The sequence below is a fragment of the Pseudomonas tremae genome (assembly GCF_023278125.1).
Lineage (GTDB): Bacteria > Pseudomonadota > Gammaproteobacteria > Pseudomonadales > Pseudomonadaceae > Aquipseudomonas > Aquipseudomonas tremae.
This window is the reverse complement of record NZ_CP066271.1, coordinates 1-57,671: the sequence shown is the minus strand read 5'-3', so window position 1 is coordinate 57,671 and position 57,671 is coordinate 1. Positions and strand designations below refer to the sequence as shown.

The 57,671-nt window shown below is 58.4% G+C and carries 42 protein-coding genes and 10 pseudogenes (1 of these 52 running past the window's edge); 20 read left to right on the top strand and 32 right to left on the bottom strand.

Features of this window, described 5'->3' with window-relative positions; genetic code table 11:
* The 16 genes and pseudogenes from I9H09_RS26195 to I9H09_RS26125 form a co-directional block, all read right to left on the bottom strand.
* On the bottom strand, window positions 1–8 hold the beginning of the coding sequence (locus tag I9H09_RS26195) for a hypothetical protein (protein WP_162234135.1). Its footprint begins 169 nt before the window's first position; only the first 8 of its 177 coding nucleotides appear in the window; the start codon lies at window positions 6–8; its stop codon lies off the left edge, out of view.
* 197 nt (window positions 9–205) lie between these two features.
* Window positions 206–1,714, bottom strand: a complete 1,509-nt coding sequence (locus I9H09_RS26190; protein WP_122346900.1) for a sensor histidine kinase — start codon at window positions 1,712–1,714, stop codon at window positions 206–208.
* A complete protein-coding gene (locus I9H09_RS26185) occupies window positions 1,711–2,310 on the bottom strand; it encodes a response regulator transcription factor (protein ID WP_054990064.1) in 600 nt (199 codons plus the stop codon). The genes I9H09_RS26190 and I9H09_RS26185 overlap by 4 nt, the downstream gene beginning before the upstream one ends.
* A gap of 316 nt (window positions 2,311–2,626) precedes the next feature.
* Window positions 2,627–2,708 (bottom strand): annotated as a pseudogene (locus tag I9H09_RS27315) (hypothetical protein); the annotation flags it as partial.
* 106 nt (window positions 2,709–2,814) lie between these two features.
* Window positions 2,815–3,131 (bottom strand): annotated as a pseudogene (locus I9H09_RS26180) (transposase); the annotation flags it as partial.
* 107 nt (window positions 3,132–3,238) lie between these two features.
* Entirely contained in the window at window positions 3,239–3,982 is a 744-nt protein-coding gene (locus I9H09_RS26175) for a thioesterase II family protein (protein ID WP_054990063.1), read from the bottom strand.
* Between the two features lie 55 nt (window positions 3,983–4,037).
* A complete protein-coding gene (gene ccrA, locus I9H09_RS26170; protein ID WP_054990062.1) occupies window positions 4,038–5,243 on the bottom strand; it encodes a crotonyl-CoA carboxylase/reductase in 1,206 nt (401 codons plus the stop codon).
* A gap of 49 nt (window positions 5,244–5,292) precedes the next feature.
* On the bottom strand, window positions 5,293–5,736 hold the full coding sequence (locus tag I9H09_RS26165; RefSeq protein WP_054990061.1) for a PaaI family thioesterase: 444 nt from the start codon (window positions 5,734–5,736) through the stop codon (window positions 5,293–5,295).
* Window positions 5,733–11,933 (bottom strand): type I polyketide synthase, encoded by a 6,201-nt coding sequence (locus I9H09_RS26160; RefSeq protein WP_236502439.1) that lies wholly within the window; start codon window positions 11,931–11,933, stop codon window positions 5,733–5,735. Before I9H09_RS26160 ends, I9H09_RS26165 begins: the two co-directional genes overlap by 4 nt.
* Before the next feature lie 5 nt (window positions 11,934–11,938).
* Window positions 11,939–19,963 (bottom strand): type I polyketide synthase, encoded by an 8,025-nt coding sequence (locus I9H09_RS26155; RefSeq protein ID WP_248972615.1) that lies wholly within the window; start codon window positions 19,961–19,963, stop codon window positions 11,939–11,941.
* Window positions 19,964–19,994: 31 nt separating this feature from the next.
* Window positions 19,995–21,413, bottom strand: a complete 1,419-nt coding sequence (locus tag I9H09_RS26150; RefSeq protein ID WP_054990125.1) for a class I adenylate-forming enzyme family protein — start codon at window positions 21,411–21,413, stop codon at window positions 19,995–19,997.
* The gene (locus tag I9H09_RS26145; protein WP_054990124.1) at window positions 21,410–21,943 is read right to left on the bottom strand and encodes a hypothetical protein; all 534 of its coding nucleotides are present in this window, start codon (window positions 21,941–21,943) and stop codon (window positions 21,410–21,412) included. Before I9H09_RS26145 ends, I9H09_RS26150 begins: the two co-directional genes overlap by 4 nt.
* Window positions 21,940–23,049: a beta-ketoacyl-[acyl-carrier-protein] synthase family protein gene (locus I9H09_RS26140; protein WP_005894389.1), complete on the bottom strand. Its 1,110-nt coding sequence runs from the start codon at window positions 23,047–23,049 to the stop codon at window positions 21,940–21,942. Before I9H09_RS26140 ends, I9H09_RS26145 begins: the two co-directional genes overlap by 4 nt.
* A 29-nt stretch (window positions 23,050–23,078) precedes the next feature.
* Window positions 23,079–23,576: a 3-hydroxyacyl-ACP dehydratase FabZ family protein gene (locus I9H09_RS26135; protein ID WP_054990123.1), complete on the bottom strand. Its 498-nt coding sequence runs from the start codon at window positions 23,574–23,576 to the stop codon at window positions 23,079–23,081.
* 11 nt (window positions 23,577–23,587) lie between these two features.
* Window positions 23,588–23,839: an acyl carrier protein gene (locus I9H09_RS26130; RefSeq protein WP_005894385.1), complete on the bottom strand. Its 252-nt coding sequence runs from the start codon at window positions 23,837–23,839 to the stop codon at window positions 23,588–23,590.
* A gap of 85 nt (window positions 23,840–23,924) precedes the next feature.
* The gene (locus I9H09_RS26125; protein WP_054990122.1) at window positions 23,925–25,454 is read right to left on the bottom strand and encodes a class I adenylate-forming enzyme family protein; all 1,530 of its coding nucleotides are present in this window, start codon (window positions 25,452–25,454) and stop codon (window positions 23,925–23,927) included.
* A 708-nt stretch (window positions 25,455–26,162) separates the two neighbouring features.
* Between I9H09_RS26125 and I9H09_RS26120 the strand changes: the two are divergent.
* A pseudogene (locus I9H09_RS26120) lies at window positions 26,163–27,228 on the top strand (IS630 family transposase).
* Between the two features lie 96 nt (window positions 27,229–27,324).
* Window positions 27,325–28,305: an IS5 family transposase gene (locus tag I9H09_RS26115; RefSeq protein WP_054990121.1), complete on the top strand. Its 981-nt coding sequence runs from the start codon at window positions 27,325–27,327 to the stop codon at window positions 28,303–28,305.
* Between the two features lie 371 nt (window positions 28,306–28,676).
* On the opposite strand, the gene cmaL is transcribed toward I9H09_RS26115, so the two are convergent.
* Window positions 28,677–28,973, bottom strand: coding sequence for a coronamic acid biosynthesis protein CmaL (cmaL, locus tag I9H09_RS26110; RefSeq protein ID WP_054990120.1), 297 nt, complete (start codon window positions 28,971–28,973; stop codon window positions 28,677–28,679).
* A gap of 403 nt (window positions 28,974–29,376) precedes the next feature.
* Between cmaL and istA the strand changes: the two are divergent.
* Window positions 29,377–30,854: pseudogene (gene istA / locus I9H09_RS26105) on the top strand (IS21 family transposase).
* Window positions 30,847–31,650: an IS21-like element ISPsy20 family helper ATPase IstB gene (istB, locus tag I9H09_RS26100; RefSeq protein ID WP_054990119.1), complete on the top strand. Its 804-nt coding sequence runs from the start codon at window positions 30,847–30,849 to the stop codon at window positions 31,648–31,650. The pseudogene istA and the gene istB overlap by 8 nt, the downstream one beginning before the upstream one ends.
* Window positions 31,651–31,983: 333 nt before the next feature.
* Here the strand turns inward: istB and I9H09_RS26095 are convergent, their stop codons facing one another.
* The 3 genes and pseudogenes from I9H09_RS26095 to I9H09_RS26085 all read right to left on the bottom strand — a co-directional run bounded on the left by I9H09_RS26095 (window position 31,984) and on the right by I9H09_RS26085 (window position 34,802).
* Window positions 31,984–33,036 (bottom strand): hypothetical protein, encoded by a 1,053-nt coding sequence (locus I9H09_RS26095; RefSeq protein ID WP_147467987.1) that lies wholly within the window; start codon window positions 33,034–33,036, stop codon window positions 31,984–31,986.
* Window positions 33,037–33,289: 253 nt separating this feature from the next.
* Window positions 33,290–33,607, bottom strand: a pseudogene (locus I9H09_RS26090) (IS5/IS1182 family transposase); the annotation flags it as partial.
* Between the two features lie 214 nt (window positions 33,608–33,821).
* Window positions 33,822–34,802 (bottom strand): IS5 family transposase, encoded by a 981-nt coding sequence (locus tag I9H09_RS26085; protein WP_248972614.1) that lies wholly within the window; start codon window positions 34,800–34,802, stop codon window positions 33,822–33,824.
* Between the two features lie 159 nt (window positions 34,803–34,961).
* Here I9H09_RS26085 and I9H09_RS26080 point away from each other — a divergent pair, with 159 nt between their 5' ends.
* Together I9H09_RS26080 and I9H09_RS26075 are read left to right on the top strand one after the other, a co-directional pair.
* Window positions 34,962–35,207, top strand: a complete 246-nt coding sequence (locus I9H09_RS26080) for a hypothetical protein (RefSeq protein WP_234778529.1) — start codon at window positions 34,962–34,964, stop codon at window positions 35,205–35,207.
* A gap of 235 nt (window positions 35,208–35,442) precedes the next feature.
* Complete coding sequence (locus I9H09_RS26075) at window positions 35,443–35,757, top strand: HU family DNA-binding protein (RefSeq protein ID WP_054990116.1); 315 nt, start codon at window positions 35,443–35,445, stop codon at window positions 35,755–35,757.
* Between the two features lie 269 nt (window positions 35,758–36,026).
* Here I9H09_RS26075 and I9H09_RS26070 read toward each other — a convergent pair whose 3' ends face one another.
* A complete protein-coding gene (locus I9H09_RS26070) occupies window positions 36,027–38,063 on the bottom strand; it encodes a hypothetical protein (RefSeq protein WP_054990135.1) in 2,037 nt (678 codons plus the stop codon).
* A gap of 544 nt (window positions 38,064–38,607) precedes the next feature.
* Between I9H09_RS26070 and I9H09_RS26995 the strand changes: the two are divergent.
* Window positions 38,608–38,817: pseudogene (locus I9H09_RS26995) on the top strand (hypothetical protein); the annotation flags it as partial.
* Window positions 38,818–38,960: 143 nt separating this feature from the next.
* Here the strand turns inward: I9H09_RS26995 and I9H09_RS26065 are convergent.
* The 5 genes and pseudogenes from I9H09_RS26065 to I9H09_RS26045 form a co-directional block, all read right to left on the bottom strand.
* The gene (locus I9H09_RS26065; RefSeq protein ID WP_183142490.1) at window positions 38,961–39,110 is read right to left on the bottom strand and encodes a hypothetical protein; all 150 of its coding nucleotides are present in this window, start codon (window positions 39,108–39,110) and stop codon (window positions 38,961–38,963) included.
* A 116-nt stretch (window positions 39,111–39,226) separates the two neighbouring features.
* Entirely contained in the window at window positions 39,227–39,541 is a 315-nt protein-coding gene (locus I9H09_RS26060; protein WP_054990134.1) for a hypothetical protein, read from the bottom strand.
* A 43-nt stretch (window positions 39,542–39,584) separates the two neighbouring features.
* Complete coding sequence (locus I9H09_RS26055; protein ID WP_054990115.1) at window positions 39,585–39,800, bottom strand: hypothetical protein; 216 nt, start codon at window positions 39,798–39,800, stop codon at window positions 39,585–39,587.
* Window positions 39,801–40,031: 231 nt separating this feature from the next.
* Complete coding sequence (locus tag I9H09_RS26050) at window positions 40,032–40,265, bottom strand: BPSL0761 family protein (protein WP_046463947.1); 234 nt, start codon at window positions 40,263–40,265, stop codon at window positions 40,032–40,034.
* Window positions 40,266–40,387: 122 nt separating this feature from the next.
* Window positions 40,388–40,738, bottom strand: a pseudogene (locus I9H09_RS26045) (SIR2 family NAD-dependent protein deacylase); the annotation flags it as partial.
* Window positions 40,739–41,043: 305 nt separating this feature from the next.
* Here I9H09_RS26045 and I9H09_RS26040 point away from each other — a divergent pair.
* The 5 genes from I9H09_RS26040 to I9H09_RS26020 all read left to right on the top strand — a co-directional run bounded on the left by I9H09_RS26040 (window position 41,044) and on the right by I9H09_RS26020 (window position 46,751).
* The gene (locus tag I9H09_RS26040) at window positions 41,044–41,604 is read left to right on the top strand and encodes a recombinase family protein (RefSeq protein ID WP_005782565.1); all 561 of its coding nucleotides are present in this window, start codon (window positions 41,044–41,046) and stop codon (window positions 41,602–41,604) included.
* A gap of 4 nt (window positions 41,605–41,608) precedes the next feature.
* Entirely contained in the window at window positions 41,609–43,246 is a 1,638-nt protein-coding gene (locus I9H09_RS26035; RefSeq protein WP_221036040.1) for an IS481 family transposase, read from the top strand.
* Complete coding sequence (locus I9H09_RS26030) at window positions 43,236–44,207, top strand: ExeA family protein (protein WP_103391643.1); 972 nt, start codon at window positions 43,236–43,238, stop codon at window positions 44,205–44,207. Before I9H09_RS26035 ends, I9H09_RS26030 begins: the two co-directional genes overlap by 11 nt.
* 611 nt (window positions 44,208–44,818) lie before the next feature.
* A complete protein-coding gene (locus I9H09_RS26025; protein WP_235662958.1) occupies window positions 44,819–45,544 on the top strand; it encodes a hypothetical protein in 726 nt (241 codons plus the stop codon).
* 223 nt (window positions 45,545–45,767) lie between these two features.
* Complete coding sequence (locus I9H09_RS26020) at window positions 45,768–46,751, top strand: hypothetical protein (RefSeq protein WP_183142466.1); 984 nt, start codon at window positions 45,768–45,770, stop codon at window positions 46,749–46,751.
* Between the two features lie 17 nt (window positions 46,752–46,768).
* Here the strand turns inward: I9H09_RS26020 and I9H09_RS26015 are convergent, their stop codons facing one another.
* On the bottom strand, window positions 46,769–47,422 hold the full coding sequence (locus tag I9H09_RS26015; RefSeq protein WP_055002489.1) for a type III effector HopAZ1: 654 nt from the start codon (window positions 47,420–47,422) through the stop codon (window positions 46,769–46,771).
* A gap of 569 nt (window positions 47,423–47,991) precedes the next feature.
* On the opposite strand from I9H09_RS26015, the gene I9H09_RS26010 reads away from it, so the two are divergent.
* A complete protein-coding gene (locus tag I9H09_RS26010) occupies window positions 47,992–48,348 on the top strand; it encodes a hypothetical protein (protein WP_235662959.1) in 357 nt (118 codons plus the stop codon).
* A gap of 165 nt (window positions 48,349–48,513) precedes the next feature.
* On the opposite strand, the gene hopZ2 is transcribed toward I9H09_RS26010, so the two are convergent.
* Window positions 48,514–49,602, bottom strand: coding sequence for a type III secretion system YopJ family effector HopZ2 (gene hopZ2 / locus I9H09_RS26005; RefSeq protein ID WP_080268148.1), 1,089 nt, complete (start codon window positions 49,600–49,602; stop codon window positions 48,514–48,516).
* 159 nt (window positions 49,603–49,761) lie between these two features.
* Between hopZ2 and I9H09_RS26000 the strand changes: the two are divergent.
* The 7 genes and pseudogenes from I9H09_RS26000 to I9H09_RS25970 form a co-directional block, all read left to right on the top strand.
* A pseudogene (locus I9H09_RS26000) lies at window positions 49,762–50,790 on the top strand (Y-family DNA polymerase); the annotation flags it as partial.
* 161 nt (window positions 50,791–50,951) lie between these two features.
* Window positions 50,952–51,239, top strand: coding sequence for a hypothetical protein (locus tag I9H09_RS25995; RefSeq protein ID WP_081032899.1), 288 nt, complete (start codon window positions 50,952–50,954; stop codon window positions 51,237–51,239).
* Between the two features lie 93 nt (window positions 51,240–51,332).
* The gene (locus I9H09_RS25990) at window positions 51,333–51,743 is read left to right on the top strand and encodes a hypothetical protein (protein WP_016569388.1); all 411 of its coding nucleotides are present in this window, start codon (window positions 51,333–51,335) and stop codon (window positions 51,741–51,743) included.
* Window positions 51,744–52,079: 336 nt separating this feature from the next.
* Window positions 52,080–52,280 carry a hypothetical protein gene (locus I9H09_RS25985; protein ID WP_054990108.1) on the top strand — a complete coding sequence of 67 codons (201 nt, stop codon included), beginning with the start codon at window positions 52,080–52,082 and terminating at the stop codon, window positions 52,278–52,280.
* A gap of 111 nt (window positions 52,281–52,391) precedes the next feature.
* The gene (locus tag I9H09_RS25980) at window positions 52,392–53,042 is read left to right on the top strand and encodes an AAA family ATPase (RefSeq protein ID WP_054990109.1); all 651 of its coding nucleotides are present in this window, start codon (window positions 52,392–52,394) and stop codon (window positions 53,040–53,042) included.
* The gene (locus I9H09_RS25975; protein WP_054990110.1) at window positions 53,032–53,319 is read left to right on the top strand and encodes a hypothetical protein; all 288 of its coding nucleotides are present in this window, start codon (window positions 53,032–53,034) and stop codon (window positions 53,317–53,319) included. The genes I9H09_RS25980 and I9H09_RS25975 overlap by 11 nt, the downstream gene beginning before the upstream one ends.
* Window positions 53,320–53,541: 222 nt before the next feature.
* Window positions 53,542–53,634, top strand: a pseudogene (locus tag I9H09_RS25970) (SOS response-associated peptidase); the annotation flags it as partial.
* A 562-nt stretch (window positions 53,635–54,196) separates the two neighbouring features.
* Here the strand turns inward: I9H09_RS25970 and I9H09_RS25965 are convergent.
* The 4 genes and pseudogenes from I9H09_RS25965 to I9H09_RS25950 all read right to left on the bottom strand — a co-directional run bounded on the left by I9H09_RS25965 (window position 54,197) and on the right by I9H09_RS25950 (window position 57,671).
* A protein-coding gene (locus tag I9H09_RS25965; protein ID WP_122346372.1) for an IS3 family transposase occupies window positions 54,197–55,359 on the bottom strand; the annotation gives its coding sequence in 2 pieces (ribosomal slippage) (window positions 54,197–55,104 and window positions 55,104–55,359; 1,164 coding nt in all).
* A gap of 66 nt (window positions 55,360–55,425) precedes the next feature.
* Window positions 55,426–55,590, bottom strand: a pseudogene (locus I9H09_RS25960) (peptidase S24); the annotation flags it as partial.
* Between the two features lie 204 nt (window positions 55,591–55,794).
* Window positions 55,795–56,220: a LexA family protein gene (locus tag I9H09_RS25955; RefSeq protein WP_054990107.1), complete on the bottom strand. Its 426-nt coding sequence runs from the start codon at window positions 56,218–56,220 to the stop codon at window positions 55,795–55,797.
* Window positions 56,221–56,357: 137 nt separating this feature from the next.
* The gene (locus tag I9H09_RS25950; protein WP_122347983.1) at window positions 56,358–57,671 is read right to left on the bottom strand and encodes a replication initiation protein; all 1,314 of its coding nucleotides are present in this window, start codon (window positions 57,669–57,671) and stop codon (window positions 56,358–56,360) included.

Genomic DNA, 57,671 nt, shown 5'->3' with positions numbered 1-57,671 from the left:
CCTTGCAAGATCGCTGGTCCTCGGCGAGAGTGGTGATCGTGTCCGCCTTCGACCGGGATCAGTGTGCGAGGCGATCCAGCGCGGTACGGTGGAGTTTCACTCTAAGACAGAATGTCCAGAGCACCTACTACAGCGGATCTAGGTGGTGCTCTCCGGTGTCTTCTCCCAACGGGCGCCCTTCATCACCACTCCGTTGTCGCTCACTCTACGATGCCGCGCCAGGCTTTGGTTGAAATGCGCTAAAACGGCGCCGGCATTCAAGACTCTCGCTCAGTCTGGATGTATTGGGCACTATGACCGTCTCACCATCAGCTCTCACCGGCCTGACCAGGGGGAGATGCACCCGAAAAGTGCTGCCGTGCCCCTCTCGGGAAGCCAAGGTCAATGGATGGCCTAATAGGCGAGCCAACCTGGCAACGATGGCAAGCCCCAGACCTAGCCCTTCGTGGTTGTTCCGGGTCGGATGATCGAGTTGGTGAAAGTCGCGAAAGATTTCCTGCTGGTGCTGGAGAGCGATACCGACGCCGGTGTCGACGACCTCGATCTGGAGGTAGCCATGGCGCCGCTGGCAAGCGATCAGGACGCCGCCCCTCAGGGTGTAGCGGATCGCATTGCCGATGAGATTTCGCAGTATCAGCTCCAGCAAGGTTGGATCGGATAGAGACAATAGCTCCGTATCCAGCGTGCGGTAGCTGAGGCCCTTGCCGTTGGCAAGGGGCGCAAGCTCCATTTCCAGTTTATCCAGCAGTGGCTGCAGGGCAAAAACGTGCAATGTCGGCTGCAAGGCACCCAGTTCGATGCGTGATAGGTCCAGTAAGGTATTTAGCATGTCGGTAGTAGTCTTGACGGCCGTTCGGGCCCTGACCAGCAATTGCCGCTGTTGGGAATCGAGCGGACTGCCGGCCAAGGCTGCCAGAAAAAATCCCTGAGCCTGCAGGGGCTGGTGCAGGTCATGGCTGGCTCCAGCCAGCAACTGACAGCGCGCCGTATTCGACTGCCGCGCCCGTTGCAAGGCGATGCGGAGCTGGTGCAGGTCACGGCGTGCCCGCTTGGTGGTCTCATCCAGCAGCAATTGCCTTTTCAATTGCTTCACTAGGCGCTGCCGACCCGAGTGCGCCAATCGGCAGAGACCCAAGCCGTAAAGCAGCACGGCGATCCCCAGGATTCTGTGCAGGTCATCACCAACGCGCAGAAACCACATAGTGATCAGTGCCACCGGCAGCAGGATGCGTCCCAGATAAAGACTGGGCACGGCACAATTCAGCGACACCTTGGCATTGCCGAGCGTGGCGAACAGCACCAACAGCAAGCCGATGAAGGGTGTAGGAAACGCCTGTTGGAGGGCAATTTCGCACAGCATTACCCAGACGACGCTTTCCAAGATACCGGCCAGCATCAGGACCCGAGTCACTGGCTGCACTCGGCCAGCGTCCAGGCCGATTCGCAATACCTGGCGCGCATAGATGACCTGGCCCACCCTAAGACTCACGACGGCGACATACCAAAGCAACAATTGCGTTTGGATGGCGTTAGGGTCCCAGTCGCCGCTCAATTGCGCGAGGGCTGACCAAGACACGCGGGCCTGGAAGCCGTCGAGCAGGCTGAAGGTCAGGATCAAGCTGGTAGCGAGCAGGGTAGTCTTGACCAGCGACTGGGTGAGTTCGACCAGAATGAGTCGCAGGGCCTCCTTGTATGAGCGAGCGTCGTGCCTCACAGGACGAGTCCTAGGCGGCGCGCGGCATCAGCCGCCTCCGTACGGCAGGACGTCTGGAGGATAGTCAGTATCGCCTGGACATGGCTGCGGACCGTGTGTTCCGAGCGCCAGAGCTGCAAAGCGATCTCCTTGTTCGTCAATCCCCGGCACAGCAACCCGAGCACCTGGCGCTGGCGTGAAGTGAGCGGCAACGGGGCTGCGGCGATAGTACTCGGTTCGGGAGGCTCTCCGGAGAGCAGCGCCTGGATCCGCTGTAGTAGATGCTCTGGACATTCTGCCTTAGAGTGAAACTCCACCGCACCGCGCTGGATCGCCTCGCGCACGATCGCATCCCGGTCGAAGGCGGACACGATCACCACCCTCGCCAAGGGCCAGCGCTCTTGCAACAAGGCAATGCCTTCCAGGCCGTTAGCACTTTCTAGCTGCACATCGAGGAGGATGAGATCGGGTGCCGGCAACGCCTGGGCAAGCGCCTGCTCGATCCTACTGGCTTCGCTGACCGTCGTACCAACCGGCAGCCTCATTTCCAACATCAGGGCCACGCTTGAACGAAACAAGGCGTGATCATCAATGAGCAAGATCGAAGAGCTCGGCATGACTACGTATACCTTCTATAAAGAGTATTTCTAGGTGTAATGACCTGCAATCGAAATGGCTTTGACTTACAATTATCGCGTTTTTCGACCCACATTAATTGTCTATCGCGGCCCCGTGAACCAGCATTGACTGCAAAAGACACCGCATTCATCTACTGCTACCAGTAATCGAGCGCGTCCGAGCAAGATTAAATGCGATTGAAAATCGATGATTTTGGAGTCCATCAGACGGTGGTTTTTATCGAGCCGACCAGGTTGCACGATGGCTTTCGGGCAGATATTGGGCTTAATTGCACTTTCTGTTTCATTGCTTCCCGAACGACGTGATCCACAGCACAATGGCGGCGATCACAAGATTCAGTCCAATAGCTCTGCTGCTCGAAGCTCCGATCCCTTATGGTATCTTTCTATTAAGTATGCTTGAGTGAACTTTGAGGCGGACTTGGTTCCACGCAAACGTGAACGACGCTAGAGCTTTACTCTGCGCAGATGGGCATTCCCGAACTGCTCGATTATCGCATGCGCTCGTGTTCTTCCGACACCAAGAGCGCGGTAGCCTTTTTTAAAATGGATTTCTCCCGCTCAAGACGAGCGATCCGCGCCTCCAGCTCCTGAATTTTCTGCTGCTCGGGCGTCAGGGCTTTGCTCTGAGGCGTTACGCCATTGCGCTCCTGCTAGAGCTGGCTCACCCAGCGACGCAGCGCAGACTCGACCACCCCTAGCGAGCGGGAGGCCTCAATGTGGCTATAGCCCTGATCGAGCACGAGGCCTGCGGCCTCACGTTTGGATTCAGCAGAGAAGGTACGGCGTTGTTTGGTCATCAGACACCTCTATATCTGGCGATATTCCCGCCTAAATGAGTGTCCGAAATCATTAAGACCACTACAAAAGTCTCAATCGTCCAAGAATGCCTGTGTAGTGGCTGGCTTTATAAGGTTTTTAGCAAGAATTTATTCATGATCTGTAGTACGTCGTAATGATGGTCCTTGATAAAGAAATGGCCGCCCTCAAAGGCTTGGAAGGTGGTTTCACCAGAGGTTACGTCGCGCCACCCATGGGCGACGTCGGGACCATGGGTGGAGTCTTGGCGACCGCTCAAGATCAAGAGAGGGATCGGCAGGCGGGGTTGCGGCTGCCAGCGATAGCTGCGAACTAGGGTCAGGTCTGCCTTGATGGTCGGGAGGAAGAAACTCATCAGCGCCCGGTTGCTCAGGACCACTTCGGGCGTACCACCGTAGGCGCGGATGAGGGCAATTGTATCAACGTCGGAAAGTGCTGGCTGCGCTACCGGTTCGAAGCAGGCGGGGGCCTTGCAGCCCGACAGGATCAAGCCGCGTGGCAAGGGTAGCTGTCGCTCTGCCAAGGCTCGGCATATCAGGAAGGACAGCAGGGCCCCGAAGCTATGGCCGAAGAAAGCGAAGGGTTTCTGGCAGTCGGCGAAAAGCGGCACCAGCGCCTGGACGAATTCCTGGATGTCGGCATAGGACGTTGCGGGGCAGCGCCCTCGGCCTGGCAGTTCCAGGGTGATCCACTCGATGGAGGCATCGAGCCGGCTCGCCCAGCCTAAGTATGCCTGGGCGTCGCCACCGGCATAGGGAAAGGCATAGAGGGTGCGCGGTCGTTGCTCGCGGCTGGCCCGTACCAGCCAAGGGTGGTCATTGGTTGAGGACATGACTAGGTCTCAAAGCAAGAGGGAGTAGGAGGTCGCGCGTCGAGCCGGCAGCCAGTCAACAACCGACCCCGAGGCCGGGTCGCTCGGCCTTGACCAGCACAGCGGCATTGCCTACGACTTCGCCACTCAGTAGCGCCTGGTGCGCCCTGGGTGTTTCCTCGAAGCGATAGAGGGTGTTCAGGGTCGGCACTACCCGGCGTTGTTCGACCAGTTGTAGGAATTCCTGGCACTCGCGGATGTTGGCGTAATGGGAGCCCTGGATGCGCTTCTGGTGCATCCACAGGTGGCGGACATCGAAGTCGCAGTTGTAGCCGGACGTGCCACCCACGATGACCACCATGCCGGAGCGGTCGCAGATCTGCAGCGAGGTGGGGAAGGTGGCTTGGCCGGAGTGCTCGATCACCACCTTGGGCAGCTCCTTTTTCCCCAGCGTCATGAAGAAGTCTCGACGGAAACTCGCGAAGCTTTTGGTCCAGGCGCTGTGAGCGTCGGAGTTCAAGTCCGGCAGACGTCCCAGGTGCGGATAGTCGGTTCTGAGCAAGTACCCCACGGCGCCGAGTTCGCAGGCGTAGCGGCCCCTTTCTGGACTGGACACCACGGCCACCGGCAGCCCCCCGAGCGCGCGGGTCAACTGGATCGACATAGAGCCCAAGCCACCTGCCGCGCCCCAGATCAGGACTGCGTCGCCAGGCTTGACGGTATTGGGTGCCCAATGCGTGAGCTGCTTGTAGGCGGTCGGACCATTGAGCATCAGGGTGGCGCTTTCCTCCCAGCTCAGGAACTTTGGTTTTGGGAAACATTGGTAGTCTTCGACGAGGGTGTATTCGGCGAAGGAGCCGTAGCTGGTTTCGTAGCCGTAGATTTCCTGGTTGCTGCAGAACATGGGGTCGGGGGCGACGCGCGATTCTATGGCCGTGGCGTCGTAGACCGAGCAGGACACCACCACGGTATCGCCCACCTTGACGTGGGTGACAGCGTCGCCCACGGCTTTCACGTAACCGGAGGCTTCCGAGCCGCCGATGTGGAAGGGTTCGGCGTCACGGTTCCGCTTGCGCCGCGCGGCGATGATGTCCACCGGCTTACCTTGGGCGGCCCAGACGTTGTTGTAGTTGAGTCCGGCGGCCATCACTTCTATGAGGACCTGGTGCGGACCCAGGGTGGGGATCCGGACCTGTTCGAGCTGGATGGCCTGCTGCGGTTCGCCATAGCGCTCGGGGCGGATCAGAAAGGCCTGCATGGTTTCAGTCAGTGCTTGATTCATGGGCTTCCTACTGGTTTTTAGGTTGAGAATCGGTAAGGCCGATCCGGGGCTAGTCGAGAGGGAGGCCTCGTTCGGTCGCCCCCCTGGTGGCGACCACGATGCCGGAGGCCGTGGCGCAAGGCGTCCCTCGCGAGTTGGTCAGGACCGCGGAAACGAATGTCAGACCCGGTGCCTGGCGATCGAGCCGTGTCGTGATGTAGCAGGGGAGGTGACGTACCTGGCGCAGCAGCTTCACCGACAACTCGATGACGCCCGCAGGCGTGTGACCGAGGGCGGCATGACCGCCGAGACCAATGGCGGCCTCCAAGGCAGCGCAAAGCACGGCACCATTGATGCCAGGCAGGGTCATGTCTCCGAAGGCGCCACCATGGGTCGGGCACGACTCTGCGATGGCTAGGCAGACGCTGTCGGCGCTCAGGGTAACGACGCTCAGGCCCAAGCTCTGGAAGAGTGGCGACCGATCCAGGACATAGTGGAAGTTCTCCGAGGTCATGACGCCGCTTCGCTGTAGTCCGCCAGCACCTGGATGAGGTGCTGTGCGGTTTGCTGCACCTCATCGCTGAGCAGGGCGAAGTGCCGTCCAGACGTCTTCACCACCTGCGTCAGGCGTGGCCAGAGTTGCGGCCAGGTGTCGCTGGCGCCCGCTGCGAAGGCCTGCTCCGCCTGCAGCAGCAGGACCGGAGCCTCCAGCGGCAGGGGGCTCCAGCGACCAAAGAGCTCCAAGTAATAGGCCATGGCGCTCAGGCCGTCGTCGTCGGTCGACCAGAAGTCGCTGCGGCTTTCCAACCAATCGCTCAGGACCTCCTTAAGGACCGCCGAACGCATGGCGGCCGGCGGGTAGGTGTCGATCAGGCAGAGGGCCGCGGGGTGGATGCCGCGCTGTTGCAGGAGCTCGGCGACTGCATAGGCGACCAGTCCGCCGGTGGAAAAGCCGAGCAGCGTGAAGGGGCGACCGGCAGCGCAGGCTTCGACGGCGTGCGCGAGCGCCACTGCAACAGCTTCGGCGGAGGCCGGCAACGGCCCGTTATCGTAGCCAGGCAGGGGCAAGGTGGCCATGTCATAGTGGCCTTTGAGTTCGCGGCTCAAGCGCTGATAGGTGAGATTGGCCCTTGCGGGCAGGAAGGAGTTCAGGCAGATGAGCAGTGGCCGGTCACGCTCTTGGCGCGACCAGCTGGGCGCGGGCGCGTGCCCTTCGGCGGCATCCGGGGCAAACGTCGGACGTTTGGCCGCGAATTGCGCCAATCGCTCCAGCCCCTGTGCCAGACGCCCCTGCCGCATAGCCTCGCGCAATTCTTCGAAAAGCATGCCCACTGTCGCGATGATTGGCGCTGGGGCGCGCTCCGGTTGGTCTAGGCAGGCGCTCAGGTGGTCGGCCAAGGCGCTGAGGGTCGGATGGTCGAACACGGCCGTGGACGGCAAGCGGATGCCGGTGGTGGCCGCCAGCCAACTGCCCAACTCGACGGCCGTGAGGGAATCGAAACCTAGGACAAGGAACTCGGTATCCTTAGGTATAGCCGCTGGATCGGGATGCTCGAGCACCTCACCGACCCCTTGGGCAATCACCGCCAGCAGGCGTGTCCGCCGCTCGGTGGGGGCCAGTTTCGCCAAGGCTTCGGGGCCTTGGCTTGCCGTCTGCCCGCTGCCTTCGGCGAGCAATTCGCGCAGCAGCGCCTGGGGGCCATGGCGGCGGAGTGCCGGCAGGTCCAGGCGTGCAGGAATCGCGAGGGGCGGCAGGGAGCCGGTCAGCGCCAGATCCACTTGGCTCAGGCCATCCTCCAGGGCGATGGGCAACTGACCTCGGTCGAGCAGTTCCTGGATACCCGCGGCGGCCATTCGTTCACCCATGGCCGAGCGCTCGGCCCACAGGCCCCAGGCCAGGGCCACTGCCGGCAAGCCCAAGTGGCGACGATGGTGGGCGAGGGCATCGAGGAAGGTGTTGGCTGCGGCGTAGTGGCTCTGGCCCGGCTGGGGCAGCAGGCCGGCTGCCGAGGAATAGAGAACGAAGGCAGCCAGGTTTAGATGGCGGGTCTGGAGGTGGAGTTGCCAGGCCGCGTCCAGTTTGGGCCTTACCACCGCTTCGAGCTGTGCGGGGGTGAGTTGCAACAGAGGCGCCGGCTCGATGACGCCAGCGACATGGAAGACGGCGGTCAGTGGATGCCGTGCGGGCAGGCCGTCCAGCAACTGCGCGAGGGCCTGCGGGTCGGCGACGTCGCAGGCGGCGACCGTGGTGGCGGTCCCCTGTTCGGCCAGCTCTTCCACCAAGGCGGTGGCCTCGGGCGCGGCGGCACCGCTACGACTCGCCAAGAGCAGGTGACGTACGCCGTGCTTGGCGACCAGGTGACGCGCGAGGGCCCGACCCAAGGTGCCGGTGCCCCCGGTGATTAGCACGGTGCCCCCCGGATCGAGCGAGACGTCCGATCGTTGCTCGGTTGCCGGCTCCACGCCACTGGATCGGACCAGTCGCGGTGTCAACAGACGCCCCTGGCGCCATGCCAATTGCGGTTCGTCGCCCTTTGCGGCTGCCAGGGCGCGCGCGAAGTCACGCGGGGTAGCGTGGGCGGTATCCAGGTCCAGCAGCAGGATACGGCCGGGGTGTTCCTCCTGGGCGGTACGCACGAGTCCCCAGAGCGCCGCCTGGGACAGGTTGGGCACGTCTTCGTCATCGGCGGTGGCCACCGCCCGGCGGGTTGCCACCAGTAACGGATGCCTTGCCGTCCGCTCATCTTCCAGCCACTCGCGTAGCGTGGCCGCTAGGTCTTGCAGGGCGCGGTTCGCCGCGGCCTGCGTAGCCGGGGGTACTGGCGGTACAAGAACGAGCGCCGTGCCGGGTGGCGTCGTTGCCAAGGTGGTGATCGCGTCGGCCAGGTGCTGGTAGGCAGCGCTGACGCAATCGCTCGGCAGGTCGTCCCTGGCACCCAGCCAGAGCGCTTCGTGCGGGTCAGCCACGTGGTCGGGCGATACCTCGCGCCACAGTACCCGGTAGCCGACGAGGCGGCGTGGTAGGACGCCTGTGCTGGCCGACTTCAGCACCATTGAGTCCAGTATGACGACGGCCCGGCCTTGGTAGTCCGCGAGGCGCATACGGTAATCGTGGGGCGCGGTCGGCGAGGTGGGCCGCGCCTTGAGTTGTAGCAGGCCACGTAGCTGCGTGGCACCGGCTTGGTACAGGCGCATGCCACTCATGGAGAATAGCAGGCGTGGTGCGGCGGCGGAAGACGCCGCACCCTCGACCAGCAGGCCCGAGTGCAGGCCTGCGTCCAACAGCGTCGGGTGCAGGGTAAAAGTCGAGCCTGGCTCGCTATGGGCACGCTCCGCTTCTACGTAGATGCCTTCGGGGCTCTGCCAAGCGCGGACGATCCGCCGGAAGGAGCCTTCCAGTTCCACGCCCTGTTCGGCCAGGCGCGCATAGAGGTCGGCGAAGGCCATCGGCTCGGCGTGGGCTGGCGGCCAGACGGCGGTCTGCAGGTCAGGCCAGAGCGGTGGCTCGGTAGGGTCGGGCAACAGCTGGCAACTGGCAAAGTGCTGCCAGCCACCCGTGGCATCTGGCTCCGCCGGGCGATAGTAGGCCGCGACGTTACGTACACCCTGTGCGTCGGGTACGTCGAGGTAAATCTGGATATCGACCGCACCCTGCTCCGGCAAGGGCACCAGGCGTTGCAGTGTCAGGTCCTGGAGCCACGGACAGCCCAGCCGGTTGCCTATTGTCAGGATGCACTCTGCGGTCATGGCGCCGGCACCGTACGCCTGGCCACCGACGCGATGTTCCAGCAACCAGGGCTGGCGGGAACCATCCAGTTGCCCCCAGAACACCCAACCTTGGCCATCGGCACGTTCGAGCCCGTGCGCCAGCAGTGGATGCTCCAGAGCTAGCAGGCCGGGCATGTTGCCCGCGTGGCCGTTCGCGCAGGAGCGCGGCTGCAACCAATAGTGCCGGTGTTGGAAAGGATAGGTGGGCAAGGCCAAGGTGGGGGCGAGCGGCAGCAGGCGGCGCCAGTCCAGCGCGGCGCCTCGGGTGTATAGCTGGGCGAGCGCTGCGAACAGCGGGCGAGGATCGTCCTTGTCGCGACGCTGGGGGGCGATCCACTGCGCCGCCGTATCACCGTTGGGATGGTGGCTCGCGTTGGTCCGGCCGAGCGCCGTGAGGACAGCATCCGGCCCGATTTCCACGGCCGTGGTCAGGCGATGCTCCAGCAGCCAGCACAGCGCAGCGGCGAAGCGCACCGGTTGGCGGGCCTGGTCGGCCCAGTAATCGGGCGAGCGCGCCTGCTCGGCGGTCAGCGGCATACCGGTGACGGTCGAGACGATGGGCAGGGTGGGGGCGTGGAAGCTGAGCCCTGCCAAGGTTTGGCGCAGTTCGGCGAGGATGCCGTCGAGGTGCGGCGAGTGGAAGGCATGGCTGACCCGTAACATTTGGGTGCGATGCCCACGTTGCTGCCAGTCCTCGGCCAAGCGCTCGACCGCACTGCGATCGCCGGAGATCACCACAGCCGTCGGCGCGTTCACGGCGGCGATGGCAACGCTCTGTTCGAGTCCGGCTAAAGTGGCCCTGACGTCCTGTTCGCTCGCTTCGATGGCGACCATCGCGCCCTCGTGGGTGATGGCTTGCATGAGGCGGCCACGCACGGCGACGAAGCGGGCGGCATCGGCCAGCGCGAAGACGCCAGCGACATGGGCCGCGGCGATTTCGCCGATGGAATGGCCCAGCAGCACGTCGGGGACGATTCCGAAATGCCGCAGCATCCGGTACAGGGACACCTCAAAGGCAAACAAGGCCGGCTGGGTGAAGTCGGTGCGATCCAGCAGCGCGGCGCGGTCGCTGCCCTTGTCGGCGAACATGACGTTCTTGAGCGGCTGCGCCAGCAAGGGGTCGAGGGCGGCGCAGACCTCGTCCAGCGCTGCGGCGAACGGCGGACAGAGGCGGTACAGATTACGGCCCATGCTCGGCCATTGCGCGCCCTGGCCTGAAAACAGAAAGGCGGTCGTGCCGCTTGGCGAGCGCTTGCCTTGGATCAGGCCCGGGGCATGCCGGCCTTCGGCGAGCGCGCGGAGTTGCATCAGGGCGTCTTCGCGCCGGGTGGCCAGAATCACTGCGCGATGATCGAAGGCGCTGCGCTGCAATGCCAGCGATGCATTGAGCGCGGCCAGGTCGGTTGTCGGGTTTTCGAGCAGGGCGATGGTCTGGCGCGCCTGGGCCCGCAAGCCTTTCGCACAGGCGGCCGACAGCGGGAAACTGATGGCTGGCAGCCCTTCCAGCTCTGCGACAGTCGGGTGATAGGCAAGCTGCTTGGCCGGCGGCGCCTGTTCGAGGATCAGGTGGGCATTGGTGCCAGAGAAGCCGAACGACGACACGCCGGCCCGCCGGGGCCGGTCGGTCTCGGGCCAAGGACGCGCCCTGTCGAGCAGGCGCACGGTCTGCTCCGACCAATCAATCTTGCGGGAGGGCTCCTGGGCATGCAGAGTCTTGGGGAGCACGCCTTGGTTTAGCGCCATCACCATCTTGATGACGCTGGCGACGCCCGCCGCCAACTGGGTGTGCCCGATGTTGCTCTTGAGCGAGCCCAGCCAGAGCGGCCGCTCCGGCGGGCGTCCGCGCCCATAGGTGTTGATCAGCGCGCCAGCTTCGATGGGGTCGCCCAGCGCGGTACCGGTACCGTGCGCCTCGACCACGTCGATGTCGAGCGAGCGTAACCGCGCATTCTGTAGCGCCAGCTGGATCACCTGCTCTTGGGCCGGACCACTCGGTGCGGTCAGGCCGTTGCTGGCGCCATCCTGATTGATGGCGGTGCCGCGGATCACCGCGAGCACCGGATGACCGGCGCGCTGGGCGTCGGCGAGCCGCTCCAACAGCAGCACGCCGGCACCCTCGGCGAAGCAGGTGCCGTCGGCCTGTTCGGCGAAGGCCTTGCAGTAGCCATCGGCGGCCAAGCCGTTCTGCCTGGTGAATTCGGCGAAGACCTCGGGCGTGGCCATGACGGTCACCCCGCCGGCCAGCGCCAGCGAGCACTCGCGGCTGCGTAGCGACTGGACCGCCAAGTGGATGGCGGTAAGGGAAGCGGAGCAGGCGGTATCGACCGTCACCGCCGGGCCGCGCAGGCCGAGGACGAAGGCGATGCGTCCCGAGACGATACTGCTGAGTCCGCCCTGCAAGCGATAGCCGTCGGCAGCCGGGTTACGCCGTTGCAGGTCGGCGAGATAGCCGTTCTGAGTCGCGCCGAGAAACACACCGGTGGCGCTGTTCTTGAGGGTAGCGGGCACGATGCCGGCCCGTTCCAGCACCTCCCAACTGACCTCCAGCAGGAGTCGCTGCTGGGGGTCCATCGCCTGGGCCTCACGGTCGGAGATGCGAAAGAAAGGAGCGTCGAAGCCGGCGACCTCGTCGAGAAAGCCACCCCGCCAGCCGGCGACGCGTTCGCGGAGCGGCGAGTCTGCGGGGAACAGGCTGTCGAGCTGCCAGCCACGGTCGCTCGGCAAGGCGTTGCTCAAGGCCTCTCCCGCTTCGACGAGGCGCCACAGCTCCTCCGGTGAAGCCAGGCCACCGGGCAACCGGCAGCCCATGGCGACGATGGCGATGGGTTCCTGGGCGGCGGCCTGCAGCTCGTGGTTTTGCCGCTTGAGCGTTTCGTTTGCCATCAGACTAGCCCGCAGGGCTTCGGTCAGCCGCTCGTTGTCGGTGTTCCTGGTCTCGGTCATGGCGCTTACTCCTGGGTTCTCAGGGCGAGGGCAACGAGCTCGTCCGCGCTCGCCGTCGCGAGGTCGGCGGCAAGGGGCGGCGCCGTTACGGAGGGATGCTGGGCAAGCTGCAGCAGCGGGGCGAGTAGATCGGCTTCCCGCAAGGCGCTCAGCGACAGGCTGGCGAGCAGCGCCCGCACCTGGGGCTCGTCTATCGCCGCGGTGTCCGCGTCGGGGGCGCCGTCGTCGGGGAACAAGGCGTCGTTCAGGTAGGCCGCCAAGGCGGCCGGTGTCGGCTGGTCGTAGGTAAGGGTCGCCGATAGCCTTAGCCCTGCGGCGGTAGCCAACCGGTTGCGTAGCTCGAGCGCCATCAGCGAATCAATGCCACTCTCCTTGAAGGTCGCCTCAGGTAGCACCTGGCCCGGATCGTCCAAGCCTAGGATGGCGGCGACCTGGGTCGCGATGACGGTCTGCAACTGCTTGGTTCGGGCTTGAGGGTCAAGTCCGGCCAGTAGCTGGCGCAGGTCCTGCACCTTTGCCGGACCCTCGCTGCCCCGCGCGCCGGGGCTGCCCCACCCCAGACGCTCGAACAGCGGGTGCAAGGTACCCGCCTGGGCATTCTTGCGTAGCGTCTGCGGATTGAGCGGTGCCGCGACGAAGAATGCCTGGGGTGCGGCGATCGCCGTGTCGAGCAGCGCGTGACCATGCTCGGGGGTGATGGGCGCAAAGCCCGTGCGGGCGATCCGTGCATTATCCGCCGCGGTGAGGCGGCTGGAGAGCCCGGTGACCGGCTGCCACCAGCCCCAGGCCAAGGAGGTCGCCGGCAGCCCCTGGCGCTGCCGCGTCTGCGCCAGAGCATCGAGGAAGCGGTTGGCAGCGGCATAGTTGGCCTGGCCGGGACTGCCCAGTGTGCCGGCGCTGGAAGAGTAGAGGACGAACGCCGCCAGATCCAGCTGGCGGGTGCGCTCATGCAGCATCCAGGCGGCGTCCGCCTTGGGCACGAAGACCCGCTCCAGCTCCTCGGGGCCTAGGTTGGGCAGGGTGGCATCGGCTAGGACCCCGGCGGTATGGATGATGGCGGTAAGCGGGTGCTCGGCAGGCAGCGAGTTGAGCAAGCGTTCGACGGACTCGGGATCGGCTAGGTCGCAGGCTGCCAGCCGGACCTGGGCGCCCGCGGCCTCTAACTCCTGGCGCAGCGCCAGGGCGCCGTCCGCCTGGGTGCCACTGCGGCTGGCCAATACCAGATGCCGGGCTTGCCCGGTGGCGACCAGATGGCGTGCCGCCAGGCTACCCAGGGTGCCGGTGCCGCCGGTGATCAGTACCGTGCCGTCCGGGTCCAGGGTGCGCGGCAGCGTCAGCACCACCTTGCCGGTGTGGCGCCCCTGCTGCATCCAGCGCAGGGCCTGGACAGCATCGCGCAGGTCGAAGGCTGTGACCGGCAGGGGCGTCAGTATCCGGTCGTGCACCAAGCCGAGCAGCTCGTCGAGCATACGCCCGGTGTCCTGTGGATCCTGGTCCGGTCGATCTAGGTAATGATAGTGGCGTCCGGGATACTGAAGCGCGACTGCGGCGGGCTCGCGTACCTCGGTCTTGCCCAGTTCGATGAAGCGTCCACCGCGACCGAGCAAGGCCAAGGATACGCCGATCGCCTCGCCGGTCAGGGAGTTGAGCACAACATCCACCCCCGCTTCGCCAAGCAGGGCGCCGAAGCGGCCGGCGAAACTCAGATCCCGCGAAGTGGCGATATGATCCGGGGCGATGCCCAAGGCCTTCAGGATCGGCCATTTGTCAGGGTGGGCGGTGGCGAAGACCTCGGCGCCCAGATGCTTCGCCAACTGGATCGCCGCCTGGCCGACGCCGCCTGCGGCCGCGTGGATCAGCACCTTGTCACCGGGACGCACCTGGGCGAGCCGGACCAGGCTGTAGTAGGCGGTCAGGAAGGCTACCGGGAAGCCGGCGGCTTGGGCGAAGGTCCAGTCGACGGGCAGTTTGCGCGCCGCGCGCTGGTCGGCGACCAGCAGCGGGCCGAAAGCGCCTTCGCTCATTACCAGAACACGATCGCCGGGCCGCAGGTCGGTGACGCCCGTGCCGACTTCGGTAACGATACCTGCGGCTTCCGTCCCCAGTTTGTGTTGCGGCGGAATCAGCCCTAGGGCACAGACCACGTCGTAGAAATTGACCCCGGCGGCGCGCACTGCCAAGCGTATCTGGCCGTTTTCCAATGGAGCCTCGGCCTGGGGTTCCGGTTGCAACGCCAGGTCGTCGAGATTGCCTGCACGCGTGATCTCTAGCCGCCAGGCGCCACCGCCAAGCGGCGGCGTGAGAACGCTGTTCGGGCCGCTGCGGGTCAGGTGCGGAACCAGCAGCTGGCCGCGCCGCAGGGCCAACTGGCGCTGGTCGCTGGCCAGCACGGCCTGCAATGGTGCCGGATCGGCCAAGGGGCCCTCGGTGTCCAGCAGCAACAAGCGCCCCGGATTCTCGTTCTGCGCGCTGTGCAGCAAACCCCAGAGGGCAGCATGAGCCGGATCGACGGCTTCACCGGCGACCGTCGCGTTGGCCTTGCGGGTCACTACCAGCAGCCGGGTATCGGCCAGACGCTCTTCGGCTAGCCAGACCTGCAGTTGGGCGATCACCTCGACGCATAGCTGGCGGGTCGCCAGCGCGCTGTTCGCGCCCTGCACCTCGGGCAAGGGCCAGACCAGGACATCGGGTGGTGCGGTGCTGGACTCCAACGCTTGGCCGAGAGCCGTAAGAGAGGGATAGGTCGGCGCGCTGCTGAGCCCTAGCTCGGCGGTGCCTATCCGTACCCAGCGCGTCACGGCTCGCTGCACGCGCGGTCGTGCCGACAATTGACTCCAGGTGAGCCGCAGCAGGTCATGGGCGGGCTGGACACGGGCCAGATCTCGCAGGGTGTCGCGGGAGGCCGGGCGCAGCTGGAGCGCGGCGATGTGCAACAGGGAGTTACCCGTCTCGTCATAGGCGCTGATCGAATAGGTCTCGGCCTGAGTGCGCTGCAGCACTACGCGGAGCTGGCGCGGGCGATCCGCGGTCACGCTGACGCCTGCGAAGGCGAAGGGCAGCCGTAATGGCGCGGCGGCTTCTTCGTCAGCCAGTGCCAAGGGATGCAGGGCCGCATCCAGCAGGGCGGGGTGCAAGACGTGGGTGCCGCTGGGCAGGGTCTCGGGTAGTCTTACCTCGACGTAGGTCCGTTCGCCGTCCTGCCAGGCGGCGGTGAGCCCGCGGAAGGCCAGGCCGTACTCGTAGCCGGCCTCGCTGAGCCGTTCATAGAGCGCGGCGCTGTCCAAGGGGATGGCGGCCGTCGGTGGCCAGGCCTGGTCGAGCGGGATCAGTATCTGGGGGGGCATCGGCACCAGCTGTGCACTGGCGTGCAGGGTCCAACCGGCGGTGGCATCGCCATGGCGTCGCGCATGCAGGCTGGCCTGGCGCAGGCCTTCGGCTTCCGCTCGGCTCACCGTGAGCAACAGGTCGATCTGCCCCTGCTGCTCCAGCACCAAGGGTGCCTGTAGCGTCAGCTCCAGCAACTGGGTGCAGTCGGTCTGGGCCGCAGCGAACAGCAGCATGTCCAGGTAGGCGGTCCCGGGCAGCAGTACCACGCCGGCCGCAGCGTGATCCGCCAGCCACGGATGGGCGCCGAGTCCGAGGGTGCCGGTCAGCAGCATGCCACCCTCGGGTAGATCCACGGCCGCGCTCAGCAGTGGGTGCTGGGTAGCTCGCTGGCCCGCACCGGTGACATCGGTCGGCCCTTGTCCGGTAAGCCAGAACGGCTTGTGATCGAACGGATAGGTGGGCAGTTCGACGATGCGTCCCTGGGGATACAGCGCCCGCCAGCTCAACGGATGACCCTCAAGGTAGAGCTGCGAGAGGCCTGCCACAAGGCAATCGACCGCAGGCTTGTTGCGTTGCAGCGAACCGAGGCTGCTGGTCTGGTCGCCAATCGTTTCTTCCAGTGGTGGCAAGAGGACCGGATGGGGACTGCATTCAATGAAGGTGACGTCGCCTGTGCTGCTCAGCGCCTGGACCGTGTCGACGAAGCGCACTGGCAGGCAGAGGTTGTCGCACCAATAGCCCGCGTCCAGCTGGCGGCCATCCAGGGAGACGGCAGGATTGTGTCCGGCGACGGTGCTGTAGAAGGGGATCTGCGTCGCTTGGGGTCGCAGGTCGGCGAAGCGCGCCAGCAACTGGGGACGCAGGACTTCGATCTGTGGGGAGTGCCCCGCCACGTCGACCGCGACGCGCCTGGCGACGATGCGTTCTCGCTTGCAGGTTTCCAGGAGCCGCGCGATGGCGTTGGTGGCGCCGGAGATCACCGTGCTGCTAGGACTGTTGAAGACCGCCAGCGTCAGCGAGGCGTCCACCCGCGCGGCCAGTTCGGCGGCCTGCTGCTCCGGCAGGACGACGGTAGCCATGGCGCCGGTGCCGGCCTGGGCCAGCATCAGCTGCGAGCGGATGGCCAGGATCTTGACCGCATCCTCCAGCTTCAGGGCCCCGGCGATATAGGCCGCGGCGATCTCGCCCTGCGAGTGACCAATCACCGCGTCCGGGGTGCAGCCCAGCGACTGCCAAAGGCGGGCGATGGCCACCATCACCGCGAACAGGGCGGGCTGGACCACGTCGATACGCTCAAGCGAAGGTGCACCTTCCTCGCCACGCAGCACCGCGACCAGCGACCAGTCGACATAGGGCTGCAGCGCGGTCTCGACCTGGTCGATGGTTTGGCGATAGACGGCGAAGGCGGCGTACAGCTCCATACCCATGCCGGCCCACTGGGAGCCCTGACCGGGAAAGATGAAGACCCGCTTGCGAGCCCGGACCTGCGCCGTGCCCTGGAGCAGGCACGGATGGTCCGTACCGCTCGCTAGCGCATGCAAGGCTTCCAAGAGTGCCTCGCGCGAGGTGCCGCGCAGCGCGGCGCGGAAGGGGAAGCCGCTGCGTGAGATGCCTAGGGTGTAGCCGATATCGTCCGGCGCCAGGTGAGCTTGCTCGAGCACATGGCCGTGCAGGCGTGCGGCAACATCGCGCAGGGCTTCGGTGCTCTTGGCTGCCAGCGGCCACAACGGAGCCTGGGTCTCGGGCACTTGGCAGGCGCTTGTAGCCGCGGGGGCGACGTATTCTTCTACAATCAGGTGCGCATTGGTGCCGGAGACCCCGAAAGAGGAAATCCCGGCGCGGCGCGGCCGGTCGGCTACGGTTGGCCAAGGGCGCCGTTCGCTGAGCAGCTCGATGGCACCGGTCGACCAATCCACCTCGGTGGAGGGCGCGGTGATGTGCAGGCTGCGGGGCAGGGTGCCTGTGCGCAGGGCCATCACCATCTTCATCAGGCTGGCGACCCCGGCGGCGGCCTGGGTATGGCCGGTGTTCGACTTGATCGAGCCCAGCAGCAGCGGCCGCTCCGCCGGGCGCTGGCCATAGGTGGCCAGCAGGGCATTGGCTTCGATGGGATCGCCGAGGCGGGTGCCCGTGCCGTGGGCATCGACGGCATCCACGTCCTCGGGCTGCAGACCCGCATTGGCTAGGGCGTGGCGAATGACCTGCTGTTGCGCGGTGCCATTGGGCGCGGTCAGGCCGTTGGAGGCGCCGTCCTGGTTGACGGCGCTGCCGCGGATGACGCCGAGGATCAAGCGCCCCTCGGCTTGCGCCTGGGAGAGGCGTTCGAGCACCAGCATGCCCACGCCTTCGCCTAGGCCAACGCCATCGGCCGACGCCGAGAAGGCCTTGCAGCGGCCGTCCGGGGCCAGAACCCGCTGCTGGGAAAAGTCGATCAGCACGCCGGGGGTCGGCATGACCGTGACCCCGCCGGCCAAGGCCAACTGGCAGTCGTTGCTACGCAGCGCTTCGCAGGCGGTATGGATGGCCACCAACGAGGACGAACAGGCGGTATCGATCGCCAGCGCCGGTCCCTGCAGGCCTAGGCAGTAGGACACCCGGCCCGCGGCTACGCAGGTGGCCGTGCCCATGTAGCCATAGCCGGTCACGTCCTCCGAGGCGTGCTGGATCTGGGTGCCGTACTCCGTCCCCATGATGCCGGCGTAGACCCCAGTCAGGGAGCCGTGCAACGAGGCCGGGTCTATTCCCGCACGCTCTAGGGCCTCCCAGGAAACCTCCAGCAACAGGCGCTGCTGAGGTTCCAAAGTGAGGGCTTCACGCGGCGATATACCGAAGAAGGCTGGATCGAAGGCCGAGGCATCATGCAGAAAACCACTGGTGCGGGTGGATATCTTGCCGAACCGTCCGGGCTCGGAATCGTAGAGCTTGGTGGTGTCCCAACCGCGGTCGGTCGGGTACTCGCTGATCGCGTCCCGCTCTTGCATCAACAGCGTCCAGAGCGCTTCCGGGCTGTTGGCGCCACCCGGATAACGACAGCTCATGCCGATGATGGCGATGGGCTCGTCATGGTGCGCGCCCGTCACGATGGGTGCGGCCTGGCGCTGGCTCGGTGACTGCAGCCCGAGGACGCCGCGCAGATAGGTGACGACGGCGCGAGGGGTAGGATGGTCGTATACCAGAGTCACCGGCAGGCTGACGCCGACTGCGGCCGACACGGCTTGGGCAAATTCGACCACATGCAGCGAGGTGAAGCCGCAGTCGCGAAATGCCTGGGTCTCGCTGGCAAATGGCTGGCCGATCAGCGTTTCCATCTCCTGCGCCAGCAGCTTGAGCAGCAGCCGACACTGTTCAGGCTCACCGAGTTGGGCGAGGTTCGCCGCGGCGAGGGTATCGTCACCTGCCGTGGCGGCGGTGGGCTCGCCGGGCGCCAGCTGCGCGGACATCGACCCTTCCGGCAGTAACCGCTCGATCACCTGCGACCAGTCCACCGGGGCGCCGTGCACGAAGGCATGGGCCATGGCCTGCAGCAGGCTTTCACGATCATCCTTGCGCTGGTCTAGGGTAGCCACAGCCCCGCCGACGACACCAGCGCCACGTAGGGCTTCGTCGATAAGCGAGGTCAGCACCGGATGCGGGCTCACTTCGATGAACAGGCGGTGCCCATCGGAAATCAACGCCTGCAGGCTATCCTGGAAGCGCACGGTTTCGCGGAGTACGCGGAACCAATAGTCCGCATCCAGATGCTCGCCGTTTTGCCGCCCGCCGCTGACCGAGGAATAGTAGGGAACCTGTCCGTCCATGACTTTGGCCGGGGCGCGCGACGTTACGGCGTCGCGTAGCTGCTCCACCTGCGGCCCATGGCCCGCCACCTGACCACCAGGTACGCGCCAGGCCCAGAAGCCAGCGTCGGTGAGTCGCGCCTGCAAAGCATCGAGGGCCATCAGGGTGCCGCTCAACGTCACACTGCGCGGCGCGTTGATGGCCGCGACGCTGAGGCTTTCTTGGTCGTCCAGCAGGGGCTTGATGTCGTCCAGCGCTGCGGCTACCGACAGCATTCCGCCCTGGCCTTCGATGGAGGTGAGCGTCTCGCCCCAGAGCACTGTGAGCGCGGCACCGCTGGCCTCGTCCAGATAGCCGCCGACGTGGGCGGCGGCGGCCTCGCCCACGGAGTGACCGATCACGGCAGCGGGCTCGATCCCGAAGGCCCGCCAGGTTTCTGCCAAGCTACAGGCCAGCGCGAATTGCAGCGGTTGGATTCGCAGGAGGCGCTCGATTCCCTCGCCCTCGGCGAGGGCCCGTGCTGGATTCCAGCCAATACGCGCCTCTATAACATCGCCATGGCGGTGCAGAGCCTGCTGGTAGCTCGGCAGGGTCGCGCTCAGTCCGGTAGTCATCCGCGGCCATAGCGGTCCTTGGCCTGGAAACACCAGTACCGGCTGCCGCAACTGGTCGGCGCGGCCCAGCACCAGATGGCGCGAGGCTCGGCCGCGGGCCAGCATATCCAGCCCTTTGAGTAGGCTGGCTTGATCGGTGGCTAAGATGGCCGCGCGGTATTCGGCATGGTCGCGTGTCAGTTGCTGTCGGCAGAATACTTGCCATTCGGCGAAGGAGCGCGTCTCGTGCTCGGCGCGCAGACGTTGCGCGGTAGCGGCGAGTGCCGTGGGGCTTGCATCCGACAGAATCAGGGGCACGGTGAAGGTGGTCACGGGCAGACTCCTGCAGAAATATTGGAAACGATTAACGGCGGCCTTTTTGCCAGATGGCGTGCTGCGCGAAGGTGACGTCCAGTCGATCCGGTTGCTCAGCGCGCAACAGGATCCCGGCAAGTTGCTGCCGTAGCGCTCGTTCATTGAGGTCGGGGTCCTGGCTCTGCACATCGAGGATCAGCGCTACCTCGTCGTTCGGCCCGGCGTTCGGCCGTACCCAAGCCTCGGCACTGACGATTCCGGGCAGGCTTTCGACGATTTCGCAAATCGAGCGGGGACAGAGCTTTTCCCCTCGGCGCATGACGAACGTCGGGTTACGCAGGCGGAAGAACAGATAGCCATCCGCATCGATATGGAAGTGATCACCGGTGGCGACCAGGCGCTTCTGGCCGCGCAGCGGCGGCAAGTGCTCCGTTTCACCGGCACGGATGCGCCGCTGCATGGCGGTGTCTGTGACCACCAACAACTCTCCTTCACTAGCACCCGGCGCTCCTCCCAGCTGGACCTCGACCTCCGGTAACGGCCGGCCGACCGACGCGTGCCGTTCGGCGGGCTCGAGGTGCGCGGCCAGCGTCGCTACGCGTGGGCCGGCCTGGGTCAGGCCATAGGTCAGATAGAGCTCGAGGTCCGGGTTGCGGGCCAGCAGCCGCGGCACAAGATTGGCGGCCAAGGCGTCGCCACCGATCGTCAACCGGCGGAGTGAGGGCGGCAGCCCATCCAGGTCCGCCGCACACAACGCCGTAACCATCACGGGCGTCAAGGAAGAGAGGGTGATGCCAAGGTCCAAGAGCGTGCGGTGATAATGGATCGGAGTGAACGGCGGCGTAGCCAGGACCACCTCGTTGCCCAGGACGTAGCTGCTGAGCAACTGCGCCACGAAGGCGAAAGAGTAGAATAGCGGCAGGTTGATCAACAGCCGATCGGCGGCGCTTTGGCCAATGGAGGCGGCATGTCGCCTAGCGTTGAGCAGCAGCGACGCGCTGTCGAACACACAGCCGCTGAAGATGCCGGAAGTCCCGGAGGTGAGCAGCACCACTTCGCCTGGTTCGTAGGGCAGGGTGACGATGTCCTTCAGTCTGGCCCATTGCAGTTGGCTCGATAGCCGTCCGGCCTCCCGTGCGTCGAGCGCCTTGATGGCGGCGCCGCAGGGCAGGATCAACAGGTCGGCGCCTAGTAGTTTGGCGATGCGGCGAATACGTCCAGGCGGTGCTGCGTAGGGCAAGGGGGTCGGTACCGCACCCAGCAGCAGCAGCGCAAACACCAAGGCCACGAAGTGGGTCCCGTTGGGCAGCGCCACCAGCACCGCGCGTCCGGGCTTGACCCCGAGGCGCTGCAAGCCCTCGCACAGGGTGGCGAATCCCTCAAAAGGCTCGCGTCCGCTGCCCGCTTCCATAGGCAGTACCCGCTCGAAGAGCGCCTGGACGCCTTGGGTGTCGACAACCACATTCATGGGCTCACCTGCTCGGTCTGCAGTTGCAGCAAGGTGCAGCGCACTCGATGCTGTGCGCCGTCCGTGTCGTGGGCACTCACCAATACGTAACTGGCAGCGCCGCTATCGAGCCAGTCTTGGGCGAGTAGGGCGGCCGGCCTCAGGCCGTCCAGGGGGGGCATGGACAGGACCAGGCTGGGACCGCTAAAACGCAGCAGTTGGCCTGGCAGGCTGCAGACCAGTCCCGGACAGGCACCGGAAAAACGTAGCGGCGACAGGCGATTCCTACCCAGATCGCGGGCGATATGCTGCATGGTGTGCAGGGTGCAGACGTCGCTCACGACAATGTGCCCCACCGTCTGGCCGGCGGCCAGCACCGCATCGCGGCAGTTGTCCAGGACGTAATCCACGGCCTCGAACACCAGCCAGGACAGTGGATCGGCATAGGCGGAGGCTTTTTGCGCCGCGCCTCCCGCCGAGCCAAGGGCGGCCACTGACTCCGCTTGACCAAGGGCGTTTAGATGGTAGACGCTCCAATCGAGGTCGGTCATCGCATCGCCTCTCGTGCACGTTGAAAGACTAGGCAGGTATCGAAGCCACCGAAGCCTAGGGTCACGCTGATGCCGACCTCGGCGGGACAGGCAAGCGCCGTCCGCATGGCCAAGGGCAGCGCTATCCCTGTCAGGGGATTTTCCAGGCCGACGATTGGCGGTACCTGCTGGTTACCTAGCGCCAGCAGGAGACTGATAGCCTCCAGCGCGCCGGTAGCCCCGAGCGTATGCCCGAAGGCGCCCTTGGTGCCGAACAGCAGTGGAAGGCGTGGCGAGCTGGCGAATAGATCGCTGTAGGTTTTGGTTTCGACCTCGTCGTTGAGCCGCGTGCCGGTACCGTGGGTACTGATGCAACCTACTTCGTGGGCGGTGAGGCCCGCGTCGCAAAGAGCGCGTCGTACGGCCAAGGCCAGACAGTCGCCCGACAGGTCCGGCGCGACCGCGCTCACGGCGTCGTTGGCCGAGCCAGCCCCGGCGAGGATGCCGTAGGGCCGCGCGCCCCTGGCCAGTGCGGCGGCCCGCGTTTCCAGCACCAGAAAACCCGCGCCTTCGCCCAGTACGGTGCCACTGTGCGCGCGATCGAAGGCGCGCAGACCGTCCGCCGACAGCGTACCCAGTTGCGAATGCCCGAGCCGCTTGGCCGGGGTGAGGATGTCAGCACCGCCGCAGAGGCAAGTATCGGTGAAGCCCCTGCGAATCAGGCTCAACCCCAGCAACAGCGCATCGGCCCCTGCCGAGCAGGCCGTGCTAACGGTGATCGGCGCGTGCTGGCAGCCTGCCTCTCGCGCCGCCTCCACCGCCCAGCGGGAGAGCGATTCGGTCTCCGGCACGTCCAGATGGTGCCCATAGCTGGTGGCCAGGACCGGCACCACTTCCTCGGTAGCTTTCGCCAGTCCGGCGTCCTGCAACGCCCGGCGCAGGGTCGCCACCGTCAACCGGTGCTGACGCTCCGGCAGCGGCAGGGCTGGGTCAAGGTCGGGCAATGGCGAAGCCAAGGGACTGCGCAGCGCAACAGGGAAGTCAACCGAGCGGATGCCCGAACGTCCGGCGAGCAGGCTTTGCCAGACGACTTCCAGATCGTCGCCCAAGGCGGTTGACCAAGCCATCCCCGTGACCCATACCTCCACGGGGCGGCTCACCATAGGTGCTCTCCCAAGTCGGCGAGCGACTTGCGGACCAGCGAACCCTTGAGCATCCCGACACTGCGACCGTCCACCGTCGCTCGGCAACCGAAAGTGAAGAAATCTGGCCTCAGGCTTTCGCAATCGAGCTGGAAGATCACCAGGTCGCCCGGTACCACGGGGCGGGTGAAGCGCGATTTGATCGAGCCGACCAGCGTCACCTCATCGCCCGCCAGGCGCGAGGTCGATAGCTGGAACAGTATGATCGCCGACTGAGAAATGGCCTGCATCAGGTGGCTCGCCGGGTAGATCGCCCGTTCCGGGAAGTGGCCGGCGAGCGCGTCGGTCTGCCCCGATACCGCCATCAGCGTCTTGATCTGGACGCCTGGCTCGTAGTCGAGCACACGATCCAGGTACACCATTGGATGGCGATGGCGCAGCCAGGTCTTGAGTTCGGTGAAGCCCATAGTGCGTTGTGCACGGGGCTGCTTGTCGCTCTCGGGAAGGCTCATGGCGATCGCCCTCACTTGGCCTGCAGGGCGGTCAGCAGTTGGGCCAGCGTGTGGACCGAGTCGAAGTGTTTCGGATTGAAGTCCTCGTCCTCGATTTTGACGCCGAAGGCGTATTCGCACTGGGCCCGCAATTCGCTGAACCCGAGTGAGTCCAGCCCCAGGGCATTACGTAGGTTGGCGTTGAGGTCGATATCCGCGCGGGGCGTGCTGATGAACAGGTCATCGACCAGAATGTCGACGATGGTTTTTTCTATCTCGTTCACGTTGAGAGCTCCAGCGGTGGGCAAAGGGTTGGTATCGGGGCCGGCTGTATAGCCGGTCCGCAGGCAACGCGCGTCACTGACGGGGCTAGGTCGATGGGGCGGCGCCGAGGATCTCTCGGTAGTCGCTTGCCAATTGTTTGCGGCTCACCTTCCCCGCGGAGGACAGCGGAATACGCTCGACGAACAGGTATTGGCGGGGGTGCTTGTATTCCGCGATCAACGCCTTCAAGTGCTGCTTCAGCTGTTGCGTGGGAAGCTCCCGCCCACTGGTAGTACGCAACAAAGCGACCGGGCGCTCGCCGATGGTGGCATCAGGAACACCGAACACCACGGCTTCGGCGATGTCGGGCAGCTTGAGCAGCTCCTGCTCGACTTCCACGGGGGAGATGGAATAAGCGTCGCATTTCAGCATGTCCTTTTCCCGACCGATGATTAGGTAACCGCCATCGTCCTGGCGCTGCACCAGGTCGCCCGTAGCTATCCAGCGCGTAGCAGGCAGGCGATCAGCATCCTGGCCGTTCCACAGCCCCGGGGTATTGGCTGGCGAGCGAATCAACAGCTCGCCGGTCTCCGTCTGCTGCAGCGCGACGCCGGGCAGCGGCCAGCCAATCGATGATTGCTCGGTGGCGGCGACATCGGGTTGGCAGAAGATCGGGCCAGACTCCGTCGTACCGTAGGAACCACGCAACGTGCCGCCCCATAGGTCGTGCCAACGCCTACCCAGCTTCGGAGGGCAGAGGTCACCGCCGCTGACGCTATAGGTGCTCGTCAGAGAGGGAAGGGGTGAGGCTGCCGATGCCTCGCCTGCAGCGAGCAGGTTATTGAAGTGCGAGGGAGCGCCTTTGAGAAAACTCAGCGGCAGTCGTTGTAGCAGCGCCAGGGTCGTCTCCGCCGTAAGTACGGGTAGCAACACAACGGCCCGCCCCAGACGGTGCGCGGCCAGGATCATCAGGATGCTCCAAGGCACGATCGCATCCATCATCGAATGGACGGCCCCCGTGTCGAGGGCATCTTGAGCCGTGCGGGGTGGCATCATAGCCTTCATCAGGTCGACGGCCTGCGCCAGGGTCGCTTGGGAATGCACGATACCCTTAGTTATTCCTGTGGTGCCGGACGTATAGAAAACCGCCGCGAGCGAATCCGCGTGGCTAGGCGGCCGCTTACTTGGCGACGAGACGAGCAGATCGGACCAGGGCAGATACCGCTCCCCCTTGAGCGCTTCCTCGCCCGCGACGATCCAGGCCCGTTCCAGCGTGGCACTGCCCGCGATCACCGCGGCGTAACGGCTGTAGGTCTCTTGGTCGCCGATGTAGTAGCGGGCGCCGCTGTGGTGAAGCAGATGCTCAATTTCGCCGGCAACGAGGCGCCGATTGATAGGCACTGTCACTGCGCCGATTTCCAGGCAGGCATAGTACAAGGCCACCAGTTCCAGCCGATTACCTAAATGGATAGCCACGCGATCGCCCGGCTGCAGGCCCGCTTGCAACAGCCCGGCGGAGACTTTGTCGGCCAGTTGTGCCAGCTCTGTGAAGGAAACCGCGCGCTGATCTTCCACCACGGCCGTGGTATCCGGCTGTTGGGCGACGACGCTGCGGAACTCAGAAATCAGACTCATGCTAGATCACCTTTTTTTGCACCGGCGTGCAGATGGGAAAATACGAGGCGTGTCGTGAAACTGCGTCCCTAAGCAGGACCGGATTCAATGGCCTCCGTACGGGCGGCCGTCGTACAGACGTGCCGGTCCGCTAATGCTTGGTGTCGGGAGGGCCCAAAGTCGCGAGCAGCGCATGGTGTCGGAACGCAAGGCGTTGCTGCGGAAGCGGCGGGTTCATTGAGACAGCCCGAGGCGGACAAGTCTGAAGCCCTATGGGGAAGGGGTAGTTGATTAAGTCCGCTTGGCGTAAGGTACCTGCAAAGCCGTTTTCTAGAACGGTTCTGTAACGCTGAATGACTGATCGCAATGAGGGTAACCTTCGCCAAAGTATTATCATCGGGACGCAAACTATCTGCTCGTTCAGGGAGGTAGCCCACGCTAAACCACGAATCTACCTTAAAGACGTAATGGGCTAGCGCCCATAGTCCATTTTGACCAAAAGCTCCCTAGGCTCTGTACGTAAAGTGGCTGCGCTCGGTGATGCTGAGTAAAAGACAGGCTCAGAATGCTCATTTACAACACGTAGACTCCGCTTCCTGGCCTGTTTTTACCTTGCCTGACCTTCGCTCGCCGACTTTTAGTACAGAAACTAGTGTGGTGTTTCACAAGTACCAATGAAAATATGGTCTATGCTCATTTGATACCAACTCGTGAGAGCTGAGCATTTATATGGGCCGACCAGCGACTGTCATTGTCTTGTCCGAAGCAGAAAAAGCAGAGCTTATACGCAGCGTTAAGCAGCGTAAGGGTGTGCAGGATGTCTGTGTTCGTGCCCAAATCATCTTGGCGTGCGCAGAGGGAGAATCTGGAAATTCCATTGCCCAGCGCCTCAACGTCAGCAAGGACGTGGTGGCGTACGCGCTTTTCAAAATGGGGATTGGTTGGTCTGAACGATGAACATCGTTCGGGTCGCCCGCGCACGATCAGCGATGAACAAGTACAGAAGGTGGTTGATCAGGTTCTGAAGGGCAAACCCGAAGACGCCAGCCATTGGAGTACCCGGCAAATGAGTCGGGAAACAGGAATATCCCCGGCCAGCGTGATGCGTATCTGGCATGCCTTCGGGATCAAGCCTCACTTGGAAAAAACGTTTAAACTTTCTACCGATCCGCTTTTCGTCGACAAAGTGCAGGATATCGTGGGTCTTTATTTGAACCCGCCTGATAGAGCACTGGTGTTATGTGTTGATGAGAAAAGCCAGATCCAGGCGCTGAACCGTACGCAACCTGGACTGCCTTTAGCGCCCGGAAATACTGCGACAAGTACGCACGATTACAAGCGTCACGGGACGACTTCGCTGTTTGCTGCTCTGGATGTAGCAACAGGCGAAGTCATTGGCCGGTTAAAGCGTCAGCATCGCAGTGTTGAGTTTCTGTCGTTTCTCAAAGAGGTTGATGCCTCACTACCGGCTGATGTGCCAATTCATTTGATTATGGATAACTACGCAACGCACAAGACCGACAAGGTCAAGGCGTGGCTGGCTGCACATCCGCGTTACAGCATCCATTTCACTCCCACGTCCGCCTCATGGATGAATCTGGTGGAGCGGTTTTTCTCAACCCTGAGCGAGAAATGGATCAAACGCCAGGCGCATGTCAGCGTGAAGGATCTGGAGGCCTCAATCGAGTACTACCTTGAAACCTATAACCAGAATCCGAAGCCATTTCGCTGGCACAAAAGAGCGGACGAGATTCTGGGTTCCGTTGCTCGCGCAGCAAAAGCATTGGGTAAGTAGTTTTATGCGTTTCTTGTAAAACACCACGCTAGGGAAATCCTGAAAAAGACTTCCTGATTTGGCAAAATCCCCGGACACCAATCGCCGAGCTTTTCAATGAAGCAAATGACCTTCGCCGATGCCGAGTACGCCGGTAAGCGCAAGCAGACCCGCAAAGAACTGTTCCTGATCGAGATGGATCGGGTCGTACCCTGGAAGGGTTTGATTGCCCTGATCGGACCCCATTACCCGAAGGGCGAAGGCGGCCATCCTGCCTATCCGTTGATGGCGATGCTGCGGGTTCATCTCATGCAAAACTGGTTCGGTTACAGCGATCCGGCGATGGAAGAAGCGCTGTACGAAACGACGATCTTGCGCCAGTTTTTCGGCCTGAGCCTAGAGCGAATTCCGGATGAAACCACCATCCTCAACTTCCGTAGCCTGCTGGAAAAGCACGAGTTGGCCGCTGGTATTCTCGGCGTGATCAATGGTTATCTGGGCGACCTTGGCTTGTCACTGCGACAAGGTACCATCGTTGATGCCACGCTGATTCATGCGCCCAGTTCGACCAAGAACAAGGACGGAAAACGCGACCCGGAAATGCACCAGACAAAGAAAGGTAACCAGTATTACTTCGGTGCCAAAGCTCACATTGGTGTCGACGATGAGTCTGGGCTGGTGCACAGCGTGGTGGTCACTGCGGCCAACGTCGCGGACATAACCCAAGTCGACAAACTGCGACACGGTGCTGAGAACGTGGTCTGCGCCGATGCAGGCTATACCGGTGTCGAGAAGCGCGAAGAGCATGCGGGACGCCACGTCATCGGGCAGATTGCAGCCCGGCGCAGCATCTACAAAAAACATGGCAAACGCAGCGTATTGTACAAAGCGATACGCAAGATCGAGAAAGCCAAGGCTCAGGTTCGCGCCAAGGTTGAGCATCCATTTCGAGTGATCAAGCGCCAGTTTGGTTATACCAAAGTGCGCTTCCGGGGTTTGGAGAAAAACACTGCTCAGATGGTGACGCTATTCGCCCTGTCGAACCTTTGGATGGCGCGTCGATATTTGCTCTCCAGCGCAGGAGAGGTGCGTCCGTAATGAGGGAAATAGCTGCTGCGGGGCGCGTGCAGCGGCAAAAATGGATGAAATAGGCGGCAGACTTGATCGATTTTGAACGGCTACCGTTTTTTGAAAGCGACTATGTCTCAGCAGTCTAAAAATAGCGGCCTACTTCAGACCATCCTTAGGTCCCGTGAAGTAGTGGCTTGGATAATGCTTGCATCGTTCGGGGTCTCTCTGTCACTGCTCTTGGATAAACCCAAAGGAGGATATTTTGTTGCAGCAAGCATGGGCCGCATAAAGGCGAACAGGTTAGTACGAAGATCTTCTTATAGCGTCAATACTTTAGATATCTTCCGAAGTGGCATTTTTCTTACTCATGATTATATTAAGAGCTCATGGCATAAATTCTAGTTATCCATTCCCTCCACAATGAACAATTGCATCTCGTCGGCTGCGCCTTCGCGGAGGTGTCTAGCCTTTGTATACTCTTCAGAATAGTAGAACTTCTGTGCTGCCTCAACTGAAGGGAACTCTACAATCACCACGCGACGGCTTTCAGCCTCTCCTTCCAAAAGAAACTTCTGGCCTCCTCTCGAGATGAAGCGGCCTCCATGAGCTTTTACAATGTCAGGCGTTAGCCGCTTGTAATTATCATACCGAGCTTGGTCGGTGATACTCATTTTACCAATAAGATAGGCGCTCATTTTACCCTCCACACATCAAAGCAAAAACCCGACAGCGGGAGCCATAATTTTTTCCAAGAGGGTCACCTTCGCCATGGGCTTAGCATCGGGATGCAAGCCATCTGATCGTTCGAGGAGACGGCCCACGCTCAACCATGAATCGACCTTAAAGGCGTAATGGGCTAGCGCCCATCGTCCATTTTGACCAAAAGTGCTCCGGGGATACGCTCTACTGGAGATATACGTAGTCCATCCCGAGCTCTTCGATCTTGCTCACTGATGATCACACCTTGTTCCGTTCCAGCATGGTGTTGTCGCTGACCGAAAACTGACTCAGTAGAGGCTGTTCTGCAGACTGAAAACTGACCCAAGTGTTCAACTGCTTCTGCTCACTTTTTGAGCAGGAGAACACAGGGTGATCAGCATGGAAATGTTGGGAAAAATCCGGCGGATGTATTTCCGCGGCAAGCTCTCGCTGCATCAGATAGCCAAGCGTACCGGGCTGTCGAGAAACACCATCCGTAAATGGGTCAGAGCGCCCGAAGCCACTCAGCCGGCGTACCAACGGTGCGCAACCTTCAACAAACTTAGCCGTTTCCACGAGATGCTGGAACAGGCGCTCAAGGCCGATTCGTTCCGGCCAAAACACAACCGCAGGAGCGCCAAAGCGCTTTTCGAGCAGATCAAGGCCGAGGGTTACGACGGCGGCTACAGCCAGCTCACGGCGTTTTTGCGCTCTTGGCGAGGGGAGCAAGGCAAGTCTTTACGCGCTTTTGTACCGCTGACTTTTGCGCTCGGCGAGGCGTTTCAATTTGACTGGAGCGAAGAGAGTCTGCTGATCGGTGGCCTGTTTCGACGTATCCAGGTCTCCCACATGAAGCTGTGCGCCAGTCGCGCATTCTGGTTGGTTGCGTACCCCAGCCAAGGCCACGAGATGCTGCTTGATGCCCATACCCGTTCGTTTGGAGCGTTGGGTGGCGTGCCACGTCGCGGCATCTACGACAACATGAAAACGGCTGTGGACAAGGTCAACAAAGGCAGAGGCCGCACGGTCAACGCCCGGTTTTCCGTGATGTGCGCGCACTATCTGTTCGATCCGGACTTCTGCAACGTGGCCTCTGGCTGGGAGAAAGGCATCGTCGAAAAGAACGTGCAGGACAGCCGGGAGACGAATCTGGCTCGATGCTCAAAACTGCATGTTCCATACCTTCGAGGAGCTGAACGTCTGGCTCGGCCAACGCTGTCGTACGCTCTGGGCCGAACTTACACATTCGCAGTACAACGGTTTGACGGTGGCAGAAGTCCTGGAGCTGGAGCAGGTTGAAATGATGCCGATGCCTACGGCCTTTGATGGCTACGTCGAACGCACTGTCAGTGTCTCTAGCACCTGCCTGATCAGCGTGGCGCGAAATCGTTACTCGGTGCCTTGCGAGCGTGTGGGTCAATGGGTCAGCAGCCGTTTGTACCCTTCGCGGATCGTGGTCATTGCCGACGAAGCGGTGATCGCCAGTCACGAGCGCCTCTTTGATCGATATCAGGTCGGTTTTGACTGGCAGCACTACATCCCACTCATCGAACGCAAGGCCTGGCGCACTGCGCAATGGCGCTCCATTTGCTGATCTGCCAAAACCGTTACAGCTTCTCAAACGCGGACTGAGGCGTCACACCAACGGTGATCGAATCATGATGCAGGTACTGGCTGCTGTGCTGGTGGCGGTGGAGCTGGTACTTGAATCGGGAAGTCTGAGCGCCGATCACATCCTCAATGTCGTTGCCCGCCTGACTTCCACCGCACCACCTCCCTGTGTAGAAACCAGCCTGCACCTCAAAGTGGCGCCTGTTGCCAATACAGCACGCTACGACCGGCTCCGTACGACCGATGAGGAGAATCGCAATGCGTGACCTAATGACTGAACTCAAAGAACTGCGCCTGCACGGCATGGCCAGTGCTTGGGAAGAACTGGTCTCTCAAGGAACAGCGTCGACGGCTTCATCGAAATGGCTGCTGGAACATCTGCTTCAGCAGGAACATGCGGATCGCGCGGTGCGCTCGGTGAATCATCAGATGAACATGGCAAAACTCCCCATGCACCGTGACTTAGCTGGCTTTGATTTCAGCGCTTCCAGCGCTGATGCCCAGCCGGTCAGCGATATATCCAGCTTAGCGTTCACTGAAACCGCGCAGAATGTCGTGTTCATCGGCGGCCCTGGAACCGGGAAAACACACTTGGCCAGTGCCTTGGCTGTATCCGGAATCACGGCCCACAACAAACGCGTGCGCTTCTTTTCCACGGTGGATCTGGTGAGTCTGCTGGAGCGTGAGAAGTACGATGGCAAGGCAGGGCGAATCGCCCAGGCACTGCTGCGCACAGACCTGGTGATACTCGATGAACTCGGATATTTGCCGTTCAGCCAAAGCGGTGGCGCCCTGTTATTTCACCTGCTGTCCAAACTGTACGAACACACCAGCGTGGTCATCACCACCAACCTGAGCTTCTCGGAATGGTCGAGTGTGTTTGGCGACGCCAAGATGACCACCGCGTTGCTGGATCGGCTGACACACCACTGCCACATCGTCGAAACGGGCAACGAGTCCTACCGCCTACAACACAGCACCTTGGCCGCCCAGACAAAGATCAAGTCACGGGAACGAAAGCGCAAGGACGGAGATGATGTCGAGGACGATGAGCCATTTTGATCCGCACCATAAATGCCCTGCTGCATGCGGTGGGGCTTGATACGTCTTCAATCGGAACACTGCTGCTAAGCTTATCCACAATTGCTGGGGCAAAAATCAGCAATCCGTCCTGGGTCAATTTTCAATCGGCAGGGTGGGTCAGTTTTCAATTAGCGCCAACACTCTCTTGGCAGCCAGTGAACGGGATACGGGCCGGTTTGTCAAAATACACAATCCACCTCAATAATCTGACTGATCAGACGCATGCGTCCCTGCAGATTTCAGCTCCCTTGCATTCGGACCTGATTCGAGAAATCCAGACTCTTCAAAACCAACATTCAGCGATGGTCATTTTCACGTCAGGTTGCCACGATATCCGCCTGTCGCTTCCCAATTGGTGGGGTGCCCGCTTGAGGGGCCGACCAACTCGTCTTTCAAATTTTCAGAATAAATTTCTTTGACGTTAATGTTGTTTCTGTCGAGGATGGGCCGCTCCTTGGTGTTCCATGTGTTAGCAAGGTAAGTGGGATTTTGATTGTAAGGATCATCTTTTGACATGGCGTGGACTGCCACGGTCTCACCACTTACCTTATTGGCATAGCGCATAGACAGGTTATCCCAAAGTATGTTTGCTGCTGGCACTGTATCGTTAGGGATATACGTAGAAGTGTTTGTTTTATCAAGCCCGGTTTCTTTCAGCATATCGACACCTACTTGGGCCACACCTTTTTCAACCATTTCTTTGTGCGGCGCATACCCCGGCGGGCTTGCGCTCGTAGGTTTAGCGTACTGAAAGCGTTCTTGCAGGTAGGAAAAGCTGTTTGACTCACCGCCGTAGTTGTCCAACTGATGACCTCCTTCAGTCATTTCCAGAGTAACTCCTTCATTTTTCCGAGCGATAGACTGCGCCGTCGTCATGGCGGAATGGATCATTTCACCATTTTTGAAAGTATTGCCACTCCAGAAATATGATTTATTAGGGGGGGAGGACACATCTGCGGTTGCCGTGAGCCCCCCCAGAGACGCAAGCTCACGGTTGCGTTCAGTTACAATATCTGCCATATATTTTAACATCTCAGCCCCCTGAGAAGTAGATCGCTCCCGCAAAGCTCTGAATTTTCTTTGCTTTTCGTCAGCGGCTTGACCATGCTTTTTGGCCAAAGCAGCTTCGGTTCCATCAGCGCCTTTCATAAGAGCCTGACGCATCAGACTTGGTGGTAATCGCTGTAGATCCCTTAAATTCGATTCGTTTACCTCTTCTCGAGACCGTTTGCGAGTACTAGGCGTCGTAACAGCGTGCTTGCCTAGAAGGGATGGGCCTGATTTTTTTTCTGAACTCTGGCTTTCGCGATGGATGCCAGGGTCGTAGTTCAGGCCTGAAGCGCCCATGGATTGAGATATTTTCATATGCTTTCCTATATTATTCAATATCAAAAATATTTTGATGCATGCCAGATCTAATGTTTTATCTATCCGATAATTTCTCTACGAGAATTATCTTGAATGCGTGGCAAAAAACAGATAATCAGTTCCCGCTCTTGGTTGGTTTTTCTGGAAAGTCGCTTTGGTAAAAAATGATGTCCTCTGGTTGTCAGGAGCCCCCAGGGTCAGGATAGTTGTCGCCTCTCCGGTTTTTCCTAAGAGGGTGCAGACAAAAGTATGTACTGAGTCGGCGCGCGAGTATCCAAACCTCGCCCAACCACACCCATGCCTCGCTTACCGCAAAAAGACGATCGTGGTGCATGATCAGTCGCCGAGCCCTCTCATTCAAGGCATGAGTTTGCTCCACTAGCTACCCATCGTTTGGGCATGACCACAAACCCACTCTGAACAGGCTCCGCGGAAAATAGATCGCCTTATTCAGAGTGCCATTGCCCTGTTCTTCTGTTTTCGGGCCTCGGATCATTTGAACATCTATAGCTTGCAGTTGATACGTACGCTGTGCCCATTTTCCTGCGTACGCACTATCAACAAAGAGGTATCCGTACGGCGAAGTCATCTACCCAGCCCTGCAAAGCCAAGACATAGTGTGCACTTAATTTTAGTGGACACCATTTCTAGCCTTTAAGGATGCTCCGATCAACTTGCCGCGCGTCAGCGGCAAGTCGAAAATCCACTCGGCAAACAGCGTTATTTGCTTAAAATCGAATGATGCCGCGTGCGTTGAGGGCATTTTCGCCCGGTTTTCCGTGTTAAACGCGCAACTCACCCATACCCATCAGCTGTTTTCGAGCCATCCACAGATTCGACAGGGCGAAGAGCGTGGTCAGCTGAGCTGTGTTTTTCATCAGCCCAAGAAAGCGCACTTTCACGTAGCCAAACTGACGCTTGATTACACGAAATGGATGCTCGACCTTGGCCCGTGTCTGAGCTTTGCAGTACTCGATCTTGCGCTTGGCCTTGTAGAGAACGCTGCGTTTATTGAACCTGGAATACGTGCTGCGCCGCGCCGCGATTTGCCAGATGACCTCACGATTTTCATGCTCTTCACGCTTCTCGACACTTATGTATCCAGCGTCTGCATACACCGCGTTTTCTTCGCCGCGCAACAGCTCGGCGACCTGCGTGACATCGGCCACATTGGCCGCAGTGCCATGAACATGATGAACCAGTCCCGACTCGGCGTCGGCGCCGATATGCGCCTTCATGCCAAAGAAATATTGGTTACCTTTCTTGGTCTGATGCATCTCGGGATCACGTTTTCCTTCCTCGTTCTTGGTCGAGCTGGGGGCATGAATGATGGTGGCATCGACGATGGTGCCCTGGCGCAGGGACAGGCCTTTCTCTTGCAGATAACCGTTGATGACCGCGAGGATCGCTGGGGCCAGTTGATGCTTTTCCAGCAGGTGCTGGAAGTTCATGATCGTGGTGTCTTCAGGTATCGGGGCGCTTAAAGTCAGGCGTGCAAACTGGCGCATGGGCGTGGTTTCGTAGAGCGCTTCTTCCATGGCCGGGTCGCTCAGGGAGAACCAGTTTTGCAGCAGATGAATGCGCAGCATGGTTTCCAGAGGATAAGGTTTTCTGCCACCGCCAGCCTTGGGGTAGAACGGCTCGATAAGGCCCAGCAGACCTGTCCAGGGCACGACCTGATCCATCTCGGCGAGGAAGCGTTCGCGGCGTGTCTGCTTGCGCTTGCCGGCATATTCGAAATCGGAAAAGCTCATCTGGCTCATGGGCAGCTCGGATCAGGTGGTCAGGCGTATTTCATCACATTTGGGGACTTGTTCGGAGATTCCTTAGCTCCCACCTGGTGGAGCAAAGCAGATATCAACAAGCAATGGGGTAAACCCGTTGTGACGGCCTCGGGTGAGTCGAGGCTAGAGCGTTTGGATATGAAATTTGCCGCAGAGCATGCCAAGAAGGCCACAAAGGCAACAACGTCACCGTCAATCTTGGAAATGTCGGAAGACGAAACCGGTGCGCCCTATCTGCTACTGGAGCAAACCTTGCTGCAACGTGTGTACATAGCAGAACAATTGGGTGCCATTCCGCCATTGGATGAAAAATGGCTAGCGCGCGTCATACCGCCTTCGCTACGCCAGTTGTCACAGATTCAGAAATCCACGGGCCTTCATTAAAGGTCGCCTCCGGCTGGTGACGAAATTACAGCTGTTGGGCCAGAGATACTCGCCAGTCAGTAATATGTGCGCCCAGCCCAGCGGTGAGATATGGGCCAGGAACTGGGGCGGCACATCAACAACCGCGATAAATTGGGGCTGCTACTGGATGGCGGGGTTCTTGTCGTTCTTGTCGGCCCCAAGCCGACGCCTTACTCTGTAATCCAAATGAATTTGATAGGGAAGGAACACCATAATGGCTCTGACTAAAGACCAATTGATCGCCGGTATCGCAGAAGCTATCGACGCGCCAAAAAACACCACGGGTAAGGCTCTTCAGCAATTGGGACAGATCGTTGCCGACCAGCTGGGAAACGGTACAGAAATCACTGTACCGGGCATCGGAAAACTGAAAGTGGCAGAGCGCCCAGCTCGCACTGGCCGCCACCCTTCGACTGGCGCCGCCATCGAAATCGTTGCCAAGAAAGTCATCAAGTTCGTCCCGGCCAAGGTGCTGAACGACGCGATCAACAAGGGGAGTCCGCAGAATTCGGAAAAAATCGTACGGTAAGCACTTCCGACATGGGACAGGCTGCTCACCAGCCCCCTGTCAGACTAGGATGGTTTTCTGTATTTCCTGACGGATCGCCGCCAACTTCTATGACCTCAACCTGACCGAATTCACGCCAGCGTACGATTTTTTCCGTTTTCTCTATTCGCCCCTGACAGAGCCCGGTGAAACGGTGGCAAAGCAACTGAAAGACCAGGCCAAAGCTGCCTAGGTCGCGCATTAGGGGAAAATACTATGCTAACGTTTTACACCCTCACTTTCAAAAAGCTCTACACACCAAGACCAAGGTGCCGTCGAACTTCCGAATAGTCGTAGAGCTGGTCCTTCATCGACGAGATCGTCGGGGCACGGGCGGAATCCGGCGTCCGGTGTGGCAGACCTGACGCGGCCAATGCGTCGAGCGCCGACTGTAAGCTGGCTCGTGCCAGGCGCAGCTCTACCTTTGCGACCGCTAGGTTCTTCAGTCCTACCGGGCCACTCGTGAGGCCATGTTTGAGCGCTTGGGCAACAAGCGCAAGCTCGTCCCAACGCGTATGCGCGTGTTGCTTATATCCGGCGGACGTACGCAGGTCGACATCGCGATTTCCAGCGCGAAATCGCCAGTGCTCAGCATCGGCTGTGTATACCTCGGGGTCCACGCGCAGTTGCGTCATGATCTTCTTATTGTCAGCTTTACTCATCCGCACCTCGCCCGTTGCACCGGTGAAGACGGCACCGCCCGCAGCACCCGTGCCCGCCGCCACGGCGAGCGGCGCGGGCTGCAAGCCATGGTCGTGACCTTGCGAGTCATGTACGTGGAAGCTGTCGATCGACGCGACGGCATCGACCACCGGTAGCGTCGTCCCCGTCGATACGCCGCCCTGGAATGCCTGCACGTAGCGCTGCACGATCTGTGCACCTTCGCCCGGCTTGCGCATACGCGCTTGGCGGTTGGCCTTCTGGAGATTGTCGAGGTCGTCCAAGCAGCGTCCGATTACGCTGTCCTCAGGAATAGCGCTCCAGCGGTCCATGTTGAAAGACTCGAATTGGTCGGCGTGCATCTTCGTCACGTCTATCTTGGCGTCTAGTTCCCGCAGCTGCTTAAGAGCCAGGGCGCGCATCGGCCTACCCGCCTCGCGCTGGACGTCGATGTCCTTCTGCATCTCGAGCCGCCGCCGCATCAGCTCGCCGATGGTGTCCTCGTAAACCTCGCGAATCGCGGCGATCTGCACCTCTGGCTGGGTCAGGAACGACTGGCGCAGCTTGGACTCGGAAATATGCTCGACAGTCAGATCCTTGAAGTGGATATTCGCCGCATTGTCCTTCAGAAAGTCCCCCCACTTCGTGTTGGCGCGTAGGTTGTAGCGGTGCTTGTTGCGCCGCTCGTCCAAGTAGCCCGCTCCCCATTGCAAAGGGATAGTGCTGGCCAGAATGGCGGGGCCCGCGACTTGACCCACCACCGGAACGGTAGTGGACACAACGGTGCCTATGGCGGCCACGCCATTTACGGCCATTCCCCAACCTTTACCGTAGGTTTGCGTGCGATTCAGGCCGATGCGGCGCCGATACTGTCGGTCAGCTACGCCATGCAGCGCGAGAAAGGTGTCCACCAATCGCGGCAGCGCCTGGGGGTCGCTCTTATGGGCTCGCGCAAAATGTCCAACGGCCTCATCGAGTTGACCGCGCATCTCCCTCGCGGCTTTCACTATCTTACCCATATCGGGGCTCTTATCGATCTGCGGCGATAGGACAGGGAGTCCACCCACGCGCTTAAACGATTCCATGACGTCCGTGACGGAACGAAGGCCGCCTGTCAGAGCTGGATTGACCACGCTGGACGGCAGTTGGTGGGAAAGAATCTTGACTGTCTTGGTGACGGTCTTACTCACGCCGGGGACCTCGGAAACCCCAGCGCTGACTGCTGCGGCAGCTACGCTAACCAAGCGTCCCGCCACCGAGTGTAGTCCTTCGTACAGGCCGGCTTTGTGCACGCCCTTCTTGTATTGGTCTATGTCGATATTCAATGCGGCGAGCAGGTGCCTCTGTGCAACGTCGGTGAGCTGTGTTCGGCTGAACTTGCGTGGGGCGGCCTGCACTTCGGCGATCAATTCATCGACGGGCCGGTTGACCAAGGCATCAAGGCGTTGATTGCCCGCACTCGTGCGTGGTGGCCGTGGAGAGAGACGTGCTAAGTTGTTTTTCTTGCAATAGATCTCGGCGGCCGCGCGTAACTTTACGGCTGCAAGCACGCGATCAAGGTCGAGCGGTCGGGCAATCGCGGCTTGGTAATCGGTCAGGAGCGAATGGCGCCTGCCGGCGGCTGTCATAACTTCAGCACTACTAGCGGTTTGCTCAGATCCGACGCTCTGTACCTCAAACGCCAAAGGCGTTGCAACACGTTCCAATCCGTGATCGGATTTTGAACGTGTAAGCAAAGGCTGATGAGGCGTCAAGCCGTGAGCGCCGACATCAGAGCGCGTGCGCCGCATCGGACTGCCAACAAGATGTCTGCCACGGTTTTCCTCTTGTGTCACAAGGTGCCGGTGGTTGTGATGCTCCGGTGGCGCCATCCTTTCAGGCTGAACAGGGCAAATGGTCTGAATGGGAGGGGGCTCCTCCGTCAGACTTTGCGGTTCTTGGAGTATTCTGTATGCATTCAGATTGCTGCTCCAACTATTAGCCTTAATCATTGCTTTTCCTAATCGCTGCCTCGACATTGTTGTTCATTTGACCAACCGGCAAGAGCCGATGCCTCGCTTGAGTGTTCAAAAAGCACAGGAGGGTTCCTAAGACAGCTCCGAAACAGAGCCTGATAATAGACTTGGCAAGATTGCTGAGCCGCTGCACAGCCAAAGCACTAAGGGACATTCCATGAACGCGATTGCCCCTGTCATGGGGTTCATAACCTGTACTGAGCCGCTTCAGGCAAAAGGCAACGGGTATGACTATCCCATCCTGGTTCGGATTGAATTCGAGCGACAGCCAGATGATTCAGTCCAATTGGTTTCCCGGGGAGGCAACACAGGAGCACTGATCAAAGATGCTAGAAGGGTGAATATCTCAAGCCACGACTGGGACAACAGCGGCGGCTCGGTACGAATGTACTTACGGGATATAGTGACCATATCGTCAGTCCTTCGATGTCGTGGGCGCAAAAAGTGGCATCGTTCTACTGCCACTGCTCGATGGCTAGGCTTAGGCAGAATTGGGCGTTTTCCGTGAAGTTATGGCCGGGAGCGATTGGCCTTGTCGGCTGTTTCGTACCAGTCTGTGCGATAGAGCCTATAGGCCAGGCCGGAAAAGCTGTTTTCCGCGGTAGACAGCTTCTTTTCAGCTTCGGCCAGATCGTTGCTCGATGGGAATCCACTCGCCACTGGCCAATTGTTCTTCAACCAACCACAAAGGTTCGGGTAGTCATAAGTCTATTCCTACTTGCTGGCCAACGAACGCCACTGGAGCTTTACCAGCCTGGGTAAGGGCCTAGGCAGATTTATTTCGCCGATCTGACTGATACCAGCTCGATGTATCTGTATTTCTTGCGAGCGATCTTCAACGCATCCATTTCAGCCTGAAGGAGGCTGAGCGTATCGGCCTCGTGGGTGATCAGCTCTGTCTTGCCTTCATACTCATTGCCTACACGCAGCGTGACTATCAGTTTGGGTACAAAATTCTTGGCCGTCTTCCGCCGATCAACTGAATGCTCATGCCTTCTGACCACAGCATGCGCTTGAGCCTGTGGGGTCGCTGAATGTCCGGCAGACCCGCTAGAGCCGAACAGTGCTTGCCGCATTTCTTCTTCGGTCATATTCATTCCGGCTTCCATAAATGATTTCCTAGAATAATTCATCTCACTCGATTTCAGGCGCACTGTAGTCAAAGCTGTAATTGCCCAACGTACCGGCCTGCTCACCTTGCGTAGTTTTAGAGAGAGCCTGCTGATACCCGTCATCGTCCGTACTCCTCAACTTGAGCTCGAACAAAGCTTGATCCAAAAGCTTCTCTAAAGCCTTTGGGGAGCTAGCTTCAACTGTGATGGTAATTTTTCCAGGCGCTTTCACTTTCATATCTGACTTTCCTTGCTGATTACTTACCGAGGCTGAGGCCAGCATTTGTAATCGTTGCGCCGCCTTTTTTCAGTGCTCCTGCGTCAGCAGAAATCACACTGTAATGTAGTGGTCAACTGATCCCGGACACGACATCTGCCGGCGAGGGGGATTCGTAGCACAGAAAATGACGTCCGCGCGACTTTAACGAACTGCGTCTGTCCAGTCGATATGGTGATCAGTGCTGCGACGCTACTCATCGATCGTAGATCCGAATATCGGATACAAGAACGGGAACGACGGCAGCATTGTCGCCTCCTCCTCAAGTCGCCCAGCCAGCAAAACATCGCTCCTCTCAGGATAGTGCCGAAGCAAAAAGTGGGCGTCCCGGCGTACTTTTTCAGGGAGGGAAGTATCCCGCGCGAGCTGTTTGAGGAAGCCTTCCGTATGAATCACGGCGCGGCTGCGCTCTTTAGGAGTCGTCATCACAAACCTCCGAGAACCGCTAATGGGATAGAAAAATGAGCTCCGCACCGTCCGTTCTAGCCAGGCTGTTTCATCAATACGTCGCGTTCGGGTGCAGTAAACACAGTCAGAGTGAGTACTTGTTACGGTGAATTGAGCTCGCGAGACAAAAAAGCAGATAGGTGAGAGAGGATTTGTGTAGCTCTACCGATCAACATGATTTCATTGGGCGCCCCCATCCCTACATCAACCGTATTTACGTGGATGACAGTCGCGCCACAAGCCAGAGCAATGTTAGGTAAATCTGCGGCAGGGGTGACAATTCCAGACGTGCCGACTGAAATAAGCACGTCGCAGCTTTTCACCAACGACAATGCAGACTTCCAGACGTCTGGAAGCAAATCCTCACCGTACCAAACCACACCGGGGCGTAGTTTTCCATTGCACCTCGTGCATCGTGGAGGCTCTATTAGTGCACCCTCTTCCATAATTGTAGCGGCCTGCAATCGAAATGGCTTCGACCTGCAATCATCGCATTTTTCGACCGGGATTAATTGCGTCTATCCGAGCCAGCAGACCGAGATTATTTGCGAATGAACCTGCATTCATCTGATTCGACCTGCAATCGACCGTCATGAACCGGAATTGACTGCGAGTGAGCGCACGCTATTTCTGTCTCATTCGAGTACACCCTTGTGAGACGCGTGGCTTAGGCGCTTTTTGCGTCTCAATAGGGTGGCTTTTCATTTTTGATATGGTAAGTTCTCAGCTTCTAGAGCCTAAAGAGACATACTTGACGATGGCCCTTTACGGATACGCTCGTGTTTCCACAAGCGATCAAGATTTCGTTCTGCAAGAAAAAACTCTGCGTGAAGCGGGCTGTGATGTCGTGCGTGCCGAGAAAAAAAGCGGGGCTAGCCGGGTTGGTCGGACGGAGTTGAAAACACTGCTCGATTTTCTACGCCCTGGCGATACATTAGTGGTGACGCGTGTTGATCGTCTCGCACGTAGCATCAAGGATCTTCAAGACATCGTTTATACACTTAAAGAACGTGGGGTTAGTCTCAAGGCGACGGAGCAACCAATCGATACGCAGAGCGCAGCCGGAAAAGCATTTTTGGACATGCTGGGCGTATTCGCTGAGTTTGAAACCAACCTGCGACGCGAACGGCAGCTTGAAGGAATTGCTGACGCTAAAGCTCGTGGTGTTTACCGGGGCCGCAAACCGTCGATTGACCCTCTGGAAGTTCAGCGCTTATGGACCGAAGAAAATCTAGGTGCCACAGAAATTGCTCGAAAGCTTGGCGTTGGTCGTGCTTCAGTGTATCGAGCCCTAGCTCAAAATGGACGCCAAGCGTAGTTCCATTCCTGTTGACTCGTTGCTGCAATTGCGGCAACGGCTCGACCGCTTGCCGAAGAAAAGCCCGGAGCGGGCTACACAAGTGGCCGCGATAGCTGAGTTGTACGGCGTGTCCCCCAGCACCGTGTACCGGGCGCTGAACCTCATCCATAAACCCCATACGGTCCACCGTGCCGATCGCGGTAAGCCGCGTGTATTGCAGCGGGCCCAGCTGGAACGCTACTGCGATCTGATCGCTGCGCTCAAACTACGTACCACGAACAAGCAAGGGCGGCACCTTTCCACTCGCCGCGCTATCGAGCTGTTGGAGGATTACGGGGTGGAAACTGAGCAAGGCTTGGTCAGAGCACCCAAGGGTATTCTGACCCGTAGCACGGTGAACGAATACCTCGGTCGCTGGCTCTTGAATCAGTCGCGATTACTGCGGCAACCGCCCGCCGTTCGGTTTCAGGCTGAGCACAGCAATGACTGCTGGCAATTCGACCTGTCACCTTCCGACCTCAAGCACATCGACAAGCCTGAATGGATTGACCCGAGCAAGGGTGAACCGACGCTGATGCTGTTCAGCGTGGTAGATGACCGCAGCGGTGTGGCTTACCAGGAATACCACTGCGTTTACGGTGAAGACGCGGAAACGGCGCTGCGCTTTCTGTTCAACGCCATGGTACCGAAGGCTGACCCGACCTTTCCGTTCCAAGGCCGTCCCAAGATGATCTACCTGGACAACGGCCCCGTGGCCAAACGTCGCGTTTTCCAGAACGTCATGCAGGCGCTCGGCATCGAGTGGCAGACGCACATACCGGCTGGCAAGGATGGCACACGCACCACGGCTCGCTCAAAGGGCAAGGTTGAGCGGCCCTTTCGTACCGTGAAGGAAGCTCACGAGACGCTGTACCACTTCCACAAGCCGGAAACCGAGGTGCAGGCCAACGAATGGCTGATGCGTTACCTGGTGCGCACCTACAACGTGCAAGGCCATCGTTGCGAACCGCATTCGCGTATTGAGGACTGGCTAGCCAACCTGCCCGCCGAAGGCCTGCGCGAGATGTGTACCTGGGAGCAGTTCTGCCGCTTCGCTCGCGAGCCAGAGAGACGCAAGGTTGGCGTTGATGCACGCGTCACCATTGAGGGCACAACCTTTGAGGTCGAGCCTGACATGGCGGGAGAATCCGTGGTGTTGCTCTGGGGACTGTTTGATAACGAGCTGTATGCTGAGTTCAATGGCGAGCGCTTCGGTCCTTTCTACCCGGTGTCCGGACCCATACCGTTGCATCGATACAGAGCGTTCAGGCGTGGCAAAGCCGATGAACGATCCGAACGCATCCGTTCACTGGCCGATCAGTTAGGCCTGCCCATCGCCGCGCTGGCCGGGAACGACGTGAGGCTGACACCGTCCGCCGTTCCCGTGGAGTTGCCACGTCTGCCCTTCGATGCCGAAGCGCATGAGTACCACTTTCCCAGTGTTATCGCCGCCAAGCTGGCCGTCGCCAACGAACTGGCGCAGCCATTGGCCAAGCTTTCGAAAGAGGATCTAGCGTTTATCCACCAGGTGGTGAGCGAGACCTTGATTCGACGGGTTGTCCTTGAACGCGTCAGAAGCTACTTCCGCAACAAGAAAACAGGAGACGAACATGCGGGTTGAAGTGATGCATCACTACGGGCTGACTTTGCCGCTGAACCAGGCCGGTTATTTTGAGACTGCCCACCATCAGCAACTGATCAAAGACATCAAGGGCGCGATCTTCGAAGGCCGCCTGATTGCGCTCTGTGGCGTCATCGGCAGTGGCAAAACCGTGATGCTGCGACGGCTTCAACAGGTGATGGAGGCAGAGAAGAAGATCACCGTGTCCAAGTCCCTCGCCATTGAGAAGCACAGCATCAAACTGGCCACCTTCATCGCCGCGCTCTACTACGACCTGTCCACCGAAAAACAGGTACGCATCCCGACCCAAGGGGAAAAGCGTGAGCGCGATTTGCGCGAGCTGGTGAAGAAGAACAAACGCCCAGTGGCGCTGTTCGTAGATGAGGCCCATGACCTCAATGGCCATACGCTGACCGGACTTAAGCGCTTGATGGAGCTGGTCGAGGACGGTGACGGTCGGTTGTCGGTGGTGCTGGCCGGGCATCCCAAACTGCGCAACGATCTGCGTCGGCCGACGATGGAGGAAATTGGCTACCGCACCGACATCTTCTCACTCGACGGCATCGCTGGCAGTCAGCGTGAGTACATCCACTGGCTGCTGGAGACCTGCACGGAGGGCAGGGTTGACGCTGAATCGATTCTGACCGAAGACGCCATCGACCTGCTCGCCACCAAGTTGCGCACACCGCTGCAAATTCAACTGCACATCAGCCTGGCCTTGGAGGCCGGTTACCTGACCGGAGAAAAACCTGTCTCAGCGGAGTTGGTGGAATCCGTGCTGTCGCGGCAACTGGATGATCTGGAACCAACCCTGACGCGCCATGGCTACCGCATCAAGGATCTGGTCGAGCAGTTCGACGCCAGACCCACCGAGATCAAAGCGCTGTTCAGTAACGCACTCGATCCGGCTCGCACCACAGAACTGCGCGACAGGATGCTGGCGGCGGGACTGCCGATTTGAAATCGTTTACTTTAATTCGCTAATATGAATCGGAAGCGACGGAATGCGGTTTCATTCGCAATTAATGTGAGGCCGTGAGCACTTCGATTTTAAATGTCCGATTGAAGTGATGACCAAGTAAATTAGTGTGCAATATGCTACGTAAACTTTAATTCAGTTACTGTGCTGCATTCTGCCCCTGCAACCGCCGTCTAAAAATAAAGGTTCGCAATTAGGGTTCAGACCATAGCCAGTAAAATATATTTTATTTAATAGACTGCTTTATGTGGAACCGATTGAGGGGTTCTGACCAAATAAATAAAAATTCAAGATGGAGAATGTACTAAAGCAGATTATGCCATAACAAGTCTGTAGCTCTCTAGCCGTCTAATTTGATCTTTTGCACGACATTCAATAAATAGCTATTAAATTAATACTTACACAGGCAGTAATGATGATATATGAGAATACAAGGTGGTACTTCTTTTAGCATTCAACAGAACACAACATCTGAGCATAACCTAGCTCAAGAGCAAGGGAGGGCTTCTTTCGGCGAGGAAAGGGATTCAATCAGCTCGCCTGTCGGCTCCCCAACATCAGTGTCAACGGAACCCGCTGAAAACGCGCGAGTTATGAGCGCTGTGCTGAACCCACAAAGGCCCAATGTGAAGAAAGCAGATCTTATTCCAGGCGATATTTTGCTTCTGATCGATGAGCCACATGATACCGAGAAACTGCATAAAATTATTATTGCTGGCCAAAAACTTGAAGGTCTGTCTATGCTGAGGAATAATATAGGTAAAGCCAGTGCGGTTCACGCAATATTGTGGACTCGAAATCCCCAAAATCCAGTTTCAACCGAGCGTGGTGGGAAGGGGGAGAGTGAAGTTGTTGAAATGCGCGGCGGCGGTATAATGGACACCGCCTTGCGCAAGGGCCTTTATCAGGTTTACCGGCCTAAAGACAAAAATATAGGTGACTGGGCAGCGCAGTCAGCCATGTCATGGGCAAGCGAACGAAAAATACCTTACAATGCAATTAAGTCCGCTAAGTCTGTCACTCGATTTTCAAACTTTGGCCCATTAGCCATAGCCTCTGCAAAAAAATATGGCCAAGACGCGTTCGAATCCAATCCAAAGTGGGGGGAAGACGGCGCGTTCTGTTCTCATCTTGTACTTGCTGCTTATCAGGCAGCCGCCCAAAACGTGGGAACTCCTTTGAGTGGGGCATTAAAAGTGGATGCGAAAGGATGTTCTGTTAGAACGCTTAGTCACTTTCTACAAAAAGACACGACCCAGTTCGAGTTCACTGGTCACTTACGTATAAAACCAGACGAAGTTCTTTTTCCTGAGGATTAATTCTATAGATTTGTCAGATAGTGTCGAAAAGATAGGCATTTAAGCTCGACAGTTGCCACAGTCGACAGCCTTCAGTCGCAATTAATCCTAGTTGGCTGTGCTCGATTGCAGGTCGAAGCGGATGGATGCAGGTTGATTGGCACTGAATCTCGTTTGCGGGGCTGGATAACCGCAATTAATTCGGGTCGGAAAAGGCGTTGATTGCAGGTCGAGGCCATTTCGATTGCAGGTCGTTACAACTATCGACTTCGAATTGGATAACGCCCCGGTGCAGGCGATCTGGAGCGGTCAGCGCGGTCATGTCCCTCGGCCCGAGCTCAGGGGAATCTCCGTCTTTGATAGCGACTGTGCCCGTCATTACCTACAGACGAGAGAGGCGGCCACCTTTCAGCCGTCCGCCCTGGCCTACTTTCAACAGTTGGCAAATGGTCTAAATCAAGCTCTACGACCAAGGCTTCAGGCAGAAATCGCGGGGCTTGCCACAGACATTACACCATTAAATGTCATCCCCGCCGATACCGTAGCCGGCCAAACAATACATCCGATTGGTCCAGCCACTGATCTGACGCGCGCACGTACTCTGGCCATGCTCAATGCGGATGAGCAAGCAGACCTCGCTCGTCTGCCGCAGGAGATCAGCGAGGCAGATCCCACCGCCAGGGCAACGAACCTCGACAACGCAGCAATTAGGGTCGATGAGCTGACAAACAGCCTCGCTATGGCTGCCAACATAGTATCTGATGGTGCGATTGGTACCGCGCAGTCGGCTCATCGAAGTCTAGTGGAGGCCGAAGCGGCTGAAGTCGCTGCATCTGTCCTACTGCAGTCGGAAGATGCCACGCAGCGGCTTCCCGGAACTGGACAAGGCCCATGGGCTTTATTGTTCAACGCCGCACGCGAGTATTCGACTAGCACTGCGTATCCCGGGCATGCCTTTCCGGTCACCGACGAAGGTGGAGTATGCGTGCTTTGTCAGCAGGAGCTGACTCCTGAAGCGAAGGATCGCTTACAGCGGTTCGATCGCTATATCCGGAACAGGGCGGCCGAAGCCGCCCAAGTTGCGCGCAACGCTTGGCAGCAGATCGTACGTGACGTCAACCAGGCGACCGTTACCCTCACCGTTTCTCCGGTCATGTTTGAGAGCCTGGGGGCGCGAATAGCGACCCTAACTTCACGGAAAACGGCAAAGGAGCCGCTGATAAATTAGCGGCGCCCTAACTTTAGTTACTTCCAGCGTGCCAAAAAAATGGATCTACCACTTTCATGCGGAGAGCGATGTACTAGTTTAGGAACGTCGCCTTCGCTGATTCCTTTGCCGGCAAAAAAGTAGAAGCGATCTAGTTTGGCCTCCTTGGTTCTTCTTTCAATAGCATCGGCATCCAGAGGTACCATTTTGCCATAAGTCCCAGTTCTAAATATTCCTTCTGAGTCCCTTGGCTTCACAAACTCAGTACCACGACCTTCAACCGTTGCAATGCAAATGACCTTCTTTGGCTCTTTATCTTGATGCCATTGATCTGCCCCCTGATTTTTGGCTCGCCGGAGCTGAAACTCTTGGGTTCGGAGTTCTCTTTCGGTTCCGGTAAGCTTGGTGGCGATATTTTTTGCCACTGTTGTTATTGATCTTTCATAGTCACTGGACCTTAAATCAACCACCTTTCCGACGGCATCTTCTCGCCATGCAGGATTACTAAGGCTGCTTTGTTCGTGCAGATAGTTCCTCGTAGTTTCCGATATGGGAACAGTGAAGTATCCTTTCTCTTTGAGCTTTTCCGTCTTTTCCTGAATTTGTCCTTGGTCAAGTTTCAACTCATCAAAAGGCTGGGGCTGAGTGTAATACGCCGATGTACCAGCTCCGCCACGAATGCCATAGGTCACGAATATTTCCTCTGAACGATGATGATTTTAAACATGGAGTGGCCTTTTGAAGCCGTCATTTAACGACGTCAGCTCCTACTCCACTGTGCCATAATTATGTGGCGCTAAGTACGAAAAAGGTTCCTGAACGAGGCTGGATTCCGCAAACAGGAGCCAGGTTGTTTGACGCCTTTTTTGCCTAAATATGAGATTAAGTGCACTTTCTGTTCCGTTGCTCCCAAACCCTGAGTTCCTGAGCACCATAGTGGCGGTCACAAGATTCAGTCCTCTACCCCAATAGCGCTTTTGTCCCTTTAGGCTCTAGATTTTGTGAAAGTACTATATCAAAAATGAAAATCAACCCTATTGAGACATAAAAAACGCCTCAGACACGCGTCCCGCAAGGTGTACTCGAATGAGACAGAAATAGCGTGCGCTCACTCGCAGTCAATTCCGGTTCATGACGGTCGATTGCAGGTCGGATCAGATGAATGCAGGTTCATTCGCAAATAATCTCGGTCTGTTGGCTCGGATAGACGCAATTAATCCCGGTCGAAAAATGCGATGATTGCAGGTCGAGACCATTTCGATTGCAGGCCGCTACACTTATCGACCACGACGTAATCGCACGACGTTCATCTGACCCTTATACCTTTTATGATCTGGGCGATTCGTACTGTTCAAATCCGTTCTGGAGCAGTTGCCCTCATCGAATGGCGTGTGCTGGCTGCGATTTTAATATTCCCAAAGCCAGTGCCAGAGCGCAGGCTCTGGAAAGTAAAGCGTCCATCGGACATTATCTGGAGGCCGTGCCCCTGACGGCCGATGAGCGGGCTATTGTTGAAGGTGACCTGGAAAAATTGGATGGGCTTATACGCAAGCTCGATGATGTGCCGACGCTGGATGGCCGAACGCCCAGTCAAATCGATGCGAGTAAAGGCCGGTAATCGTGGGCGTCCCAAGGAGCCGCTGATTTATTCGTTTTTTGCCCCGAGAACGCTTTGGAGACCTTGATTTATAACGAGGCAATAACTGGTTATTGAATAAGTCAGCGGCTCCCTCGCATGTCTTTTTTCTCAGGGAGACCCATCTAAATAAGTCAATGCATCTTATTATTGGCTCTCTAGGGCTTTCCTTATCTTTCGCGCCCGGGACGACTCGATAGACATACTATAGTTTTCTGGATCACCCCCCTCCCGATGGACGCGGAATGCCTCAGCACGCTCGTTTAACGTTTCTCTGGACGATGACCGATTTGTGCTGACATTGTCGTTTGCTATGTGGGGCTGAGCTTCCGCTACAGCAGTGAGTGTGCCACGGGACTGAGCATGTTTATAAAATACGGCAGGCAGCACTTTCTTTCCGTCAACCAATTCTATTCCTCTGGTAAGTCGCGATCTGCTATCTTCACTATTTGGAAAACAATAGCCACTATCAGCCAAGCTTTCATGAAGACTATCGAAGACGCTATCTTTTTGGTAGGCGCACAAAGCAAAGTTAAGCGAAAATATGACACAGTCGTGCCATGAACGTTGTGCATCAGTCTCTATGATAGACATTTTAGCATTTCCTCGAAATCGCGTATTGACCTCCTCACGCAGTTGAGGATAACCCGGTAAGTAGGCAGGAGGGTAAACATCATCCTTATAGGCGGTAATGGGCTCCAATACGATCAGCGTCTTTTGACCATTGGAGTGGTTACGTACGTCCACAGCAACGTGATGAAGTGAGGGCGGATTTAGCCGAAAAACACCACGCCACGCGCCGGGCTCATTATGACTTTGCAGGTGATCGAGGAATGCGATGCGCGAGTCGAAACAATGAAGGTTAAGTTGGGAAAAGCTTGTATTATAAGCTGCAGCAAGCGAGCCTAGGTTTTGAGCGTCAAGTTGGAGTGTGTCACTATTGGATTGTCGGTATTCTATATCGTCGAGTATATTTTTTGCATAATGCAAGAGATCCGGATTTGAATTCATCTGTGATCTGTAGTACGACTCGCGTAGCGCTGAAATCTTGTCCTTGGCTCTATCGGGTATGTCAGCAGCTACAGGTTGCCTAGGCGAGTGCGGAGTGGATTGCTCCCATTCGCTGTCGGAACTTGAAGTGTTCGAAGAGGCTTGGGCGGTATCAGCGCCATAATTTCTCCCATAATCCTCGTTGTAGTCATGCCGGACGCTAGGTTTGGAAGCGCAAATTCCCATTGTGATGTTCTCCTTGCTGCTTAGGAAGACTTCTGGATTAAACGCCCTTGAGTGGTCAGGTAAGCTACCGTGGTTCCATGAATGATGGTCATCCCACTTATCAAGCCAGCCAGAGACGGTGAGCTAAGGGGGCATCATGGTGTTGATTTTCTATTCCACATAAATGGCGACTTAAGCCAGCGCGTGATGGCCATCATTGAATCCATGGTCCCTGCTGTTGAGGTTTATAGCATCGATGAGGCGTTTGCAGAGCCTGGCAATCTGACCGAGTTGGGAAGGTCAATTCGATCCAAAGTCTACCGCTGTACCGGCATTCCCGTGGGTGTGGGGATTGCACCGACCAAGACACTGGCCAAGCTTGCCAACCATACGGCAAAGCGTCTTCAGGCGCACACCGGCGGGGTCGTGGACATCTGCGACCCTGTAAAACGCGATTGGGTGCTGCGCAATACTTCTGTCGGAGAGGTCTGGGGCATCGGTCGAAAGATGAAAGCGCACCTGGAGGGCATGTAGATCCTGTCGGCCAAGGACCTTGCCATGGCCGATCCTTGGATGCTGCGCAAAACGTTTAGCGTTGTGATCGAGAAAACTGCACGGGAGCTTGCAGGCACCGCGTGCCTGGAGCTGGACGAAGTCGAGCCGCCAAGACAAGAGATTTGCTGCAGTAGAATGTTCGGCAAGCGGCTGACCGAGCTGGGGCCGATCAAAGAGGCGGTGGCCACGTACATGATGCGTGCCTCTGAGAAGCTGCGAGCTCAGGGATCCGTGTGCAAAAAGATCAGGGTGAGCATCCGCACCGGCCAGTTCAATCCTGACGAGGCCAAGTATGCAAATGGCGCAATGGTTCAGCTGCCCTACCCCACCAACGATGTGAGGGTGATGACCCAGTTCGCGACAGAGGCGGTTTCGCGGATTTTTCGACCAGGCTTCAGGTACAGCAAAGCCGAAGTCTTGCTGATGGATATCTGCCAGCCAGGCGAATTCACCGACGATCTGTTCACCATCAATCAGCCGGCGAGTTCAGATCGACTGATGGCTACTTTGGACATGATCAACGGCAAGTGGGGACGCGGGACGCTGCGTACAGGATCAGTACCAGCCGTTCCGGATTGGGGGATGCGCCATGAGCTGATGAGCCAGAGCTACACCACGCGGCTTGATCAGCTGTGGGTCGTAAAGGCTAAGTGATCTATTCCCAGCTCTCGTTTCTGCTTTAAATATTAATTATGAATTAGTAATTAATAATTCTTGTTTTTAGGCCCATATGGGCCTATTATGTCTTTGTTGGTGGCACGCAGAGAGCCACTCGAACCTGAGGGGGCTAGTCGTTGCCACCTACGAGGAACGAGATGAGACTTTCAGATGTAGCGACTATCCGGACGAATTTTCCAGAGGCTCATTTTTGGATAATTCGTCGGGGTTCAGCAGAACGATGCGGCGCACCGGGGCGAGTGTTCAATCCTGAACACATAGGTGTCCTGGTGAACCGAACAGACATCGTTCTACCTGACTACCTTTTCTACGCGTTGATGCATGTGCATCAGCAAGGCTACTGGGAAAGGTTCGCAACAGGGACGCTGAACCTGGTCAACATCCGTGTTTCAGACGTTCAGCGTATCGAAATGTCACCACGGTGAAGAAGGGGCCGCAAGGCCCCAGTCTTTACGTTCCTCAGTGTGTTTTCTTAATTGGCAATTAATAATTATTATTTATTAATTAATGGGATGACAATGAAGATTGAGCTACCTGGTATCCCTGAACAGCAGAGATTGATTTTCGAGATGGCTACTCGCGAGGCGATAAAGCAGCTCGAAGCAAACCTGCACGCACCTAGCATTCCTGGTCCGAAGGATCTGGACGAGGCTTTGTTTCCGCGTACTCACCTGTTGCGTAAGCACGAAGGATGGGAAGCACCTCACGCAGAAATAGTCAGGTCCTATTTCCGGCACTTCCAGGACCATTTCGACGCGTATGCGACGGATAAAAAGCTGGCGGGATTGCTTCGCATCGCATCGGACAGACGGATTAGGAAGTTCAAGGAGGGGAGCCAAGACGTGCCTTACGAGATCTGGCGAAATTTTCTAATCCTTACAGGTCGAGTGCCACAGGATATCGTGCCGATTCTGGCATTCATGGGCTAATAGAAGGAGAAGGTAGTTAAAGAAGGTGCTGGGGATGGGTGCAACCACCCCCAGCGTGAACACAATCAACCTGGTGGAAAATCATGCTCAACATGAAATGTATCACAGCTCGTCCTTTGCTGTTACGTGACCTTGCAGACCCTAAATATCGCTTTTGGATAAAACAGTTTGCCGGTGAGGTTGCAGCACCCTGCGTCGCCGAGTCGCTCATGTCGTTCCTTAGTAAGCATTCCCTAATCACCTGAAAGCTGTTTTTGGCTTCAGCGAATGGCCTCTGTGTGTCCGCTCGGGCACGCAGGGAGCTGTGCCGTCCAATCTGGGCTAAGGGAATGGCATATGACCTCTTATGCGCTTACTGGAGCGGTCATCGATGACGATGGTGTTACTACGATCATCAACGAATTCACGACCAGCGCAGCACGTGCAGCTGAGTGGATCCGCTTCTACACAGGCAACGGCTTTACTGGCACGTTGATCCTTACAACGACTGACATCGATGGTAGCAAAGCCAAGCGCCGGGTTGTTCTAGATCGTTGAGAAGGGGTATGGGCCAATCAGCACTGTATCTGGCTTGACTAGATGCGCCGCAGAGCTGATTATTAATTGTTATTTGCGAATTGTTAATTGTGAATTAATTCAGGAGGCCCCATGGGCACAATCGTGATCGTTGGAGGGAACAAAGGCGGCGTAGGCAAAACTACCACTGCCGTTAACGTATCAACTGGGTTGGCAATGGAAGGGCACGATGTCTGCCTGGTAGACGCGGATGCGCAACGCAGCGCCTCGAAATGGTACGCAGAGCGTGAAGCGGCACAACTGGAACCGAAGATCACCCTGATTGAAAAACGCGACAACATCACGGTTACGCTGCGAACACTGAGCGAGAAATTTGATTATGTGATTGTCGACGTCGCTGGTAGAAACTCACGTGAATTGATCACCGGAGCAGTAGTGGCCGACATCATCATTGCCCCAAACCAATGCAGCCAGCTCGATCTGGACACCCTTGGTGAGCTGCAAGAACAAGTCTTGCGCTGCAGAGATCTAAACCCAAACCTGCAGGCATATGCCTATCAATCAATGGCTTCCCCAAACCCTGCAGTTCGTATCACTGAGAGGCGCGAATTCCTGGAATTTCTTTCCGAGTATCCTGAGATCAAGCCTTTAGATTCAGTTGGCTTCTATCGGAAAGCATACAAAGACTCGATTCCTTCGGGAATGTCAGTTTTAGAAGGGAAAAACCGTGAAGCAGCCAACGAGATAAAGAGTCTGTTGAAAGAGGTGTTCCATGGCAGTTAAAAAGGCGAGTGAGACTGCAAATCGGAGGGAGCAGGTCAGCGAGGAAGCATCTGAACGTCTGGCCAGAGAGCTTGCTGACAAGCCTTATGACTCTACCCCGTTGGCAAAGGCACCGGATAAGCGGAAGCCAGTTCCCGTATCGATCAGCTTGCCCCCAGGCATACTGGAGAAAATTGAGGACGATGTGCGTGAAAATAAGCGCTCCGGAAAAGCGCCCAGGACGGTCAGCGCGATAGTTAAGCATGCGCTGGAAGCACAAGGTTACACTCTGGATTAATTGGTAATTATTAAATAACAATTAATAATTTTCTCATTCCTTCAGGGTGTTCGCGCAAGGCGAACCGAGGCGAAGCTGAGTGGTTTTCAGATCAAGTACGAAGAGGGTGCCTGAGGCACCCTTTATCGTTTCTGGTATTAGGCTGTAACCAGTCGATTAAATGGAACGGCAGGGCAGGGCGGCATCTTACATTAGTACACCCACATGCCCCCGTGAGGCACTATGTGCAGCCATTATGAAGCAGCGTCACCACACCAGGTCGCCGAAGCGTTCGGCGTAGCACCGTTCGACCAGGGCAGACTTGATTTGTGGCCTGTGTAGCGACTTATACCTAAACGGTACATAGAATTTTAGGAGATCCAATAATGTCTATTAAAATCAGAATTTTGAGTATCACGGGTCTACGATGTAGGCATACATCGTAATGCATCGCTCCCTAGCGCCGCGGTAACGTCGGCGCTTTTTTCATTATCGAATCCGTACTCTGCACCGCATTACTTCGCATTGACTGTGGGTTGGCCGTCTGCGAAATTGCACTCCACTTGACCAGTCGTTTGCATTCGTTCTGACCACCGATTGCATCGGATTTGACCAGCACGCTTTGTAACCATGATCGGCAGAGAACGGCCAAAAGGAGCCAGTCGGACACGTCTAGGAAATTCGGGGCGATTCACTGCTTGAGGGTTGCGTAAGGGTTGGACTGGATCAGCGAAAGAATCCGAATAAGGCAGACCGTGGTATTTCTGAAGGAGGTGCTTTCGGGGTATACAGACCTAAGATATATCTGCCCCGAATGCAGCTCCCAGAAACTCAAATTTTGAAGCGCTGAATTATAATGTTCTCTTCCATTCAGCTAGCGCGATAGCAATTGTAGTGGTCAACTGATCCCGGACACGACGTTAAGTTTTTTCTCGTACTGAGCGGGTGCCAGTCCATTATTGAACTGGTGTGGCCGAACCCAGTTGTAGCGATGCATCAGATAATGACTGATATCCCGCTGTGCCTCTTGGGCCGTCATGTAGCCCACGGCGGGTATCCACTCGGTTTTCAAGCTGCGGAATACACGCTCCATCGGCGAGTTGTCGTAGCAATTACCTCGGCGACTCATGCTCTGGCGCATGCGGTATCGCCAAAGCCGCTGGCGAAACTGTCGGCTCCCATATTGGGAGCCCTGATCTGAGTGAAACAGCAGGCCCTGAGGCTTGCCGCGTTGCTCATAAGCCATGTCCAGCGCCTTGATGACCAAGTCCGTGTCCGGTTTGTTTGAAAACGCCCAGCCCACCACCCGACGCGCATAAAGATCCATAACCACCGCCAGGTAATGCCATTTTCCTTGCGCCCAGATGTAGGTGATGTCGCCACACCAAACCTGATTGGGCGCGGGTACATCGAACTGCCGATTCAAAATGTTCGGAATGTCAGGCCTCTCCACTGTTGCTTTTTTATAAGCATGAGAGCCAGGTTGCTTGCTGATTAATCCCAGTTCCCGCATCAGGCCACGTACCTTGAACCGGCCAATTTGCTCGCCATCTTCCTGCAATACCGAAACGATACTGCGGCTGCCAGCAGCGCTTCGACTTTGCCCGAACAGCTCATTGACTCGACTGAGTAAACGAACCCGCTCGGTGTCTGGAGCCCGACGCCGCTGGCAATGGTCGTAGTAGCACGAGCGAGGTGTCTCGAACATCTCGCACAGCAATTCGATCGGCTCATGGGCACCTAGCTGATCGATCAGCGCAAGCGCTCGTGTTCTTCCGACATCAAGAGCGCGGTAGCCTTTTTTAAAATGGATTTCTCCCGCTCAAGACGAGCGATGCGCGCTTCCAGCTCCTGAATTTTCTGCTGCTCGGGCGTCAGGGCTTTGCTCTGAGGCGTCACGCCATTGCGCTCCTGCTGGAGCTGGCTAACCCAGCGACGCAGCGCAGACTCGACCACTCCAAGCGAGCGAGAAGCTTCGACATGGCTATAACCTTGATCGAGCACGAGGCCTGCGGCCTCACGTTTGAATTCAGCGGAGAAGGTACGGCGTTGCTTGGTCATCAGACACCTCTATATCTGGCGATATTCTCGCCTAAATGAGTGTCCGGAATCATTAGACCACTACATTACGAGATAAATGTGGGGAGCGCGGATGTCAAATAACTCATCCAAAGAGATGCGACTTTCTAGGTGATCAGCAGCTGGGGACGGAAATCCGGCTGGCACCTTGGCCAGGAAGAAGGGCAGCTCAATTGACGAGGGGCCTAACAGGCCGAGGAATTTTATGCTCATCAACCACGCTCCAACGAAGGCATAAGGCAGCACCGCGATCCGACCCTATGAGCTGAAAACGCCATCCTGTGGCTGAGCTTGACACCATCCGATAAACGGTTAGTAACCCTAATCAACTGTTTCATATGATAATTATCGCTTGTAACGGTTAACAGCGTTCCGGAACGGTTGCAATCGACCAGGCCGAACACCGGCGTTGGCTTATTACTCAAAGCTTGTGACGCCATGTAGCACAACGCCCCATATCGACAGCTCTTCACCTTCAAGGATATGCCGAGGCGGATAGGCGGGATTGGCTGATTTCAGCACCACATGGTCGCCCTGCAGGATGAGAATTTTGCACAGAGGCTCATTGTTCACTGCGGCAATCACGATGCTGCCACTGGACGGCTTTCTCGAACGATCTACGACCACCAAGCTGTCATGAAAGATCTTTGCGCCCTCCATGCTGTCGCCATCGATCTTGGCCACGTAGATGTGAGGCGCACGCAAGTCCATCAGCCGGTCGAATGAAAAATCCTGCTCGATGTGGTCCGCAGCAGGATTAGGAAAACCGGCGGGGATTTTGAAGGTGTAGAAGGGTATGACCTTTCCAGACCTGCACAACCTACCGAGGATTTTGACGTTCATGGGAGAACCTAGCTGGAAACAGAGTTAGCTGTATGAACGTACAGTTAGCGGCGCGCTGCCATCACTCGTCAACTCAAGCCGACCAACAGCACATAGACCACTGTCAGGCCGCACTTAAATCATTAGCGCACTCCCCATCATGAACAATCGTCATGTTCATTTTTTAACGGCTCTCCAGCTTGCGGCCCCTTCGGCACCGCAGATATCTGATGTATACCGGATTGCACACCCGAGGCGCGGCCATCAGCAGGCTGACCAACAGGGGCCGGAACGGGTGGGGTAGCGGGTGAAATATCTTGCTGAAGTTGCATGAGCACAGCCTTACGGCTGACCTTGAGAACGCTCACAGTGGACGGTTGGGCGACTTCAGTAAGGATGTGCGTGTAGCTGGCCACCGTTCTCACCGAAACGCCGGCAAGTGTTGCAATGGCAGAACGTATCAGTGCCTTGCCCTGGTCTTGAAGCTGCCTGCACGCTGCTCGGATCTTCGATTCTGTGGCTTTGTGCCGCAGTTCATTAGTGCGTTTGGCCGCCAGGCTCTGCCGTTCAGTGAGCGATAAGCTGCCATCGAGCTGCATTGCCCCTCGGTGGCAACGGCGATCACCGGTGTAGCGATCCCACGTCCAGCGGCCTACGGATTTGACCGTGGCGCGTATCGACGACAGGGGCAGGTTTTCCGAAAAACCCTGCTTTAGAAAGCTGTTGTGGTTGTAGGCATACGCATCGAGCGAGCGCATGAAAGACTCAAACGAACCCAGCTCACGCTCGCGATTGACGATGCTGTACGCAAAATAACGCAGCTGCTCGAACAGGATGCAATGCCGCGAATGGCTGACTTGGTCGAGCTTGGGGCCTGTAGCCCAAGGTTTCACTGTCAACTCAACAGCGCCCGCGAGTTCGCCCAGTTCGTACACGTGGCTATGAAATTCGGTGGTCTCCCACCAGGGGTGGCCGGGTGTTTTGGCCACGGGCCCCCCGTGGTAGTCCACATCGGCATCGAGGCGAGCGGCAAACGCGGCATAGATGGCTTTCATGTACTGAATGGGCTTGGTCCGTGCATTCTCAGTTGTGCACACGGACGGCACGGCATAGAACAACTGGGAGTGGCCACTCTTGCGGTTGCGCACCATCAGGTTCGGCGCGGGCAACCCTGCATCGTCCCAGGCTAATGCGTTGGCATGGTCCAGATCGAACACGAGCCAGGACACCATACCGGGACGATTGACCTGCATATAGGGATAACGCAGGGCGTATTCACGAGGGCGAACGCGGGTAGCGGTTTTGTCGTCGCTGCACCGTGCCATGTAAGGCGCTTCCAGCAATAACCGGTTGAGCGCAGTGCCGTCTTCAAAAAAGCGGGCCGGAGGCAGGTGGGTGCTGATGGCCATCGGATCGGCGTTGGTCGTGAGCGAGGAGCCGAGGGAAATACTGATTGCCTGGTCGTGGCTCAT

Excerpts from the sequence above, each read along its gene's own strand:
- I9H09_RS26165 (WP_054990061.1), bottom strand. The coding sequence starts at position 5,736 with ATGACCTCGGAGAACTTCCACTATGTCCTGGATCGGTCGCCACTCTTC.
- I9H09_RS25975 (WP_054990110.1), top strand. The coding sequence starts at position 53,032 with ATGGCAGTTAAAAAGGCGAGTGAGACTGCAAATCGGAGGGAGCAGGTC.
- I9H09_RS26125 (WP_054990122.1), bottom strand. The coding sequence starts at position 25,454 with ATGAGTCTGATTTCTGAGTTCCGCAGCGTCGTCGCCCAACAGCCGGAT.
- I9H09_RS26055 (WP_054990115.1), bottom strand. The coding sequence starts at position 39,800 with ATGAAAGTGAAAGCGCCTGGAAAAATTACCATCACAGTTGAAGCTAGC.
- I9H09_RS26115 (WP_054990121.1), top strand. The coding sequence starts at position 27,325 with ATGAAGCAAATGACCTTCGCCGATGCCGAGTACGCCGGTAAGCGCAAG.
- cmaL (WP_054990120.1), bottom strand. The coding sequence starts at position 28,973 with ATGAGCGCCTATCTTATTGGTAAAATGAGTATCACCGACCAAGCTCGG.
- I9H09_RS26150 (WP_054990125.1), bottom strand. The coding sequence starts at position 21,413 with ATGAATGTGGTTGTCGACACCCAAGGCGTCCAGGCGCTCTTCGAGCGG.
- I9H09_RS26075 (WP_054990116.1), top strand. The coding sequence starts at position 35,443 with ATGGCTCTGACTAAAGACCAATTGATCGCCGGTATCGCAGAAGCTATC.
- I9H09_RS26080 (WP_234778529.1), top strand. The coding sequence starts at position 34,962 with ATGAAATTTGCCGCAGAGCATGCCAAGAAGGCCACAAAGGCAACAACG.
- ccrA (WP_054990062.1), bottom strand. The coding sequence starts at position 5,243 with ATGAATCAAGCACTGACTGAAACCATGCAGGCCTTTCTGATCCGCCCC.
- I9H09_RS26135 (WP_054990123.1), bottom strand. The coding sequence starts at position 23,576 with ATGAGCCTTCCCGAGAGCGACAAGCAGCCCCGTGCACAACGCACTATG.
- I9H09_RS26160 (WP_236502439.1), bottom strand. The coding sequence starts at position 11,933 with ATGACCGAGACCAGGAACACCGACAACGAGCGGCTGACCGAAGCCCTG.
- I9H09_RS26175 (WP_054990063.1), bottom strand. The coding sequence starts at position 3,982 with ATGTCCTCAACCAATGACCACCCTTGGCTGGTACGGGCCAGCCGCGAG.
- I9H09_RS25950 (WP_122347983.1), bottom strand. The coding sequence starts at position 57,671 with ATGAGCCACGACCAGGCAATCAGTATTTCCCTCGGCTCCTCGCTCACG.
- I9H09_RS26030 (WP_103391643.1), top strand. The coding sequence starts at position 43,236 with ATGCGGGTTGAAGTGATGCATCACTACGGGCTGACTTTGCCGCTGAAC.
- I9H09_RS26060 (WP_054990134.1), bottom strand. The coding sequence starts at position 39,541 with ATGACCGAAGAAGAAATGCGGCAAGCACTGTTCGGCTCTAGCGGGTCT.
- I9H09_RS25995 (WP_081032899.1), top strand. The coding sequence starts at position 50,952 with ATGAGACTTTCAGATGTAGCGACTATCCGGACGAATTTTCCAGAGGCT.
- I9H09_RS26095 (WP_147467987.1), bottom strand. The coding sequence starts at position 33,036 with ATGAAAATATCTCAATCCATGGGCGCTTCAGGCCTGAACTACGACCCT.
- I9H09_RS26145 (WP_054990124.1), bottom strand. The coding sequence starts at position 21,943 with ATGACCGACCTCGATTGGAGCGTCTACCATCTAAACGCCCTTGGTCAA.
- I9H09_RS26040 (WP_005782565.1), top strand. The coding sequence starts at position 41,044 with ATGGCCCTTTACGGATACGCTCGTGTTTCCACAAGCGATCAAGATTTC.
- I9H09_RS25990 (WP_016569388.1), top strand. The coding sequence starts at position 51,333 with ATGAAGATTGAGCTACCTGGTATCCCTGAACAGCAGAGATTGATTTTC.
- I9H09_RS26085 (WP_248972614.1), bottom strand. The coding sequence starts at position 34,802 with ATGAGCCAGATGAGCTTTTCCGATTTCGAATATGCCGGCAAGCGCAAG.
- I9H09_RS25980 (WP_054990109.1), top strand. The coding sequence starts at position 52,392 with ATGGGCACAATCGTGATCGTTGGAGGGAACAAAGGCGGCGTAGGCAAA.
- I9H09_RS26140 (WP_005894389.1), bottom strand. The coding sequence starts at position 23,049 with ATGGCTTGGTCAACCGCCTTGGGCGACGATCTGGAAGTCGTCTGGCAA.
- I9H09_RS26070 (WP_054990135.1), bottom strand. The coding sequence starts at position 38,063 with ATGACAGCCGCCGGCAGGCGCCATTCGCTCCTGACCGATTACCAAGCC.
- I9H09_RS25985 (WP_054990108.1), top strand. The coding sequence starts at position 52,080 with ATGACCTCTTATGCGCTTACTGGAGCGGTCATCGATGACGATGGTGTT.
- I9H09_RS26185 (WP_054990064.1), bottom strand. The coding sequence starts at position 2,310 with ATGCCGAGCTCTTCGATCTTGCTCATTGATGATCACGCCTTGTTTCGT.
- I9H09_RS26025 (WP_235662958.1), top strand. The coding sequence starts at position 44,819 with ATGAGCGCTGTGCTGAACCCACAAAGGCCCAATGTGAAGAAAGCAGAT.
- istB (WP_054990119.1), top strand. The coding sequence starts at position 30,847 with ATGCGTGACCTAATGACTGAACTCAAAGAACTGCGCCTGCACGGCATG.
- I9H09_RS26050 (WP_046463947.1), bottom strand. The coding sequence starts at position 40,265 with ATGACGACTCCTAAAGAGCGCAGCCGCGCCGTGATTCATACGGAAGGC.
- I9H09_RS25955 (WP_054990107.1), bottom strand. The coding sequence starts at position 56,220 with ATGAACGTCAAAATCCTCGGTAGGTTGTGCAGGTCTGGAAAGGTCATA.
- hopZ2 (WP_080268148.1), bottom strand. The coding sequence starts at position 49,602 with ATGGGAATTTGCGCTTCCAAACCTAGCGTCCGGCATGACTACAACGAG.